We start from the raw sequence: 56,585 nt of genomic DNA, 5'->3' as shown, positions 1-56,585 counted from the left end.
TGTCTTCTGACACCGCGTCTTCTGCCGCCGCGACGTCTTCTGACACCACCGCGTCCGCCGACACCCGCACCGCGGCACTCGAACGCACCCTCGCCGAGACCCTCGACGTGTTCGGCGGACTCACCGCCGACGAGCTTTCGACCCCCTCCGCCTGCGACGGCTGGACGGTCCACACGACCCTCGCGCACCTCACCATCAGCGTGGCCGGGTTCGCCGGACTGATCCCGATCACGCCCTACGACCAGGGCCTGGAGTTCGAAGCGGCGGTCGACGCCCACACCCATCAGGTCGCCGCCCGGCGCACCGAGGAGCTCCTCGACATCATCCGCTCGTCGGTACCGGCCGTGCTGGCCACCTTCGGCCGGCTGACCGACGAACTCGCCACCATGCCCGTGAACATGGGCACCGCCGGCAGCTACCCGCTCGCGAGCATCGCCGACGCCATCGTCTTCGACCACACCTGCCACACCCGTTGGGACATCCTCACCCCCCGCGGCCCCATCCAGCGCACCCTGCCCGACCTCGACGGCGACCGCCTGGCCGCCGCGAACCGCTGGCTCATCGGCGGCATCCGGCAGATGACCACCGAACAGTTCCGCGAGCTGCTCACCGACCCACTGGCCCTTGTCCTCACCGGCGCCGGCGGCGCGGCCTTCCGGCTTCTCCCACACGCGACCTCGGTCGAGAACCACGACGACGTGCCGGCGGCACAGAACGGCGCGCGGGCAACGGTACACACGAGCACCACCGACTTCATCCTCTGGGGAACCGGCCGGGAACCACGGCACAACCGAATCGAGATCACCGGCGACACCGCCTACGCCAACACGGTGCTCGACGCCTTCCGCGTCTACTGACCCCGCCACGGCCTCGAGACGAGGACCGCCCGGCGCACCGATCCTGGTGGGGGCGTGACGCCGGGTGGGGCGGGCCTCGGGGACCACGTGCGTGGCGGTGATCTCCACGGGCAGCCCGTGGACCTGCCGATCACGATGGGATCTGCCTGATCGCGGTGACGCCGGTGAGGCTGACGATGGGCCAGGCCGGGGCTCGGGACCGTCACCGCGGCCGAGGCCGCGCTGATCGTCGACGTCGGTGGTAGTCCGGCATGACCATCGACGTCGACGTCGAAATGAGGTTAGGCTCACGCGGGTCATGAACGGTGCAACAGCCGCGCCCACTGGCGACGTTCTGTGGCTGGCCGTCGCGGTTTCAGTCAGCGGCGTATCCCGGAGCGGCTGGACGTCTCCTGGTTCTCCAGGGCGTGTTCACCCGCGGTGAAAGGAGCTGTCCCGTGCGGATGGACGACATGATCCTGGTCAGCATTGACGATCACATGATCGAACCGCCGGATATGTACAAGAACCACGTCCCGGCCAAGTGGCTCGATGAGATCCCGAAGGTGGTCCGCAACCAGGCCGGTGTCGACGAGTGGGTGTTCCAGGGTCAGAAGACCTCCACCCCGTTCGGCATGGCCGCCACCGTGGGCTGGCCCCGTGAGCAGTGGGGATTCAATCCCGGGGCCTATTCTGAGCTGCGGCCGGGCTGTTTCGACGTGCACGAGCGGGTGCGGGACATGAACGCCAACGGCGTCCTGGCGTCGATGAACTTCCCGACGATGGCGGGGTTCAATGCCCGCACGTTCACCGAGTCGCGTGACAAGGAACTCGCGCTCGTGATGCTCCAGGCCTACAACGACTGGGCCATCGACGAGTGGTGCGGTGCCTACCCGGGACGCTTCATTCCGCTCGGCATCGTCCCGATGTGGGACGTCGACCTGGCGGTAAACGAGATCCACCGACTCGGCAAGAAGGGCTGCCGGTCGATCAGTTTCCTCGAGACACCGCACGTCCAGGGCTTCCCGAGCTTCCTCTCCGGCCACTGGGACCCGATGATGAAGGCGATCTGTGACGAGAACATGGTCCTGTCGCTGCACATCGGCGCCGGGTTCGACGTCATCAAGCGGGCGCCCGAGGCCCCGGTCGACCACCTCATGGTGCTCGCCTGCCAGATCAGCGCCATCACCGCCCAGGATCTGCTGTTCGGGCCGACGCTGCGGCGGTTCCCGGACCTGAAGGTCGCCCTGTCCGAGGGCGGGATCGGCTGGATCCCCTTCTACTTCGACCGGGTTGACCGCCACGTCCAGAACCAGGCATGGCTGCACGACGAGGGCGACTTCGGTGGGAAGTTGCCGTCCGAGGTGTTCCGCGACCACATCCTCGCGTGCTACATCACCGACCCGTCGGGCCTGCGGCTACGCGACCGGATCGGCGTCGACATCATCGCCTGGGAGTGCGACTACCCCCACACCGACACCACCTGGCCCGAGTCACCCGAGTTCGCGTGGGACGAGTTCCAGCAGGCTGGCTGCACCGACGACGAGATCCACAAGATCACCTGGGAGAACGCCACCCGCTTCTTCAGCTGGGACCCGTTCGCCCACACGCCCAAGGAGCAGGCCACCGTCGGCGCGCTGCGCGCCCTCGCCAAGGACGTCGACACCACCCGGATGAGCCGTGAGGAGTGGCGTCAGCGCAACGAGGCCGCCGGCATCGGCGTCTTCTAGCGCCACCGGCGTCAGCGCCGGCCCAGGTGATCTCCGCGTGACGCGTGACGCGGAGATCACCTGTCTGGCCGCCGCGGCTGTCAGGGCCGCCTGCTTGCCCGATCCGCGAGACCTCCAGATCGCCAGGCCTGGCGTGCCTCATGACCCGGCAGCCAGGAGGTCCGTTGGCGCGACGCACCTGGTTGTCGTCGACTCCCGTGACGACCAGACCTGTCCGAAGAATGCCGAAGAAGTCGGCGGTGCCCATCCCGCCGTCCGGCTCCGTCACCACCGCTCGTCACACCGCCTCGGTCGCTGGTGGCACGGCGGCGCGGCCGGATACCGACGGCCACGCCGTCGAGGCCCCGCTCCCATAGACGCCTACCCGCGCCCCACCGCCGAATCCGGCGCAGTTCGGCACGCTACGGGTGTTGTCGCTGTCGTTCTGGGTAGGCGAAGCCGTAAATCCCGAGAAGGTCGCCGAAAGCGGGGTCAAGTGATGCCGACCATCGGTGCCTCCGACGGACATGGAGCGGATGGATACCTCGGTGGCCGGTACCGGCTGGGCAGCGTGATCGGTGGTGGTGGCGGCGGCACGGTCCACGAGGGTGAGGATGTGCTGCTGCGCCGCCCGGTCGCGATCAAGGAGGTTCGGCTGCCGATCATGGGGTCGGCGGCGGAACGCGACCTGGCCGAACAGCGGGTGCTGCGCGAGGCGCGCGCGGCGGCTCGGCTGCGTCATCCGGGGCTGGTGACGGTGTACGACGTGCTCAACGGGGAGGGGCGTTCGTGGATCGTCATGGAGTTCGTCGACGGCGTCTCGTTGGCCCAGCTCATCAGTGACTCCGGACGGCTGGCACCCGAGCGGGTAGCCCGGATCGGCATCAGCCTGACCTATGCGCTCGAGGCCGCGCACCGCGCCGGCGTCGTCCACCGCGACGTCAAGCCGGGCAACGTCCTGGTCACCGTCGACGGACAGTCGCGCCTGACCGACTTCGGCATCGCCGTCAGCCGTGGCGACACGGCCCTGACGGGTACGGGAATGCTCGTCGGTTCGCCCGCCTACATCGCCCCTGAACGCGTCCGAGGCGCGCGCGCCGTCTATGCCAGCGACGTGTGGGGGCTGGGGGCGACCCTGTTCACCGCCGTCGAAGGCGCGCCACCGTTCGAGGGCAAGGGGACGCTGGCGACGCTGGCCGCCGTCGTGGAGAACCGCAGACGCCCGTTGACCCATGCGGGCCACCTAAGCGGTGTGCTCGAGGACATGCTCGACGCCGACCCCGACAGGCGCCCGTCGCTCACCCAGATCCGTGGTCGGCTGCACGAGACCGTCGACGACAGCGCATCCGCCGGGGGCGGGCGGCGCAGACATTTCGCGCGGGCCGCGCTCGCTCGGCGCCCTTCTCGCCCTCGCGAGTCCGACGGGGCCGACCAGTGGCTGGAGATCCTCGCTGACAGCCGCCGGCCGGCGCTGGCGGATGACGCTCGACCAGCTACCGCGGCCGGCACTCCAGCAGCTCACGAGGCAAACGCCGACGGCGGCGACACGGCGGGGGGAGACGAACAGAAGGTCGCCGCGGTCGGTGCCCTGAGCGCTGATGAAGGCGCCGAACACAGCGGGGGCGGCGCATCCGACGACAAGGCACCCGAGGACAACGCGTTCGACAGGGGCGCATCCGACGGCAGGGCGCCGGACGGCAGGGCGTCCGACGGCAATGGCGGACCGAGCGATGCCGATGCTGTTCCGGTATCCCGCGAGGGAGATCGAGGCGGCTCGCGCCGACGGGTGTCGATGATGGTGGCCGCGGCGCTGGCGTCACTGCTGGCGGTGGGGACCATTCTTGGCCTGGCGATCAACGGCGGCGGCGCCGAGCCCGCGGCGCTTGCGCGGTCACAGGAACCGCCGGCGGCCTCGTCCGGACCGATCACATCATCGGCGCCGACGACCTCACCCGCGCGGCCCGGCCCGTCAGGCCCGCCGCCCGGCGCCGCGGTTCCGCCGGCCTCGGCCGACACGCGGACGAACGCCCCGCCGGCGCGGGACTATGACACCAGCTTGGGCGCGCTCGTTCCGACCGACTCCACTCCGGCGCGGCCACCGGACGGGTACACCACGAGTTCCGGGCGATCCGGCTGGTCGGTGGCGGTGCCGAACGAGTGGTCGGCCTCGTCCCGGGGCGCCGACCGGGTCCTCCTCGCGCCACCGAGCGGCTCTCCGGAGTTGCTCGTCGAGGCCCAGAGCGTCGCCGGGCCGTCCGCCATCGACGCCTGGCGATCGCTGGAAGGAAGCGTACGGGCGACCTCCCCTGGCTACCGGCTCCTGTCCATCCGCCCGGCCGACGGGCGGGACGGCGCGGCCGCCGCCATCTGGGAGTTCACCTTCACCTCGGGTGGCCGCACCGTCCATGTCCTCGACCTCGGGGTCGTCCGCAACGGCCATGGGTACGCGTTGCGCTGGCGGACGTCCCAGGACGAATGGGACAGCCAGCAGGACCTGATGTGGCGGATCTTCGCCACCTTCCGCCCCGGGCCGTGACGGTCTACCCGCCGAAAATCAGGGCACCCTCAGGCGTTCACCTACCGCGGCGCCGACGATCATGCCGGCCCTAACTACACCGGTCAACCCGCCGTCCACTCCTATTACCTTCACGAAAAGACCAACCGGGCAGGGCCGCGCCAGGCGGGTCAGGCCGCCTCGGCGAGGTAGACGATCGCGAGTGCTATGGCCAGGGCGCCGAGAAGCAGTCGCAGCGCCGGGTTGGGGAGGTGGGGTTGGAGCCGGGCGCCGAGGTAGCCGCCGAGCAGGCCGCCGGAGCCGCAGGCGAGGCCGAGCGCCCAGTGTGGGGCGATGTTGCCGGGGGTGGTGAGGGCCAGCAGGGCGTAGGTCGCCGCTCCGGCGATGGAGGTGACGAAGGTGGAGGCGAGGGTGGCGGGCGCGACCGTGGTGAGCGGCAGGCCGCGCCCGACGAGGATCGGTCCGAGGATCGATCCGCCGCCGATGCCGTAGACACCGCCGACGAACCCGACGACGACCGACAGCAGTGTGACCGCGCGCGGTCCTGGCGCGGGGCGGCCTCGTTGTCGTGGCACGCGCAGGGTGCGCACGCACAGCCAGGCGCCGAGGGGTAGCAGCAGGCAGGCCAGCAGCAGGCGGAACAGGCCTGCCCCCGGAGCGAAGCGCACCCGCACGACGGCTCCGAGGACCACGCCGGGCAGGGTGCCCGCGACCAGCCGCCGCACGAGCGGCCCGCCAAGCTGGTTCTGCTGCCGGTAGCGGGCCAGCGATCCCGGTGTGGCGATCACGTTGTACAGCAGGTTCGTCGGGGTGACCGCCGGGCTGGGGACCGAGAGCAGGTCAAGCTGCACTGGCAGCAGGAACACCGCGCCCGAGACACCCACCGGCGCGGTGACCATCGCCAGGACCAGGCCGGCCACGAAGCCGAGCACCACCGTGCTCACCGGGCCAGCCCCCTCACCCGGGTACCCAACCACCCACCGCCAGCGCCCCAGGCCAGGGTTGGGGCGTACCGCCCCAACCCTGCCACCTGACAGCCGGGCACGCCCTACAACTGGCCGCGGTACCCCGGATCACGTTCACACATCAGGTCGACCCTGCCAGGATTCTCGCCCCCGGTCAGGCGGGCGGGTCGCCTTCGAGAGGATTCGCGGCGATCCGTCCGGCGACGTTGTTGTTGACCGATGCGGCGGCGGCGCTGCCCGGCTTGCGCCTCGCCTGGTCCTCGAAGCAGGCCAGGAACTCCGCGCCGAATTCCAGCCGTGGATAGCGGGTGAGGATCTGCGCCCTCGTGTCGGGTGGGAACTCCTCCGGTCGCCGTCCGGAAACGTCCCAGCTGGTGGCGACCTGGAGTAGGTGGGACTCGGGGTCGTCGGCCGGGGTCACGTCGTCGCGCATGTGCAGCACGATGATCTCCAATGCTCTGGCGGCCCGCTGCGCCGGCCAGCCGGCCGCCACGCCGAAGACCCAGGCCAGCTGCCCTCCCGCCTCCTCGAACGGCAGCTTGTTGCTGTCGAACGGCTCCGTCAGCCCGAGGTCGTGGAGTAGCGCCGCGACGTAGTACAGCTCGTCGTCGAACGCGATGCCGTGCGCCGCGGCGTACCTCGCTCCCCACAGGTAGGAGCGGATGGAGTGGTTGAGCAGCGCGGGCGAGCAGAAACGAGTGGCCACGGACAGCGCGGCCTCGGCGGCGGGAGTCACCGGAAACATAGGGCCAGCTTTTCATGTGGTCCGCGGGTCGCCTTCTCCCGCGCCCGTGCCACCGGACGAGCCAGCCGGTGAACACCCGGCATATCGGCACTGGGCGGGCACGCGACTCGGCCACCGCTGGCGCATCACAATCCCCATGCGGGAGGCCGGTCCGGGACGGTCTCCCTGCCCGAACGAGATCCTGCCCGGCCGTGTCCTCGGGGCGTGCCCCGCGAGGAGCGGGGACTACCTGATCGGCGCGTAGCCCGGGCCGACCTCGCAGCTTCCGACGCCGCTGCCACCGTACGGGCTTGTCCAGTACTGGTCGCCCGGGTCGCGCAGGCACGTGTCGAGCCCGGTGCCGGCGTCGATCACGTCGAGGTTGTCGGCGTCCAGGGTGTTGAGAACGTCGTCGCCGGGGCCGGCGTGCAGGAGGTCCGTCTCCCCGTTCTCGCCGGCCTGGAGGTTGTCCTTCCCCGGCCCCCCGATGAGCCAGTCGTAGCCGGACTCGCCGTACAGCTTGTCGTCCCCCGGACTGGTCGAGTCTTCGTCGTCGCCGTTGAGGGTGTCGCCGCCGGCGCCGCCGCGGAGCACGTCGTTGTTGTTGCCGCCGAGGAGCCAGTCGCCGTCGTTGCCGCCGCAGATCGTGTCGTTGCCGCCGTAGCCGTAGACGCGGTCCTGACCGTCCAGCGCGACGATGACGTCGTTGCCGGCGGTGCCGTAAATGATGTCGTTGCCAGTCGTGCCGACGATGGTCGCGGTCTTACCGTCGCAGGTGGGCATCGCGGCGGAGGCGGGCGCCGCCCCGGCCAGGGCCGCCGTCGGGACGAGCAGGCCAGCCAACAGGGCGGCGAAGGTAACGCGCCGCGAAGCCCGACGCGGCCGGGTCGCCTGGGCAAGGGGGGTCGTGATGACCGGGTTCATGGAGACTCCGTGGTGTCGAGGCTTCGTCCCGGTGGACCGGGGCGGTCGACGGCCCTGCCTGGCCAGGCAGGGGATTTCCCGCCGAGGCCACCAGCACACGCGGCGACCATGTGAGGAACCGTGTGACCGGATGCCTCGAGGTGGGTCACAAGCCCGACAGCCTCCGCTCAGGCCGGTCGGACGCCACTCGTATCGGGTCGCCGCGGCCCACGCGGGCTGGACGTTGTCCGGCGAAACGCCTCCCGGGCACCGAGCCGGCCGCCACACCGAGCCGACACCGGACGAAACCCGTCAGCTCGCGGCGCAGCACACCGGACCGCGTAAGCGCACTCAGGCCGGCCTGATCCGTCGACGCGCTGTGCGAGCACTGGTCGTGGTACCGGGCCAGGTCCGGTGGCCTGGTGGTGTGGGCGCGGTTTCCCGGGGTGGTCGTGCCTGCGCCACGCGGCCCGGAGGAGAAGCCGGTGTCGTTGGCGCGCAGGGTGGCTCCGACGCGGCCGGTGTACCCGGTGCGGTTCGGCACGGACCCCGAGGTGCTGGCGCGGGTCGCCAAGCGGCGGCGGGCGCTGGATGACTGGCAGTTCGACGGGGCGGCCGATGCGGCGGTCGTAGTGGAGCGGGCCGGGCGATGACGAAAGGGATGAGGCGTGACGGTGTCTGGAGGTCATACATCTGGGCCGGCTGGGCCGGACGTGACGGCGGCGCATTTGGCGCGGATGTACGACTACTACCTCGGCGGGAAGGACGACTTTCCGGCGGATCGGGACGCGGCGGAGCGGGTGCTGGCGGTCGTGCCGAGTGCGCGGTCCGGTGCGCTGGCGAACCGGACATTCCTGCATCGGGCGGTGCGGTTCCTCGCGACCGATGCCGGTGTGGATCAGTTCGTGGACGTCGGGACGGGGATTCCAACAGCGCCGAACCTGCAGGAGGCCGCCCAGAAGATCAGGCCTGTGGCGCGGGGAGTGTTACGTGGACAACGCCCCGATCGTGCCGGCGCAGGTTCGGGCGTCTCACCAGCATCTTTAGGTAGTCGGGCCGGTCCCAGTCCACCCGCGTTGCACACGCCGTGCCGGCGCCCAGGCGCGTTGCCGGCCAGAGGTCGACGCGGATGGATCTACTCTTACCATGCACGCGTGAGACGCGCTGACTGGTCAGGTGTACATGAGCTGGTTGCCCGCTTGGCCGCGGCCCCGGAAGCCGCCAATGTCTTCGGCGCCCACGGGCATGAGTGGTTGCTCGAACCGCCGCTGACGGCCGCCGAGCTGGCAGCGGTCGAGGCGCAGCTGCGGGTGGAGTTGCCCGGCGAGTATCGCTCGTTTCTTGTGGAAGTGGGGCGAGGCGGGGCGGGGCCTGGGTACGGGCTGTTCTCGCTTCGACGCGTCGATGGGCGGTGGCGGTGGGAGGGCGACGGTGCCCAGCTGACCTGCTTGGAGACGCTTGCTGAGCCTTTCCCGCACGTGGAGGCGTTCAACCCGTTTGACGAACTGCCCGCTCAGCCTTACGTCAAGGATTATGACTCGCTGGAGGAGTTCAGCGCGGCTGATGACGCCTGGTGGAAGCTGTACAACTCCGACCCGCCGGTAGCCGGGCTGTTGTACCTCGCCCATGGCGGCTGTTCGTCGTGGGAGACGCTTGTGGTCAGCGGTCCAGCGAGAGGCCAGATGTGGGCCGACGACACGGGCGCTGACGGAGGACTCCAGCCACTGCACGACGATGAGGGACAACCGCTGGGGTTCGCTCGATGGTATCTGCGCTGGCTGGACGGCGCAGCGGCCCAACTGTCCTCAGGCCTTCACCCTTGACGCGTCTTGCGTGTGTCATCGGGGGTTGGTACCTATCGTCCTTGCGCAGGCTTCAGGCTTCTCACCAGCATCTTTAGGTAGTCGGGCCGACTCCTTGTCCGCACCCGCGTTGCACACGCCGCACGGTTCGGGCGCGGTACGCCGACCACCGCGCGGCCGGACCTCGTTGACGACGCCGTCCCCGTTGACGACGCCTTCCCCGAAACGGCCCCGAGGAAGCCGAAGACGGTCCAATACGATCATGCAAACCTGCTGGTCAAAATCCCCGGAGGATCGGAGGGGACGCCCTCTTCGGGAGACAAGCTGTGATGGCCGTGGCTCGGACAGCGACGTCGTCGCCTCCATGTGGACCGGCGTCGCCCGCAATGCCGTGCCCTGACCCGCCCCGACCTGACCCGTCCGCGTCGTCGGCCCGGTTTCCGGGTGCCGCATCCGCTGTATTCTCGGTGTCGTAGACCGAGTATTGGCCCGCGTATCCCGGTTCCTGGCGTACGTGACATCGCCGCCAAGCCCGGGTGAACGGCGGTCAACGCACCGTGAAAAGAATGCGGACACGGACAGCCGTGCGTCTCCTGCGCCGCGCGTCGAAGACCGGAAGCCCGTTGGACCGCATGCGGGCCCGCAGGGCCGTGTCCCGGCTGGCCCGTGCCCTTCTCGCGGGCGATACCCTCGACGGCCGCGCGGCCGAGGCCGCGTCGGCCCTGGTGGCCTCGCTGGCAGCCCGGCCGACGGTCGTGTCGACGGGCATCGCCGACACCGTGCGGCGGGCATTGCGCTCCCTGCCAGACGGCGCGGCGAGCCACCGGATATGCGCGCTCGCGCTCGGGGGCGACGCGGAGGCGTCCGCCGCCGCGGCCGATGCGGGCTACCTTCCGCCGGACGGCCCGGACCTGGCGGCGCTGCTTGTCCTCACCGGGCAGATCGACCGCTATCGCGACCTGGTCGTGGACGACCAGATGCTCGCGGTCGCCTACACCGCCGCGGCCGGCGGCCTCAAGGAACGGCTGCGCGCCGCCGTCCGGGAATCCGGGCAGGTCGACGCCCTGCGGATGATGCTCGGCGGTACGCGGGAGGCCCGCCTGCGAGCGCTGTCCAGGCCGGAACAGGAATACCTCGTCGACGCACTGGTCGCTGCCAGCCGGTATGAGGACACCTGGGCGCTGCTCATCGATCTTCCAGTTCTCTCGGCGTTGTTCGCGGCCGGGCGTCTTCACGGCGCCGGCTGGGCACCCCGCCAACCCGGTGACCGAGTCCTCTTCGACCGGCTGGCGGCCGCCCAGCGAGCGGTGCTGGCCAATCCGCGTGGCCGCTTTCAGAACGTCTTCCCGGAGATCACCGGCAGGGTGACGCACCTGTCCTTCGCGCCGGACGCACCCCAGCTGGTCCTGACCACCGAGTCCGGGGACGTCCACCTGTGGGATCTCGACAGTGGACGCCCGGTGCGGACGGTTGTCCTGCCCGGCGGCCGGCGCGGAGTGGACCGCGTGCTCCATCTCGGAAACGACCAGCTCTTCATCGTTGCCGGGGCACCCGACGGTCCCCATCACAACGGTTACCTCGCCGATCGCGACGGACTTCGTCCCCTGGCCCTGTCCGGATGGGTGCGTGCCGTGGTTCGTACCTCCGCGGGCCACCTGGTGGTGGCGACGACCTCTCCGAAGTGGCGATGGGAGAGCCTGACCATCGAAACCTGGTCAGGAGGCAGTCTTGTCAGCTCCCAGCGCGTCGCGGGCTGGGGCGAGGGGGATCCCGTGCTGTCCTGGGACGGGTCGCTCGTCGCCTTCGGTGGGACGGTCTACACGACGGTCTCCGAAGTCGAGTTGGACATGAGCGGCGATGGGTCGGTGAACTCGAGGGTCGTCACGACGGAGGTATCGGACGGGTACTGGCTCAAGGTTATTCAGGTCGCGACCGGATCGGTGGTACAGGAATGGCGGTCGGGCTGGGACTACCGGTTGGGTCACCCGGTCTCGTTCTCGCCGGACGGCCACGACCTCGTGTTTTCCGATCTGGATGCGATACCGCTTCCCCCCGGAGCCGGACGGTGGCGGAGGTGGGACGGGCCCGATTCCGACCGTCCAGTCCGCGTCGGCGCGTTCGCCGTGGCCGAAGGATCTGACACGGTGGTCTTCGCGAGCGGTCCGGACATCGTAGTGAGCACCTGGTCGGACCGGGAACTCGTCGGCAGAGTCCCGGGAGACCGGAAAATACCGCGGCACCTCGCGGTATCCCCCGACGGGGAGCTGTTCGCCGCGCTGAACCACGACGACACGGTGTCGCTCTGGGACAGGCACATCGCCCGGCTCGGCCCGCTGCTCGCCGCGCCGCTGACCGACGCGGTTCCCGCCGATCTGGCCCTGGTCGACGCCGTGTCCGCCGCGGGGCTGCCCGAACGCTACCGGGACACAGTCGAAGCGCTCGCCGCGCTCCTACGTCACCGTTTCGCGCACGAGATCCACCTCGCCGGGCCCGCCGAGAACCCGCCGACCGGGATGACCAGGAAACACGACGTGGCTCTCGGCGAGGACCGCGAGTGATGAAGGCCGGTCAGGCGGAGGTACGCCAAAGCCGTGGCCCGCGGGACCACCCTCGATCAGGTCGATGGCCCGCGACCTCGTCGCGGCCTATGAACGCTGCGACGCCGACGCCGACGCCGACGCCGACGCCGACGCCGACGCCGACGACGCGGTCCGCGCGGTCGTGCTGACCGGGACGCCGCCGGCGTTCTGCGCCGGCGCGGACATGACGTCGGGCGGGGACACGTTCGCCAGCCCCGACAGTTCGACGTTCAGCGCGGCGGGGCTGGGCATGCCGGCGTGGCGGGTGCGCAAGCCGGTCATCGCGGCGGTCAACGGCCACGCGATCGGCATCGGCTTCACCCTGACCCTGCAGTGCGACATCCGGATCTTCGCCGCCGACGCGAAGTACGTCTGGTCAAGGTATGCGGTAGCGGCGAGGCGCCGTCCCGCGCCCGTCAGGTAGCAGAGACCGGGCCGGCACGGTCGGGTTGGACCGCCGTTCGTTCGAGTTCGCGGTCCTCCATCGGTCCGCCCGCAAACCGCCTTCGGGGCCAGGTGAACATCCCTGGCGGAATAGCCGCGGCCTCGGGCTCGACTGCCCGTCGCGCGTGGGCCGCGGAAATCGGCCCGTCGGCGCTCATCCCGGGACGGCGTCGCCGCGGCGGGCCGGCGAACGCCCGCACTGCTTGCCGGAGCGACTACCCGCGGTGACGTCGGCGGGCTCGGGGGCACCGTGACTGGCTCCGGGCGACTGTATCGTGCGGAAGGATGCGTCTCCGCCACCGATGTCACGCTGGTGGGCCATCCGGGTGGCTACCCTCCGCAACCCGCGGGAGTGACGCCGCCGCTCCGTTGCGTGATTCTACTACGATGTCGAAGGTCACTCCTGGTATCGAGCAGGACGAAGCGGATAGGACGAGCCTCCCACATGCTGATCAACACCACCCCGCTCGCCGGTGCGGCGCTGGTCGATCTGAAGCTCCTCGAAGATGAGCGTGGCTTCTTCGCCCGTGCGTTCTGCCGGCAGGAGTTCATCGACGCCGGGCTCGAACCGCTGGTAGAGCAGGCCAACATCTCGTTCAATCACAAGGCCGGGACCCTGCGCGGGTTCCATTACCAGCTGGAGCCGAACGCCGAGACGAAGTTCATCCGCTGCTACCGCGGCGCGATCTACGACGTCATCGTCGACCTGCGGCCCGAGTCACCCACGTACCTCCAGTGGTTCGGCGCCGAGCTCAACGAGGACAACCGCACCGCGATGTACGTCCCGCGCAACTTCGCGCACGCCTACCTCACCCTGACCGACAAGGCCGAGGTGCTGTACCAGGTCAGCACGGCGTACACCCCGGGCGCCGAGCGCGGCCTGCGCTGGGACGACCCGCGGCTCGCCGTCGAGTGGCCGATCCAGCCGGTGGTCGTCTCGTCGAAGGACGCCGCCTGGCCGCTGCTCTCCGAGGTCTCGGTGGAGGCGCGATGATCATCATCGACACCGCGCTGGCCAAGCGCGAGGCGCAGGGCCGCCCGATCCGGGTCGGCATGATCGGCGCCGGGTTCATGGGACGCGGCCTGGCCAACCAGATCGTCAACTCCAAGCCCGGGATGCGCCTGGTCGCGGTCGCCAACCGCACCCTCGCGAACGGCGAGCGCGCCTACGCCGAGGCCGGCGTCAAGCCGGTCCGGGTCGAGAACGCCGCCGCGCTGGACGCCGCGATCGCCGCCGGGACCCCCGCCCTGCTCGAGGACGCTTTCGAGCTGCTCAAGGCCGAGAACCTCGACTGTGTCGTCGACGTCACCGGCGCGGTCGAGTTCGGCGCCCGGGTGACCGTGGCGGCGATCGAGCGCGGCCTGCCGATCGTCACGATGAACGCCGAACTCGACGGCACGGTCGGCCCGCTGCTGGCCCACCGCGCCCGCGAGGCCGGTGTCGTGCTCACCGGTGCCGACGGTGACCAGCCCGGCGTGCAGGGCAACCTGATGCGCTTCGTCATCGGACTGGGCGTCACCCCGCTCGTCGCCGGCAACATCAAGGGCCTGCAGGACGAGTACCGCACCCCCACCACGCAGAAGGCCTTCGCCGAGCGCTGGGGCCAGGACCCGCACATGGTCACCAGCTTCGCCGACGGCACGAAGATCTCGTTCGAGCAGGCCATCGTGGCCAACGCGTTCGGGCTCACCGTGCCCAAGCGGGGTATGAACGGCTGGGACCACGAGGGCCACGTCGACGAGCTGACCAGCCGGTACGACGTCGACGAGCTGCGCGAGCTCGGCGGCATCGTCGACTACGTGGTGAAGTCGAAGCCCGGCCCCGGGGTGTTCGTGCTCGGCACCCACGACGACCCGAAGCAGCGTCACTACCTGGAGCTCTACAAGCTGGGCACGGGCCCGCTTTACAGCTTCTACACGCCTTACCACCTGTGCCACTTCGAGGTGCCGAACACGGTGGCCCGAGCGGTCGACTTCGCCGACGCGGCGCTCGCCCCGCTGGCCGGCCCGCGGGTCGACGTGATCGCCACCGCCAAGCAGGACCTCAAGGCCGGGCACACGCTCGACGGGCTCGGCGGCTACGACACCTACGGGGTGGCCGAGTCATCGGCGGCCACCCGGGCCGGCGCCCTGCTGCCGATGGGTGTCGCCGAGGGCTGCGTCCTCACGCGGGACGTCGCCAAGGACGACGTGCTCACCTACGCGGACGTGGCGCTTCCGCCCGGACGGCTGATCGACACGCTCCGCGAGGAGCAGGAGAAGCTCTTCGCCTGACAGCGAGCACCATCTACCGGCCCGATCCGGCAGCGTCCCGCGCGTTCGCTGCCGGATCGGGCCGCCGGCCGCGTGCCGGCCGACTCCCGTGTCAACGCGCCACGGCGCCACGATGACGCACGACAACCGGCTCCGTCGCCTTTCGCCACGCGGCACCGAGGCGACCACGTCGACCCCCTAGCGGCTAACGCCGAGGCCAACCCCAAGGCCTGGATCCGATCGTCCATCGGTACGTCACCGGCCAACCGCTGCCGGGCACCGACGGCAGTCAACGAGTGCCGCCGGGCCACCGGTCCTGAACCGCACCGAGCAGGCTTGTCCCAGCGGCATCAGCTGGCCGGGAAGGCCTCCATGGAGTAGTTGAGACGCCCGTCCGCAACCGAGGTCACCGTCATCTTGACGTTGTACACCTCGCCGGTGGGCACGACCGTCGTGCAGACCACCTGCGTGCCGGCCACCGCGACAAGGTCGCCGGGGCAGTCGACCGAGAACTGCTCGCCAGTCTGCGCCTGCAGGTCTCTCGCCAGGGCAGCTTCGATGTCCACTTGGGCTACCGTGATCGGGCCGTTCGAGGCTGTCGGCTCCGGCGTGGCGCTTTCCGCTGTTGGTTCCGGCGTGGCGCTTTGCGTCGGCGCCTCCTCCGCCGCGATCGTTGCCGTGGCGGCGATCGTCTCGGGAACCTCGGGCGCGGACTGGCTCGCGACCGGAGTCTCGGTGTCGCCGTCCGAATCCGAGCAGCCCGACACCCCGAACGCGACGAGTGCCACCGCCGCGACAACCGTCACGCCAATCCGCCGCGCCAGACTTGCCGAGGCCCGTCGCGGGCTGCCCGACGCCGAGCTTTCCGACCCGTCGTCGACCGCGCGCGCGGGAACGCTCGGAGCGATCGTGAATCGCATGACCTTCCCCCATCCCCCCAAGGCCGGGCACCCGTGTGGCGCTTCTCCGGACCAGACGATCAAAGGCCGTCCGGAACAGGAGTACCCAAACCAGATGAAACCGGTGACATTGACCGGCCGCAGGTCAATGTACACACGAGGGGCCGGTCAGGAGGGGTGACGGCCCAGGTCAGGCGGCATCGGGCGCTCTCTGTGAATGCGCGGACCGAACGTGTCGCCGATACCGGCGCCCGTCCCCTCCGGCGCCGGTACCGACCACACCCGAAGCCCGCCTTGGTCGGACTGGTCGGCCGTCGGCGTCGGTAAACAGGAGCCGCCCGTGACGCGGGCGGCCGCGGCGGCTACCCGCGACCTACCGCGCACCCAGGGCGTCCGGTGTCACTCCGCGCCGGGACGGCGTCTGTCAGCTGGTCGCGGAGTCGGTTGGTTCACCGAGGCGGGCCAGCTCGGCCAGGGCCGTAGCGCGCCTTCGGTCGGCTTCCTGGGACGCGGCGGTCGCCTCGGCGAGCTCGCGGTCCGCCTGCTCGGCCGCGGCCTCGGCCAGTGCGGTGGCCCGCCGCGCCTGCTCCAGCTGCGCGACCAGCTCGTCGACCCGTCGCCGGGGGCCCGCGAGTCTCCGGCGGGCGTCGGCGGCGGCGGATTGGCGCGCCTCGACCCGCCGCCGGGTAGCGTCCAGTTCTTCCTCGGCCTTGGCCAGATCACGGCGGGCGGCCCGCAACTGTCGCTGGCGTGCCTGGTCGGCCGCGTGGCGCCGTTCCTGTTCCGCCCGTTCGTGTTCTCGTCGTTCTCGTTCCGCTCGTTCCTGCTGTGCGCCCCGCTCCCGGTCGCCCCGGGCCGGTTCTGGCTTCGGTTCGGCCGAATGTGCGGCGCCTGGCCCAGCCGGCCCGCCGTGTCGCGCCACGCCGGGTTCCGAAGTCGGTCGCCGGCCAGCCCGGACCGGCACGGCGAATGTTCCGGTCACCTCACCTGGCCCGAGCCCGGCGTAGCGCAACGCCCTGGTGAGCCGGCCGGAGCGCACAGCCCGCGCGGCGGCCGGGTCGGCGAGCGCCGCCTGCAGGGTGCCGGCCAGTTCGCGCGTCGCGTCGTCGCGCACTGGCTGGCCCGCCGCCGCGGCGAGTTCGCGGGCGCGCCGGGTGAGCGCCGCGATCAAGGTATGCCGACGAGCCGTCAACCGGCGCAGCTCGTCGCCCGCGCCCGCCGCCTGCGCCTCGGCGAGCGCCGGGCCCAGCCGGAGGAACTCTTCCACCTGCTCCGGCTCGGCACGGACCAGCAGGTTCACCAGCCAGGCCGGCACCGTCGGCCGGGCAAGCCTCGTGATCGCCGCGGCCAGCTCCCGGTCGCCGCTTGCCTTCGCGGCGGCAGCCCGCTCTCCGCGAGCGGCGACAAACGAGCCCGGCACCAGCCCGTACAGCTCGTTGGAGATCTCGTCGAGCCCCATCACCGTCATGATGCCGTCCGATGCTCGCCGATCAAAACGATCATAGCTGGCGGGAAACCGGAACCCGGCGTACTCCGAGACCTTTCGAGACGGTCCTGCTGCCCGTCTCCTCGATCGGCGTGCCGGGTCCCGACGACGGCCTGCCGGACTCGCTGGGGCCCGGCGACGCGGCGCGCCCGGCGTCGCGCGCTGACGCACGTCGCGTTTGGACGGGAGTCGGGACGGAACGCTGAGGACCGCGAGCCGGAGCGGCGCCCGCCGGTGCCGGGTTCGCCGTTGTGCACCTTGGCGGCGATATGTCCGACGGACGCCGGACCGGAACGTGACCGGCCCTGACCCGCGCCGAGGCCTGCCGAAGCGGCCGGCCGACGACGACCCCAGGGGAATCCGATGGGCTTCAACCCGTTGCGAGAGAAGGGCATCCCGCTCGACGACCAGGTACGTAACTAGTCGGAGCTGAACGTCATGCCCTATGACAAGCATGGCGTCGACCCGTACACCCGGTGCCGGGTGATCGCGATGAATGCCATCGAAGTCGAGGCGGACACCGCCCTGCTCGCGGAGCTGGCCGAGGCGGCGGACGACGGCCCGTCGCGGGCCGCCCTGCGCGATGCCGCCACCAAGCTCACGCCGGTCGCCCGCGAGCACGCGCAGTGGGCGGAGCAGGCGCTGCGACGGGCCACGGTGACCCAGGCCAAGCACCCGTTCGCCCGCAAGGCCGCGCAGGCCGCCGAACGGGTCACCGGCAAGCTCCGCTCCGCCTTCGGCTCACCCGGCACCTGACCGTCGCGCCGACCACGGGCTCGAACCCCGCTGTCCGCCCGCGGTTCAGGTGCCGGAACGCGTCGAGCCCGCCTTCCAGGTCCATGAAATCCCGCCAAGCCGGTGGCCGGCCAAGCCGTCACCCGGCCGGGTGTCGTTGATTCCTGTCCACCTCCTGGGCGCGGAAGGTCATCGCATCGCCATGCATGTTCACGGGCCCCGGCGGTTGGTCCAGTTTTCGACCCCGTCGAGCGATGACTGTGGTTTCCGAATCGGTGCGTGGTCCGCACGTTTCTCCCGCGCGAGCTGGCCGGTCGTCGTTCGGGGGTCGCGTTTGAAAGCCGGGCGGCGGGGGGAGACGCGCTGCAAGCAGCGCTCCAGCTGCCTCCGGATCTCGAAAGGAAGAAAATGTCGACGGATGCGCTCGTTCTCCTGAAAGCGGATCACAAGGAGATCAAGGCCGCTTTCAAGCGGTTCCAGCAGGCGGGGGAGGGGGCCTTCGCCACGAGGGGCAAGCTCGTCGATAAGATCATCGAACTGCTTACCGTGCACACCTATATCGAGAACGAGGTCATGTATCCGGAGGTGCGAGGCCTCCTGCCGGAGCTGGAGAAGGACATCCTCGAGTCATACGAGGAGCACCACGTCGCCGATCTGCTGGTCATGGAACTCGCCGCTCTTCCGCCCGAGGCGGAACGTTTCAACGCCAAGACCGCCGTCCTCATCGAGAACGTGACCCATCACATCGAGGACGAAGAAGGGGAATGGTTCCCCAAGGTCCGCGCGAAGCTCGGCCGCAAGCAGCTGTCCGAGATCGGGGAACGCCTGCTCGAGGCGAAGAAGAAGGCTCCGCACAGCCCGGTCCAGCCGAGCGCGATCAAGAAGAGCATCGACGCCATCCTCAGGTAGTCGATGCGGTGCCGGCGCCCGCTTTGCCCGGCCGGCGTCCAGGCGTTCCTGGTGGCGGCGAACCAGTACGTCACGAACGCGGAACTGCTGGCGGCGCTCGCGGAGGCGGCGGACGACGGCCGGCCAAGCGCGAGCTGACCACTGGTGCCGACACTTTGCTGCCAGCGGCCCGCCGGCACGCCGAGTGGGCGGCCGCCATGCCGCGCAAGCTCGCCGTCGCGCAGGGGAGGCATCCGCTTGTCCAGAAACTCGGTCAGGCAGCGGAGAAGTCGGCGGGCGCCGTCCGCGACGCTGTCACACGCGGTTAGGACCGAACCCAGCGACGTTCGCCCGGCCGCTGGCCACCCGTCCGTGCGAGGCCGCCCCGAAGTGTCCGCCAGAACGCGAGCCAGGGACCGCGCTACCGCGGACACTTCACCGGCACCGGCACCGGCCCGCGGCGCGGGCAAACCTTCGCTGATGCGGCACCAAGGCCGAACCGGGCAGCCACTGCTGACGTCTGGGACGCCCGCGTCGAACACGCGGGCGTCCCAGGCGTGCCCTAGACGCAGGAGGCGCGGCGGGGAGAAGGTCACGCGCGCGGGTGTACAGCGGCGGTCGGCGGTGGCCGTCCTCAGCCGAGTATGCCCGCGGCGGACCGGGCAGACCGACAGTGTGCGATCAGGCGCTGGCGTCCCGTTATGGGGCGGTCCGTGTGCTCTGCCCGAGGCGACACGGCCGGGTGTGGCCGTGACTCGGTGTCCGCTACCCCTTCCCCTCGAAGGGAGATCATTTGATGACCACCTCAACCGTCGTGCCCCGCGAGCATGGTGGTGGCCTGCTCTCGAAAGCGGGCCCCGCGCTGCTGGCCCTGGGCATCGGCTGGATGATCTTTGCCCTCGCGATCCCCCAGCTCGAGCTGCGCACACCCAAGTCAATCGCCGTGCTGCTCGGCCTGCTCCTGCTGGCGAGCGCCGGCAGCGAACTGGCGACAGCAACAACCGCCAGCCGCGAATGGCGTCCCGTACGTGCCATGTTGGCCGTCGTGTTCATCGCGGCCGGGATCATCGCCCTGGTCTGGCCGAGCCCGACCTTCCGGGTCATCGCCCGCATCCTCGCCTGGTACCTGTTGGCCAAGGGCATAGCCGACCTCGCGACCGCCTTGGTGCGCCGCCGCGGCGGCCGCGCCGGCCCCGGCTTCGCCACCGAGTCCGGCGGGCTGCCTGGTCGTGCGCCGTGGTGGGCACCGCTCGTCATTGGGGCGTTCTCGATCGGTGTTGCCTTCTGGGCGGTCGGCTACCCGAGCCAGTCCCGCAACCTGCTGGTGTTGTGGCTCGCCCTCGCCGCCCTCGCCACGGGCCTCTCCCGCTTCATGGACGCGTTCCACACCGTCGGCGAGGTCCGTCCGGAGCTGCGCGGTGAAGCCGGCCGTGCCGGGCCGCGACGCGACACGAGCGGCGTCGACGCCGTGCCCCCCAGCGGGTTCGGCACCCGGGCCGCCACTGAGGCGCACCGGCCCGACGTCGATGCCAAGGCGGACACGCGCCCGGGCAGCCGACGACCCAACCGATGACCTGGTAGCCCAGCCGCCAGACCCGAGCGCCAGAACACCGCGCCGGCGCGCACCCGCGCCGGCCCGCACCCGGGCCGGCGCGCGGCCTGTCGCCGGGTCGCCCGCTGACCGAGGACCGCGCGATGCGGCGCCCGGTCCGGAGATGTTCCGGCCCGGGCTCCGCATCTGACCGTTCGACCTCTGGCGGCTGTGGCGGCTAGGAGCAGGCGAACAAGGGCTGGGCGTAGGCGCGGCGACGCCAGGCGGTTCGCGATCACCCCACGGCCGGTACCTCCGCGATGCGCCAGCCGGCCGCGTCGTGCTGCTGTCGCCAGAACTCGGCGAAGCGCCCCCCGCTGTCGAGGAGCGCCTCGACGGGGCCGTCCTCGACGATGCGGCCGTGTTCGAGGAAGAGCACCCGGTCGGCTCCGCGGATCGTGGCGAGCCGGTGCGCGACCACGATCCGGGTGCGTTGCCGGGTGTGCGTGATCGCGGCGGCGACGGCGGCCTCGTTCTCGGTGTCGAGCGCGCTCGTCGCCTCGTCGAGGAGAAGGACCGGGGCGGGCTTGAGGAGCGCTCGCGCGATGGAGACGCGTTGGCGTTCCCCACCGGACAGAGCCACGCCGGCCTCGCCGACGCGGGTGTCGAGCCCGTCGGGCAGGCGCGCGACGAGCTCGTCCACCCGGGCGAGGGTCATCGCGCGCGCGAGCTGGTCGTCGTCGGCGCCGGGGCGTCCGGCGAGGACGTTCTGGCGGATCGTGCCCTCGAACAGGTACGGGTCCTGGAACACCACGCTCGCAAGGCCGCGCCGGCTCTCGGCGTCGAGGCTCGCCAGGTCGTGGCCGCCGACGGTGACCGTGCCCTCGGTGGGGTCGAGCAGTCCGGCGACCAGCGCCAGCAGGGTGCTCTTGCCGGAGCCGGAGGGCCCGACGATCGCGGTGGTGCGGCCCGCCTCGAACGTGACGCGCAGCCCGTCGAGCACGGGGGCATCGGATCGGTCGTAGCGGAACACGACGTCGCGCAGGTCCACGTCGACGGAGTCGCCCGTGGGCGGCGCGGCGGCCCCCTTCGCCGCGGCCGCCGGTGCGTCCAGGACCGTGCGGATACGGCCGAGCGTGGTGCGGGTGGTCTCCACCCCGGGGGCGAGGTCCCCCAGCACGGCGAAAGGCTCCAGGTAGCGGGCGATGACGACGATCAGCGCGACCGCCTCGGGTACGTCGAGGACGCCCCGCGTCGCCAGCAGTGTCGTCGTGCCGGCCATGAGCAGCAGGGCGGCCTGGGAGGCGACGCCGAACAGCAGCTGCCCGGGGATCTGCAGGAGCAGGAGCCGCACGGTCGCGCCGTGCTGCGCGGCCAGCGCGGCGCCCGTCTGGCCGCGGGCGGGTTCGACACGGCGGGCCGCGCGCAACGCCTGCTGGGTACGCGCGAACTCCACGATCCGCTCGGTGAGCGCGCTGTTCGCGTCGGCCGCGACACGATCGGCCCGGCGGGTGATCCGCCCGCTCGCCCACAGTGCGCCAAGCAGCACCGGCACACCGGCGAGCGCGGCGAGGCCGAGCGGCCAGGCGATCGGCAGCAGGGCGAGACCGATGGTGACGGGCAACAGCACGGCCTGGGCGAGCGGGGAGATCTGGTAGGCGAACAGACCGACCAGATCGGGCCCCGTGCTGGCGATCGCCTGTCGAGCCGTCGCCGTGTTCCGCGAGGTGAACCAGCCCAGCGGCACCCGGGTGAGCCGGTCGGCGATGTCGTGCTGCGCCCCGTCCAGGGTGGCGAAGCCGAGGTCGTAGCCGACCCGCGCGGCCCGGCTGTCGACGAACCAGCCGGCGGCGGTGGCCGCCGTCAGCGCGGCCACCCACGGCAGCGCGTCCCTGGGCGTCGTGGAGAACAGTGCCTCGACGAGAGGTACCAGCAGCACGACACCCACCGCGCGCAACAGCACCGACCCGACCGTGAGGACCGCGTACCCGGTGACCCGGCCACGGTGACTCGCCGGAAGCAGGCTCAACAGAGTGCGGATCATCGGGTCGCCTCCTCGAGGACGACTGCGGCGGCCACCGCGGGGCTCGCGTCCCAGAGACGGCGGTAGCGGCCTTCGGCGGCGAACAGCTGGTCGTGGGTCCCGGTCTCGGCGATGGCGCCGTCCTCGAGCAGGACGATCCGGGTCGCCCCGGTGACGGTGTGCAGCCGGTGGGCGATGACCAGGACCGTGCGGCCCGCGGCGAGTCGGTTCAGGGCCTGTTGGACGAGGTACTCGGACTCGGGGTCGGCGAACGCGGTCGCCTCGTCGAGGATGAGCACCGGGGTGTCGGCGAGGATCGCCCGCGCGATCGTGAGTCGCTGCCGTTCACCGCCGGAGAGCCGGGCGTCCTGGCCGAGGACCGTGTCGTAGCCGTGCGGCAGCGCGACGATGCGGTCGTGCAACTGCGCGTCGCGCGCGGCGCGTTCGACGTCGGCGTCGGTGGCGTCCGGGACGGCCAGCGCGATGTTCTCGCGGACGGTGCCGGCGACCAGTTGGGCGTCCTGGAACACGAACCCGACCCGGGCGTAGAGCTCGTCGGCGGACAGCTCCCGGATGTCGCTTCCGCCGACGCGGATCTCTCCGTCGTCGACGTCGTGGAAGCGGGCCAGCAGGCCGGCGAGGGTCGACTTGCCTGAACCGGACGGGCCCACGAGGGCCGTGACCGTGCCTGGTTCGAGTGAGAGTGACACCTCACGGATCACCGGGACGCCGGGGCGGTAGCCGAACGTCACGCGGTCGAACACGACGCGGCCGTGTGGCGTGCCGGTGTGGGCCGCGGCCGGCGCGCGGACCTCCAGCTCGCGCCCCTCGAGCGTGTTCTGCAGGCGGCGCGCGGCGACGATGCCGTCCCGCAGGCCGGACAGGCCGTAGCCGATTCCGAGCAGCCTGGCACCGAACGTGGTTCCGAGCAGCAGGAACGGCAGCAGATCCACCGGGTCGAGGCCACCGTCGACGACGAGGAACGTGCCGACCGCCGTCAGCAGCCACAGGAAGGTTCCCGGTCGGGTGGCGATGTCGATGAGGGTCTTCTTGCCGATGAATGGACGCTGCCACTCGTTGAGGAACGCGATGTACCCGTCGAGGCGCGACCGGAACGACGAAGCGGTCGCACCCCCGAAGACCCGGACGACGGGCTGACCCTCCAGGTAGGCGGCCGCCTCGCCGTTCATCCGCTCGGCCCAGCGCTGGGCCTGATGGATCTTCGCGCCGGACTGCACGACCATGATCGCCGTCGTCACGATGTAGACCAGCACCGGTACCAGCAGTACCAGGCCGAGTCGCCAGTCCACCCAGAAGAGGTAGGCCAGCACCGCCACGGGCGCGACCACCGCGGCGACCGCGTCCGGTACCGCGTGGGTGACGAGGTAGTGGAGGGCGAGCGTGTCGTCCTGGACGACCTTCTTCACGCCACCCGAGCCGCGGGCGGTGAACCAGCCCAGCGGCAGCCGGGCGAGCTTGCCGAGCAGGCGCGCGCGCAGGTCCCGCGCGAAGCGGGCGTCGACGCCGTGCAGCCACAGCAGCAGCGCCGCTTCCAGCACGGTCCCGGCGCCGAGCAGGCTGAGCGCCAGGCTGCCCAGCGTCCACAGCCGATCCGACTCGTCACCGGCCAGCAGCCTGCGGGCGAGTTCGACGAGGAGCACGAACGGCGCCAGCTGGAGCAGCGCCAGGAGGCCCTGCAGGATGCCCGCGGTGATGAGGGTGGGCCGCAGCGGGCGCAGCAGGCGACCGCCGGCCGCCGCCTGCCACGAGCCTCGCGTCGCCTTCGCCGGCCTGTCCGCGGGCGTCTGGGCGGCCGCGGCGGGTTCGCCCGCCTCCGCGACCGCGGCGGACCTGGGCTCCGCCGCGGGCACCACCGGAGCGACGGCTTCCGGTGCCGCCGTCGCGGCAGGTTCGGACTCCTTCTCCCCGCGCCGCTTGCCCATCGCGCGGCCGTGGGACCAGTAGGCCTGCTGATAGGACTCGGACTTCGGGAATCCGAACTCGTCCCGCAGCCGAACCCGCAGGTGCTTGAGCGACCCGGCCTCCGGCCCGGCCCACACGTACCAGTCCGACCAGTCGCGTGCCTCGATCGCGGCCGCCAGCGATTCCGGTCCGGACCGGGGAAAGCGGTGCAGGACCAGTCGCGGATGGTCGGTCAGCGGGATGAGCGGATCGTCCGCGTGGTGCTGCTCCAGGTACAGCTCGATCGGTACGTCGGCGGGAATGACGGCGATGATGCTGTTGATCGCCGGCGTGGACGCCGCGTCCCCGATCAGCAGGTAGCCGGCTGGCGGCTCCTCGGGAACCGAGAACTTCGACGAGCCGAACGACATCACCTGGATCGACTGGCCGGGTTCGGCCTGGCGCGCCCAGAGCGACGCCGGACCGGCCGGCTCGTGCAGCACGATGTCCACCGCGAACTCGCCGGTGTCCTCGTCGGCCTCGGTGAGCGTGTACGCACGCTGGTGCTCGGTGTCCGACCCGTCCGGATCAGGAAACCAGAACCGCAGCCACGCGGTCGGTTCCGCGACAGCGTCCTGGAACAGAGTCGGGGAGCGCAGCCGCACTCGCAGGAAATGCGGCGCGATCCGCTCGGTGCCGACCACGACCGCGTCGTGATCGCGCGCGCCGAAACCGCGCATCACCGCGCCCTGAAATCCTCTGGCCATCACACACCCTCCGTGATCGCGGAGATCTCCGCGATGATCCGCTGTCAGCCCCGAACAGCGATCCGACCGTTGCGCCGGCCTGTTTCGGGCGGGAAGCTGGTTCTGCGCCGCGTCGGCGCTCGGGTCGCCGCGGCTACGCGGAGCCGCCCCGGTAGAAACGGCCCGGCGTGGCGCGGAAGTGCGCGCGGAAGGCGTCGAGGTAGCCGACCGTGCCGCGGTAGCCGTCACGCCGGTGGTCGGCGGCCTCGTCCATCGGCGCGAGGGCGAGCGCCTGGCCGCGCGGGTCGCGTGGCATCGGGACGTGCGGCCCGCCGTCGTGCGGGGGTGCCAGGCCCGCGACGACGCGCGGCCACAGCCGCCACGCGGTCGGGGGGTCGGCGGTCCCGGCGAGCTCGCGCAGGAGTGCTCCGGTCTCCGGCTCGGCCTGGACCCGGGCGGCGCGGTCGGTGTGCGCCACGGTCGACCACTCGACGTACATGGCGCGCGACGCGACGTTCGGAATCACCTCGGCCAGGCGCCGGGCCGGCAGCCGGACGGCGTGCCGCGGCGTGAGCACCCGGCGGCGGTCGCCGACGTGGGCGGTCATGACCCCTTCGAAGCCCCAGACCAGCCCGCCGAGGTCGGAGTGGTACGTCGTCCACTCGTGGCCGCCGAGCCCCAGCGCGGTGGGGACGTCGGATCGGTGCACGGACAGCTCCCCGTCCGGCCCGCACCCAAGGGGGTGCGACCAGGGCAGGTGGTTGTCCACGGATCACCCCCATCCAGATTGTCCCCTTATCTTAACTACGTAAGGATAGGTTTCCCTAAGCTTGACGCCGTGGTGATCGGGAACCCCCACCGGCCGGCGCTCTCGCTGGCGGGCGGTGGGCATCGCGGCTGGCTGGTGGCCTGCGTCCACGTCAGCGTCGTCATCCCCGACCCGGCGGACCGGCAGCACTGGGTCACCGCCGCGGACGTCAGCGTGGGCTGGCTCGTCGAGCCGTTGCCCCGCGACGTCGGAGCCCGGCTGCTGGTCGCGGCGCGCGTCTGACCGGCCAGACCCGCAGGTTGGCACCCGTGGGCAACCTGGCGCCGAGCATCCGACATCTCTGTTCAGCGTGGTCCTGGTGCTCGTCGACGAGCGTCCCGTCGGCGGGCGCTCACTGTAGGGACCGGATGAAGATGGCGAGCCCGTGCTGGCAAGTTGCCGTTGTTGGCGAGCGCTTGCACCGCCAAAACGTTGCACAGCGAGAGGCCGCGGCCCATGACCAGCGGGTCCCGGTCGTGTCGTGGGAAATGGGTTCGGGGCGCGGACCGGTCCGGGCATGATCCTGCTATGGTCGTCCTCTCTCACCCCGAGCCGCTGTTCGGGGACGTCCTCATTCGCCCTGCTCAACCTGGCGACGAGGACATCGTGCTCGACCTGCTGGCCGAGGCCGCTGCCTGGTTGCGTGGCCGAGGCATCGCGCAGTGGCCACCGCGTTTTTCAACAAGCTCCGTCCGAGGGCAGATCGCAGCGGGAGAAGCACTCCTCGTGGAAGACGTCCAATGTCCCGTCGCCACCCTCGCCATTGCCGAAGACGACAGGCAGCTCTGGGGGGCCGACACTGAACCGGCCTTCTACATCTCCAGGCTCGCGGTCGCCCGGCGCGCGAGCGGCGCCAACCTCGGGTCTTGCATCATCGACTGGGTTGCTGGCAAAGCCGCCGAGCGTGACTGGCAATACGTGCGACTGGCCACAGCCAGCAACAACCAAGCATTACAGCGCTACTACGAAAGAGCGGGATTTCAGCACGTTGCTGATCCACCACATGCACGGTGGCCGACGAGCCTCTACCAGCGGAAAGTCAGCTCCGCGCAATAGCACAGCCTGCGCGGGCTGGCGAGGCGACGACGCCTGACCCACCTCACCGGTCGGCGGTGGTCCCGAGCGGCGACGGGACCACCGCGGCGGCCTCGGCTTACCGCGTTGTGGTGTCGTGTGGGAAGAAATGCGGCTTGGGAGAGCGGCGCCCGGTATGACGTTCTTATCGTGGTGGTTCGGGCCACGGATAGCCGAGTTGCTCGGCGTGGTCGCGCTGTCCTCCGACCACGGTGGCCTGGGTCTTCGGGTCGATGGCTTCGAGTAGTTGGACAAGCTGGTCGGCCTGCTTGAAGGCGCGTGTGCCGTCGATGGTGATGATGCGTTCAAACTGCAGCCAGGGCTTGTCGTTGGCGAGGTTGGGCCGCTCCGGGTAGAAGAACGAGAACCGGAGCTGGGTCGGTTCGTAGGCTCGTGCCCAGATCCAGCTTGGCTGGCATTCCCACCGGGTCAACAGGTCGGGTTGGGTAGCCAGTCGGGCGCGCAGCAGCCTGGCGACGGTCCGGGCCGGCCACTCCCATGTGTGGTCGGTTTCGGCTCTGGTGAGTTCGGCGTCGTACTGTCGTGCGTTGAAGCGCATCTCCGGTGGCGCCGTGGGGCTGGTGTGCCCGACACCCGGATGCGGCCCCGCTTCGCCCGACGACCGGAGACGACCCAACACGAGGTGCCGCCAGCGAGGTCGCGGAGGGTGTCGATCAGCCGTTTCCCGGCGGAGGCGTCGTTGGCAAAGGTGAGCTGGGCGGAAGTCCGCCGGTGGTCACCGAGCCCCATGTCAGGGCGGCAGGTCGGTGCATGCCTCAGCGACCCGCACGGTGATGGTCGGCAACCATCTCCAGCACCGGGGCGGCCGTGATCCAGCGAGGGGGCGCCGCCTGGTGACCTCGCCGATCCATCGAGGGGCGCCGGCTGGTAGCCGCGCCGGCTGGATACATTCCGTTACGGACTACACACAGGTCGCGTGATCATCCGCACATTCCCACCCACCGCGGAGAACCCTTTGGTGGGCATGGCGCCACTCTGCGGGACCTGGGCTCTGTCGGACATGGGCTGGCGAGATTCCCGGAGACGGCTAACCGGACAGAGGCCGGGTATGGCGCACATATGACAACGGTCGACCCGGTACCGGACCCGGGGCCGCCTGAGACAGTCGCAGCGCCGCCCGCCGTCCCGCAGCACGTCGTACGCCCGACCCGCCTGAGCCGGGCCTGGACGGCGATGATCCTCTTCGCGCTCGTCCTGGTCGTTCTCCTGATCTTCATCCTGCAGAACGGTCAGCGTGTCAAGGTGTCGTTCCTGGGCGCCCACGGTCATCTGCCGCTGGCGGTCGCGATGCTGTTCGCCGCGATTGCGGGCGCCCTGCTGGTCGCGATTCCCGGAATCGGCCGCATGATCCAGCTGCGCCGAGTGGCTCGTCGCCACCGTGACGCCGACGCCCAGGCCACGTTGCGGGTCCAGCAGCGGCCGGAGTCCTCGTTCGGACCATGACGGCGGGCACGGATCTCGCGCCGAACATGATCGGCACCGCCGAGGTCGAGCGTTGCTGGTCCTGGTCGCTCGGCCTGCCCTGGCGGTGATATTCCCGACCATCGGGGGTAGGCGTCCAGACGCTGACCTGCCGCAACCCGAGGTTTTCGACCGGTCGGTGGACAGCGCGTTGACAACAGGTTGCCCCGCCGATCGCGGGACGCGGAAGAGGTGGCGCGATGCGACTGCACCCGGTGAAGTCGGCCGACCGCGGTGACGGGGCTTCCGCGCATCTGGCCGCGGGCATGCTCCGGGTATGGTTCGCCCTTGCCGCGATCGTTCTGCTGGCGTGGGTGGCCACGCGGCCGGTTGTGCGATCGGTTTTCGTCGCCCCGGAAGCGGACGCGCCGGCGGGTCCCGTGGAGGCGGACTACTCGTCGGACGGCCGCTACGCGACGACGACCGAGGTCGTGGCGGACCCGGCTGGCGGCGCGCGCTACCAGCTCTTCCGTCCGGCGGACTACTCGACGCTCGGGTTCCTGAGCCCGATTGTCACCTGGGGAGACGGCACCGGCGGAACCCCCGCCCAGTACTCGGCGCTGCTTGACCATCTCGCGTCGTACGGGTTCACGGTGATCGCCCCGGCCCAGCGCAACACCGGCGGCGGCGACGAGATGGCAGCGGCGGTACGTTACCTGACCGCGCAGGCCGGCGTCGCCGGAAGCGTTTTCTATGGTCGCCTCGACGGGGACAGGGTGGCCGCGGCCGGCCATTCTCAGGGCGCCGGCGGCGCGATTCGGGCGGCCACGGCCAACCCGGCGTTGATTGACACCGTGGTGACCTTCTCCCTGCCGAGCAAGACGTGGGTCGCGGCCAACGCGGACTGCCCGACAAAGGCCGACTGCATGTTTGACCTGACCCGGCTGAGCCAGCCGACGTTTCTCATCGGCACGCATGGCCCGTTCGACTCGGTCATCGCCAGTGCCGCGACGGAGCGGGACTTCTACGACCAGGTGCCGGGCCGCGCCGCGCTCGGCCTCATCGAGAGCTCCGGCGGGAAACCGGCCGACCACAACTCCGTCCAGGACCGCGACGGGCACCGTGGCTTCCTCGGCTACGTCACCGCGTGGCTGTGCGCCGAACTGCGCGGCGACACGGTGGCAGCCGCCGCGTTCGACGGCACCCGTCCCGAACTCGTCGGCAACGCCAACTGGCCCGGCAGCGCCGCCAGGTGACGCGACTTCAAAAGGCCGTCGCGTCGTCGCGGGCGCGGAGGTCAGCCACCAGATCCAGGACCTGGCCGCGGCGCTCGGAGGGCTTCTCGCCGCGCTCGGGGACGTAGAGGCCATCGACAAAGCCAAGCCGTACCAGGAGCTGGGCCCGCAACTGACCTACAACGACGTGACGGTGATGGTTGTGGACTGGCCGGGGGGAGACAAGCTGGTCGAGGGCGCGGTCTCAGGCACGATGGCCTCATGACTGCCTACTGGATCAACGTGTACAGGGAAATCGTCGACGACAGCAAGGTCGCGGCGTACGCCGCGCTGGCCGGCCCGGCCCTGCGCGCCGCAGGCGGCACCTTCCTCGCCCGTGGTCTTCCCGAGCTGATCTACGAGGCCGGGGAGAACAGCCGCACCGTGATCATCGCGTTCGAATCCGTCGAGGCCGCCCGGGCCGCGCACGACAGCGCCGCCTACCAGGAAGCGCTCGCCGCCCTCGACGGCGGCGCCGTCCGCGACCTGCGCATCGTGCCCGGCCTGTAGCGAGCGCGCCTGTGAAGGTCGCCGCGAAGGCGTCGGCGCCGAACGCCAACGACTCTGGGGAGGACCCCGTACCGAGCCGCCTCATCACGCCGGTGGACATCCGGTCCCGCACATCGGGCAACGGCTGGAAAGGTACATGGTGGTCAGCTGAAGCCACGATCGGCGCATAGGCTGGGCGGATCTTGTCAGTGGGATGTGACCTCGAGTCCAGGGAGCCGCCGATGGCCACCGGGGTGCTGATCGTGGAGAGCCTGCGCGTAGGGGTGGCCCTGGACGGCCTGTCCCTCACCGTTCGGAAGATCCAACGATCGGCGCCGGGGAATGCCACCGCCGACCAGCCACCGGTCTGGACGCTGGTCTTCTTCGACGTCGCCGATGCCGAAGCTGAGGCACTGGCCGAACAACTGGGCCAGGCTCTGGACGCGCCCGGGTGGTACGTGGACCTCCACACCGCCCAGGAAAGCTTCATCGTGTTCCCCGGTCGGGTCATCCGCTACCGGCGGGGAGACCCGCGCGGGCGCGCCAACGCGCAGGACTACGGCCGGGCCCATGGCATCCCCAGCTCACAGCTTGACTGGCCAACCTGATCCCGGCGCGGGTGCGACCTCGGCTTGACGTGGTGCGTTCCGAGTTCCGGCGATGGGTGACGACGTGAACCAGAAGCCCCTGCCGCGCCTCGCCCGGTCCGTGATCTTGACGTGTCCAGCAGGTACGCCCCACGGGCGGACGCGCAGACTGCCCTCATGCTGGAGGGACCAGCGGCAGTGCCCGTCCGCGGAACCGTGACTGGCTGGCACGGTCCCGGGCGAGCCCGGAGTGGCGAAGGAAACCGTTCCTGGTCGGCCGGCGCCGGTGGCTTGGCGACGGCGCTCGCTGATGCTCCTGGATGCTCGACGAACTCGGTGCGAGGTTTGCTGAATCGTCGACCGCACCTCGACAGTCCTGGCCCCGAACACGAGAGTGGCTGCCAGTCCCCTCAGCGCCACAAGGAAAGTAGTTCTCGTACAGGCGAGCTGGCGACTGCTGGCGGGGTGCGTATCCTGGCCGAGGGCGTCCGTCCGCGCCCAACCTCCGGCGACCCGCCCCAGCCGGGTCACCCCAGGAGGCAAAGGGAGGTCCACCTCTCGGCCGGCGATTCGTTGTCGATCGTGCGCCCGCCGCACCGGTCGCTGGGGGATCTGCGCCGGGCCGCGGGAGACGACCGATGACCAAGAAGGCCGACTTCAAACAGCGCGTGCGCGCCCGAATGGCCAAGACGGGCGAGTCCTACGCGACCGCCCGCAGCCACGTCCTCGCCGAACAGCCGGGCCTACCGGTGCCCGCCGACCAGGCAATGCTGGCAGCTCTGCATGTGAGCAACGGCGATTGCACGGATCTGCCCGGGACCGGGCTCGCGTCCCGGGTGTTGTACTGGCGCGACTCGCTCCACGAGGGGCCGGTGCCGGCGGTGGGTCCGGAGGAGCTCCGGCAGATCAGAGCCGCCTTTCTGAACGAGGCGCACGTGGACGACCACATGGAGGGTTCCGACATGTTCGCCGAACGGGACCGGACCCTGGCGGCCAACCTCGACGGCGAGTATGTACTGTGGTTTGAGGCGGATCTGTACGACCAGCTCCAGATCATCCAGATCCTCGCTCGCCTCGCCGACCTCGGCGTGCCGGCGCGGCGCATCACCCTGATCTGCATCGGTGAACACCCCGGCATCGCCCGCTTCGGCGGTCTCGGCGAGCTGACCGCCGAGCAACTGCGCGAACTACCCGCCACGAAAGCGTGCGCCCGGCTGACCCCCGCCGCGCTCCAGCTCGCGACCGACGCGTGGGCCGCCTTCCGGGCGCCGACGCCAGACGGTCTGCCCGTCATCGCCGGCAGTCGCTCGCGTGAGCTGCGGTTTCTGGGGGAGGCGTTCGACCGGCTCGGCAGGGAGTACCCGTCGACCCGCGACGGGTTGTCGCTGACCGAACGGCGGATCCTGGCCGCGGTCGCCGACGGCGCAGCGGCGGCGGGCACGGCGTTCGTCCGCGCCGCCGCGCGGGAAATGCGCCCGTACCTGGGGGACACCTGGTCCTTCGCCATGATGGACCGGATGGCGCACGCTCGAATCCCGCTCCTTCATGCCGAGCCGGCGGACCATCCGGTTGACCGCGAAACCAGCCTGCGCCTGACCGACACGGGAGCACAGGTGCTCGCTGGCGCGGCGGACCACGTGACGCTCAACGGCCTCAACCGGTGGATTGGCGGGGTGCACCTGCGCGGGCACCATGTGCCCTGGCGCTGGAACGATGCGACCGAGACCATCACACACCACTCCAAGTAGTTGAGTGGTTGCTGAGGCCCTTTCCGCGGCATGGTCAGCGGGTCGGCCAGCCGGTGTAGCCCTCGGCGAGGTAGGTCGCGCCGGCGCGTGAGGTGACGAGGCTGTCCAGTTCGCCGAGTTGGCGTAGCTCGTCGAATTCGCTGGTGTCCTCGGCGCGGTGGAGCATGGTCGTCATCCAGTAGGAGAAGTGCTGGGCCTTCCACACTCGTGCGAGCGCGCGGGTGGTGTAGTGCTCCAGCGCGGTGGCGTCGTTCTTGACCAGCGCGTGTTCGATCGCGTCGGCGAGGAGGCGGGCGTCGGCGAGCGCGAGGTTGAGTCCTTTCGCGCCGGTCGGGGGCACGGTGTGCGCGGCGTCGCCGGCGAGCAGCAGCCTGCCGTGTCGCATCGGGGTCTGGACGAAGCTGCGGAACGGGAGCACCGCCCGTTCGAGAACGGGCCCTTCCAGGAGGCGAAAGTCGTCGTCGCCGGCGAGCCGGGTCTGGAGTTCGTTCCAGATCCGGTCGTCGGACCAGTCGCGCGGGTTCTCGGTCGGGTCGCACTGGAAGTACATCCGCTGGATCGACGCGGTGCGCTGGCTGATCAGTGCGAATCCCTGGGGCGACCGGGTGTAGATCAGTTCGGGTGCGCTGCGGGGTGCCTCGACGAGCACGCCGAACCACGCGTAGGGGTACTCCCGGAAGTACTGCGTGGCCCCGCTGACGAGGGTTCGGCAGATGCTTCGGGAGCCGTCCGCGCCGATGACGAGGTCGGCGGTGATCTCGTGGCGGTGGCCGTCGGCGCCGGTGTGCCGGACGCGCGGAGCGTCGACGACGTCGGTGACCTCGGTGTCGCTGATGCCGTAGCGCAGGTCCGCGCCGGCGGCGGTGCGGGCGCGGTGGAGGTCGACGAAGACGTCGGTCTGCGGGTACAGCCAGCAGGAGGCGCCGGCGAGGTCCTCGAAGTCGATCCGGTGGCTGACGCCGCCGAACCGCAGGGAGATGCCCTCGTGCCGGTGCCCGTCGCGCAGGACGCGGTCGACGCCGGCGTCGACCAGGAGGCGGACGCTGTCGCGTTCGAGGATCCCGGCCCGGTGCGTCGTCTCGATCGTGTGCGCCGTCCGGTTGTCGAGCACGACGCTGTCGATCCCGGTGAGGTGGAGCAGGTGGGAGAGCAGGAGCCCGGCGGGGCCGCCGCCGACGATGGCGACCTGGGTGCGGGTGCGGCTGGCGATCGTGGACATGAGCTCATCCGTTCGTGGCTCGGAGAACCGTGGGCACCGTCGGCTTCCGCGGTTGACGCGTGGGGCGGGCTTGCTGGCGGCGCCCCCGGGGTCGTACGTGGCCTAGCCCTGCGGTTCGAAGGGCACGCCGCGCCGTGCGCGGCTCACGGCGCGGTCTCGTCGGCCAGGACCTGCTGGGCGATGCGGAAGGCGGTGTTCGCGTCGGGCACGCCGCAGTAGATCGCGCTCTGCAGGATGACCTCCTTGATCTCGTCACGGGTGAGGCCGTTGCGCAGCGCGGCTCGCAGATGCATGGCGAGTTCCTCGTGGTGCCCGCGGGCGATGAGCGCCGTCAGGGTGATCATGGAGCGGCCGCGGCGGTCGAGGCCTGGGCGGGTCCAGATGGTGCCCCAGGCGTAGCGGGTGATGAGTTCCTGGAAGTCGGCGGTGAAGCTGGTGGTCGCCGCGGTCGCGCGGTCGACGTGGGCGTCCCCGAGCACGGCACGGCGCACGGCCATGCCCGCCGAGTGGACGTCCTGGAGGGTCGGGGAGGAGACGGGCAGGTTCTCGGACAGGTGGCCGCGCACGAGGTCCGCGACCGGCCGGGGCGCCTCGACGGGCGCGAGGTGCGCGACGTCGTCGAGCACGGCCAGCCGCCCGTGCCGCACCTCGGAGGTGATCTGTTCGAGGCAGGTGGGTGGTGTCACGGCGTCGTGGGCTCCGGCGATCGCGAGCAGCGGGGCGTCGATGGCGGCGAGCCGGTCGCGGACGTCGAAGTCGGCGAGCGCCTCGCAGGCCTGCGCGTACCCCTCCGGGTCGACCTCCACGAGCGCCCGCAGCAACTCGGCGGCGACGATCGGCTCACGGTCCTGGAAGCCCGGGGCGAACCATCTCCGGGCCGAGGCGGTGACTACCGCCGCGCAGCCGGACGCGCGAACGGTCGCGGCTCGTTCCCGCCACGCGGGCGGCTCGCCGATCGTCGCGCCCGTGCACAGCAGCGCCGCGCGGCCTACCTGCTCCGGGGCGTCGAGCAGCAGGCGCAGGCCGACGGCGCCGCCGAGGGAGACGCCGGCGTACGCGAACGCCGTCTGGCGGTCACCGCGGCCCGCGGCGACGTTCCGCGTGTAGTCGAGGACCCCTGCCGCCAGTTCGGCGATCGTGAAGGGAGTGCCGACGGGTGCGCCGCCGTGGCCGGGCAGGTCCCAGCCGACGACGTGGAAGATGTCCCCGAGCAGGCCGGCCACCGTGGACCACAGGGCCGTCGACGAGGTGCCCAGCGACGGGCCGACGACGAGAAGTGGCTGGTGGGGGCGGCCGGCGAGTTCGACGCCCGTGATCTGCGGGATGGTCACCGTGTGGCCTCCAGGTAGGCGTTCGCGCGTGCGAGCACGGTCGCCAGCGCGCCGTCCGCGAGACCGAGGTACGGGTCGTCGGCCGGCTCGCCGCCGGCGAAGGCGGCCATCGCGCGGCGCTCGGCCGTCAGGTCGCGCCACGCCGCCGCGGCGGTGGCGCCCATCCGGAGGTCCTCGACGCGCAGGCCGCGCAGCAGCTCGCTGGTGTGGTGGGCCGCGACGGCGGCGCGGCGGGCGAGGTCGCGAAGCGTCGGCCATTCGGTGTGCCAGGCACCGTCCGGTCGCTCGTCGCCGGCCAGCGCCGCCGCGAGGTGCAGCGTCGAGGCGAGCGCCGGCGCGGTCAGGGCGGCGCGGCGGATCAGCACCGACAGCACCGGGTTGCGCTTGTGCGGCATGGTCGACGAGCCGCCGCGCCCGTCGGCGGCCGGCTCGGCGAGCTCGCCGATCTCCGGGCGGGACAGGGTCGCGACGTCGGTGGCGATGCGTCCCCAGGCGTCCGTGCAGGCCACCAGCGCGTCCCCGATCGCGGTGAACGTCCCGCGGGTCGTGTGCCATGCGGGCACGGGACGCAGCCCGAGGGTGGACGTGGCATCCGCGACGACACCGGACACGGTCCCGGCGGGGTCGGCGGCGCCGCGCAGCCTGGCCAGCTCGACGGCGGCCGACAGCGTCCCGGCCGCGCCCCCGAACTGCGCCGGCAGCGCCAGCCGTCCCAGGGCGTCGGCGGCGTCGAGGATCCCCGTCAGCCAGCCGGCGGCCTTGAGCCCGAAGGTCGTGGGGACGGCATGCTGGGTGAGGGTTCGCCCGGCGATCACCGTGCCTCGGTGGGCGTCGGCGAGCGCGACGAGCGAACCCACCTGGCCACGCAACTGCGCGAGCACACGCTTCACCGCGTCGCGCAGCAGCAAGACCAGGCTCGTGTCGATCACGTCCTGGCTGGTCAGGCCGCGGTGCACCCACGCGGCACCCGGTCCCCGCGCGCGGCCGCGCCACAGCGCCACGAGCGCGGGTACCGGATTGCCGGTGCCTTCAGCCGCTCGTGCCACGGCTGGCAGCTCGTCGGGGCTGACGAGCCCGGCGAGCTCCACCGTGGCGGGTGCGATGCCAGCCCGGGCGAGCGCGTCGAGCCAGGCCTGCTCGACCCGCGCCATCGCCGCCAGCCACGACGCCTCGGTGGCCAGGTCACCCGCGTGTTCGTCACCGGGCCAGAACAGATCGCTCATCGCGGCCGGTCACTGCCCCGGGTAGCGCAGGAAGACGGTCTCGTTCGCGCCTTGGAGGTGGATGTCGAACACGAAGCCCCGCTCGTCGCGCGACGCGAGCAGAGTCGCGCGGCGCCGCGGTGGCAACGCGGACAGCAACGGGTCGCCGGCCAGTGCCGCGTCGTCGTGGGGCAGGTAGGCGCGGGTGAACAGCCGGTTCGACAGGCCGCGGGCGAAGACGGTCACGGCGAAGAACGCCGGTCTTCCGGGCTTGCCTGCTCCGGGCACGAGGGTGCTGAACACGTACCGTCCATCCTGTCCGGTGCAGGCACGCCCGAAGCCGGTGAACGACCAGCCGTCGCGGCGCAGTGAGCCGACGTCTCGCGGGACGGACCCGTCGGGACGGGTCTGCCAGATCTCCACGAGCGCGTCGCGCACCGCGACGCCCGCGCCGTCGAGTACCTGTCCCCGCAGGAGCACCGATCCCGGGCTGCCGGGCGGCACGAGAACGCAGTCACCGTCGTAGGCGAGGCCGTAGTGGAAGAACGGCCCGACCGTCTGGCCCGGGGTCGCGGTCAGCGTCACACGAGCTCCCCCGCCTCGACATAGGTCGGCTGGCCGCCGGTGAGCACGATGTCCCACCTGTAGCCGAGGGCCCACTCGTGGCTCGTCAGGCCGTGGTCGTAGGTCGCGACCAGCCGGTCGCGGGCCCGCCGGTCAGTGATCGACTGGTAGATCGGGTCGAACGCGAACAACGGATCTCCGGGAAAGTACATCTGCGTGACAAGACGCTGCGTGAAGGCGGCGCCGAACACGGAGAAGTGGATGTGCGCCGGCCGCCAGGCGTTGCAGTGGTTACGCCAGGGATAGGGACCAGGTTTGATCGTCTGGAACCGGTACCAGCCGTCGCCGTCGGTCAGGCATCGACCCGCGCCGGTGAAGTGCGGGTCGAGCGGAGCCGGATGCTGGTCACGCCGGTGCACGTACCGGCCCGCCGCGTTGGCCTGCCAGATCTCCACCAGCTGCCCACGGACGGGCCGGCCGTCGCCGTCCACCACCCGACCGGTCACGACGACGCGCTCGCCGACCGGTTCACCGGCGTGACCGACCGTCAGGTCGGCCTCCAGCGGGTCGACGTCGCGGGCGCCGAAACACGGAGCCCACCGCTCGATCGCCTCGGGGTCGACGTCACACGGGTCCCTGGTGGGGTGGCGCAGCAGGCTGCCGCGATACGGCGGGTAGTCCAGGCGCGGCTGGGTCTCCTCGACACCCGCGCGGCGGTAGTCAGACTCGATGGCCGCCATCTCGGAGCTGATCACGGACTGTGGCTCCAGCTCGCGGGCCCGCGCGCGACTGCTCATGGCACGCACCGTAGGACCGGCCGGCGCCCGGCGAAACATGGTGTATCCACTCAGTGGAAGACTCGACAGCATGGCCGGGCGAACCGGAACTCCGGGCGCGACACTCACCGGACGGATCATGGCGATCCTCGGGGCGTTCGACGACCAGCACACCCGGCTGGGCCTGTCGGATCTCGCGCGACGCGCGGACCTGCCGATACCCACCGTCCACCGCCTGGCCGGAGAACTTCTCCGCCACGGCGCACTCGCGCGCACCGACCGTGGCTACGTCATCGGCCGGCGCATGTGGGAGATCGGACTGCTCGCGCCGATCCAGTCGACCCTGCGGGAGACGGCCGCGCCCTTCCTGTACGACATCCACGCCGCGACCCGCGCCACGGTCCACCTGGCCGTCCGCGACGACCACCAGGTGCTGTACCTGGAACGGATCGCGGGCAGGACGTCCGTCCCGGTGGTCAGCGCGGTCGGCCTGACCTTGCCGATGCATGCGACCGGCGTCGGGAAGGCGCTGCTCGCGCACGCGCCCGAGGACATCCGCCGCCGGGTACTGGCCTCGCTGACGCGCGTCACGCCATACACGATCACGCAACCCGGGCGGCTCAACGAGCAACTGGAGCAGATCCGGCGCGCCGGCTACGCGACGACGGTCGAGGAGATGTCGCTCGGGGCCTGCTCCGTCGCCGTGCCGATCCACGGCGGCGGCCAGGTCGTGGCGGCGATCGGCGTCGTCGTCGCCTCCCTCAGGCGCGACCGCGCCAGGCTCACCGCCGCGCTGCAGGTCGCGGCGCAGGGGATCTCACGCCAACTGGGGGCGGCGCCGCCGCCCTAGCCGGGCCGCGCCCGACCTGGGCCTGGGATGCGATGAAGGAGCGGGGCCTCCGCTCCTTCAGGCATGACCTGCGGAAACGTGGCTTGATCAGGCCTTTGCCAGGTGGCGGCTGATGACCAGGCGCTGGATCTGGGTGGTGCCTTCGAAGTTGGGGCCGAGCAGCCTCGCGATGCCACGTCGAGCGAATCTTGATTTTTGAACCGCCTGGCCCGAGTGCGGCCGGCGTCAACACGGCCATGATCGGGTGGAACCCGGCGCCGTCATCGCCCACGGCCGTACCGGCGTGTCGTGTGATGCGTCGCCGAATGCCTCGTGGGCGATCATGGCGAGCGGGCGCTCTAGGCGGTGTAGGCGTATACCTGCAGGTGGAACATGTAGCCGGCGGCGGCGTGGCCCCAGCCTGGGTTTCCGGGGCAGACGCCGTTCGGGTCATAGCCGTCGAAGTAGAGCGAGCTGCACTTGTAGCAGAACCGCCAGTCGGTCTGGAAGCCGCTCGGAACCGGGTTGCGGTCGTGAAGGAGAAGGTACTGGGGCCCGGTCGCCAGGTGGGTGGAGCCGCCGCGGCCGGCGCACACGCCGGGGAAGTCGTGGTAGTAGAGGACGCTGCAGTACCGGCATATCTGCCAGTCGCTCTGCTGGTATGCCGTCTCGCCGGCATGGTGGTCGGTGCTGTTGGTGAAGGGCACTCCGAAGGTCCAGCCCTGGACCGCGTGCGAGAAGCCCGCGGGGCATCGGTTCTGGACCGGCGAAGGGTACCGGACCAGGCCGTGGCACCTGTTGCAGAAGCGCCAGTCGGTGTGCCACAGCCCCGACGCCGCGGCGGGTGTGGCGAGCATGGCGGCGGCGGTGAGGGTCGTCAAGCCCAGTCCGGCTGCCAGGATGCCCCGCCGTGAGATGAGGGCGGACGGTTCGTTCATGGTCATCGTGTGTCACCTTCGAGTTCGTGCGCGCTCAGGCATGCCTGTGGTGACCGCATCGTGCGCGGCGCGGCCGCCGCCACGTATCCGTGCTGACACTGAACCCGGGCCGCCCGCCCGGTCAGGATGGCGACAGCACAGCGCGTCTCCCGGGCTGCCGCCCTTCCGACTGGCGGGTCTACCTGGTCGAGAGACTTCGTGTCTGGTGGGACTTGATCTGCGCGACGTCGCGGGCAGGTCAAGGTCACACAGGTGCGGTGACGGGGCGAAGGATCTTGGTGCTGGGTACGCGGGCCCGAACCCACAACCTGCTTCGTGAACGCGACATCCTCACCTCTCTCGACCTCGACTGGGACACGATCATCGACCTCAGGGTCCGCGGCGGCGTCCCGCCATGGCGCGAAACGGCCGCCTATCCTCCGTCCCAGCCTTTGCTCCACCTATCGAAATTCGATAGATTCCCATCGTGAATCGATGGAAGGATGGGCCATGGGAAGGCTGACGGTGGGTGCGCTGCGCGCCGTGCTCGTGGTGGTGCTCGCCGGCACCGTGTTCGTGCAGGCAGGGATGGTGTGGGCGTTGGCCAGCGGGAGCGACCCGGAGGACGGGTCGCTCCCGCTGGCCCCGCTGCGCGTGATCACGATCCTGGGCATGGTGTCGGTCCAGGTCGCCCTGCTCTGCGTATGGCGGCTGGTGACGATGGCGCGACGCGGAACCGTGTTCTCCCACGCCGCCTTCCGGTACGTGGACGTCGTGATCGGCGCGATCGTGGCGGCTGCCCTCGTGTGGTTCGCGGTCACGGTCCTCAACGCGCCGGGCCAGCGGGCCGACCCGGGCGTGACCGTCATCATGGGCGGGGTCGGGGTGGCCATCCTGGGGGTCGCGCTCCTCGTGCTCGTGCTGCGGATGCTGCTCGCCCAGGCCGTCGCGCGCGACGTCGAAGCGTCGCAGCTGCAGGCCGAGCTGGACGAGGTGATCTGATGCCGATCGCCGTCGACATCGACGTGATGCTGGCCAGGCGGAAGATGTCGGTCGGCGAGCTCGCGGACCGCGTAGGGATCACTCCCGCCAACCTGGCGGTACTCAAGAACGGCCGCGCCAAGGCGGTGCGCTTCGCGACCCTCGCCGCGCTCTGCGAGGCGCTCGACTGCCAGCCGGGCGACCTGCTGCGCTGGGAGCCCGAGGACGCCGCGGGCGGATGACATGTCCCAGGGCAGGCGTGAAAACGCCTGGCACCACCGACCCGTGAGGGTGTGAGCCGCATGGACGTGGATCGCCGATCACCCGCGGCACGGTCCCGACCCCGTTGGGTAGATTCCGGTCGTCCTGCACCGCACCGTCCTGATCTCCAACAACAAGACGGATGATCTGCCGTTTGAGCGGATGTCAGCTGACCTTGAGGGCGTCTCCGCGATGGCGGCAGGCTCTTCGAGTTCACTCAGGCAGTCGCCAATGGCGGCAAATATCTCTGGACAGTAGGGGAGGGTGGCGGTCTGAATATTGTTCGCGACCTGCCGGGAATCCACCACACGATGGCCAGCGGTGGATCACCAGTTATCGGGGCTGGACAGATCACATTTGCAAGTGGCGGCCGAGTCGCGTCCTTCGACAACTTCACCGGCCACTACACGCCGCCATGCGCACAGTGTGCCGCCTCGTTCATCAAGCAGGGAGTCGATGCTTTCGGCAGGTCTGGCATCAGAATCCCGTTGGCGGCAACTAGAGACTTTGGCGGGAGGGCCCCCGTAAATGGGAATCGATTCAGATCTCCGTGAAATCTGGAGTGTTCCTGTCGAGCAGATCGCGGGTTGGGTGGCCCGACGCTGGCCGGATGGCGCCTCGCCGCAGTGGTGGCTGGCGGTATTTGAGTCCTTGGAGGTCCGCGTCATGCCTTTCCGCGGCGCGACTTCGAACCGGCGCGCAGATGACTTCAAAGTCGCCGCGGAAGTCATCGATCTGGCCGTCAGGATTGAGGGTGTTCGGGCCGCTGTCGGGGCTTATTGGATGCTCCGAATCGCATCCATCGCGCGGCGGTTCGATCCGCCGATCTTCGACCTTCCGGAGATCCTTCTGCCGGATGGAGCCGCTAAATGGGCGCTGGGGAAATTTCCTATTACGCGTGAACAGGCAATCGCGGAATCGGAGATTCGGAAGGTCCGGTATGATAATACTGATGAGAGTTTCTATGCTCCTATAGGCGGTGAGGTGAATCTGCCGAGCGAGGTAGAGTTCTCGGCGCTGCAAGACGTTGAACTGATCATGTGGGCTCTCTCTTGGATCTCTTCATATGTTGAAGATGAAGAGGTTGATCGCGAGATTCATGCTTGGCTGGAACTCCGGTATTGGCGGTAGTGGCCAGGTGACTTCGTAATAAGGGTCCTTGAAGGGTGCGAATATGCGATCTGGCTGGTCAAATGCTTGATCAGGTGGCTCGTTGATATTCGTGGAGGAGGCGGTCGATGCGTCTGCCCGGGCCGCTCGGATCGGCGGCTGCGGCAGGCCGATCGGGGGCGTAGAGTTCGGGGCCGAGGAACAGGTCTGCCTCGCTGGTGATTGCCGTTGGCGTCAGGTGGGTGCGGCTTCCCGGTGGTGGATCACTCCGGCGATCGTTGATCATTTCTGGTGGCCGCGGGGGCAGCCACACGTTCGGATCAGACTGCCAACGTCGCGGCGCCATCGTCCTGATCGCCGCTCTCGTCTGGCCCCTGACGGAGCCGAAATGGAACAGAACGCCCGCGAACAGCCCCCCTCCCGGAGTAATCGGGCCCGCTGGCGGGGCGAGGGGGATGCGGCCGGGGTGGCCACCGCCGGCCCACTGGGTCGCATGGGCCACCAGGAGGAGGTCACGGACGCGGTGCTGTTCCTCGCGTCCCGGCGAGCAGCTTCATCACCGGCGCCAACCTCTACGTCGACGATGGCCTCAACCAATCGGAGTGTCGAACTGGCGCACCGTCAGCAGAGGGGCATTCGGCGGAACGCCACGTCGCCCTCGGCCGCGTCGATCCGAGGAGACTGGGCGCATGTTGCCCGACCTGACGGTCGCCGGGGCGGACCTGCCTGTCCGGGCCGCCCTGCCAGCGCTCGTCGCCGCGCTGACCGCCCACGGCCAGCACGGGTCGGGCTTCGCCGGCGGGGCCGCGGTGCTGGTGGCTCCGCCTGGCACAGGCAAGACAACGCTCGTCCCGCTCGCGCTCGCCGACCACGTCCCCGGCCGGGTACTGGTCGTCGAGCCGCGGCGGATCGCCGTCCGCGCCGCGGCACGGCGGATGGCCAGCCTCGCTGGCGGTGCCGGGGCTCGCGTGGATGCCGCGGGTCGCCGTGGTGTGGGCGGCGGCGAGGTGGGTGGCGCGGTCGGCTACACGATCCGCGGCGAGCGCATGGTCGGGCCGTCCACCAGGGTCGAGGTGGTCACACCGGGAGTGCTCGTCCGGCGGCTGCAACGCGACCCCGAGCTGCCCGGTACCAACGCGGTCCTCCTCGACGAGTGCCATGAGCGCCACCTCGACGCCGACCTGGCGCTCGCGTTCCTGCTCGACGTCCGCGCGGCGCTGCGCCCCGACCTGCTCCTGCTCGCCGCCTCCGCGACAGCCGACACCCGGCGGCTGGCCGCGATGCTCGGCGCGCCTGGCCAGCCCGCGCCGGTCATCGGGACGGACGCCTCGATGTTCGGCGTCGAGGTGGTCTGGGCGCCCCCGCCCGGGGTGATCACCCCGGCGCACGGCCTGCGGGTCGACCCGAGGCTGCTCGACCACGTCGCCGCGACCGTCGGGCGCGCGCTGCGGGAGACGTCCGGGGATGTGCTGGTCTTCCTGCCCGGGGCCGGTGAGATCGCCGCCGTCGCCGGTCGGCTCGCCGGGCACCGGAACGCGGTCGACGTGCTCACCCTGCACGGCCGCCAGACCGGCGGGGCGCAGGACGCGGTGCTGCGCGCCGGCCCGCGTCGCCGGGTGGTGTTGGCGACCGCGGTCGCGGAGAGCAGCCTCACGGTGCCCGGCGTGCGGGTCGTCGTCGACGCCGGCCTTGCCCGCTCCCCGCGGATGGATCACGCCCGCGGGCTGGGCTCGCTGGTTACCGTGCGGGTGTCGCGGTCGTCCGCCGGGCAGCGCGCGGGCCGGGCCGGCCGGGAGGCGCCGGGCCGGGTGTACCGCTGCTGGTCGGCCGCCGAGCACGACCGGCTGCCCGCCCAGCCGGAACCGGAGGTCGCCGTCGCCGACCTCACCGCCTTCGCGCTGGAGCTGGCGGTCTGGGGCCATCCCGGCGGCGTGGGCCTGTCGCTGCTCAGCGACCCTCCCGCCGGCGCGATGGAAGCCGCCGGGGTTTCGCTGCGGGCCCTCGGCGCCGTCGACGAGACCGGCCGGGTCACCCCGCGAGGACGTTCGATCGCCCAGGTCGGGGCCCATCCGCGGCTCGCGCGGGCGCTACTTGACGGCACCCTGGCCGTCGGCGCCCGCCGCGCCGCGGAGGTCGTGGCGATGCTCTCTGGGGACGACCCCGCGGGCGGCCCCTCCGACGACCTCGTCGCCGGGTGGCGCCGCCTGCGGGGCGACACCGACCGGGCCGCGTCCGCCCGCTGGCGGGAGGAGGTCCGCCGGCTGCGCTCGGCCGCGCAAGCCGCACCCGCCCCGCCCGGGGAACCCGCCCGGCCCTCCGGGGCCGCCGGGCCCGCGGCGCGGGGAACGGGTGAGATGACCGACGATCTTGCGGCGGGCCTGGTGGTCGGCCTCGCCTTCCCCGAGCGGCTCGCGCGGGCCCGCGACCCCGGCGGCTCGAACTACCTGATGGCCGGCGGGACAGGTGCCGAGCTCGCCGCGGGCTCGGCGTTGACCGGGGCGGAATGGCTCGCCATCGCGGTCGCCGACCGCGGGTCCGGCCGGACGTCCGCCCGTGTGCGCCTGGCCGTCGCCCTCGACGCGGCCACCGCGCGGGAGGCGGGAGCGGCGCTGCTGCGCCTCGAGGACGAGGTCGCCTGGTCCGGTGGTGACATCGTCGCCCGCCGGCTCGAGCGCCTCGGCGCGATCATCCTCGCCGAACGCCCGACCAGGCCCGACCCGCCCAGGCTGCGGGCCGCCGTGCTCGACGGGCTGCGCGACGCCGGACTTCCCGTGCTGCGCTGGAACGCCGACGCGCTCGCCCTGCGGGACAGGCTCGCGTTCTGCCACCGGGTGCTCGGCGCCCCCTGGCCCGACGTCACCGACGCCGCACTGCTGGCCCGCGCCCCCGACTGGCTCGGGCCGGACCTCGACGGTGTGCGGCGCCGCGCCGACCTCGAGCGCGTCGACGCCGGCCGGGCGCTGCGCCGGCTGCTGCCCTGGCCACAGGCCGCCCGGCTGGACGAGCTGGCGCCCGAGCGGGTGACGGTGCCGAGCGGCTCCCGGGTGCGCCTCGACTACAGCGGCACCAGCGGCGCCGCCGGCCCCGTCCTGGCCGTGAAGATCGCCGAGGTGTTCGGCTGGGAGCGGGTACCCGGCGTCGCCGACGGCCGCGCCCCACTGGTGCTGCACCTGCTGTCACCGGCGGGGCGCCCGGTGGCGGTGACCAGCGACCTCGCGTCGTTCTGGCGGACGGGCTACCCGCGGGTCCGCTCGGAACTTCGCGGCCGTTACCCCCGCCACCCCTGGCCGGACGACCCGACCACAGCCCCGCCGACCCGCCGCGTCGCCCCCCGCAGCCGCTGACGCCGGCAGGGCCTCCGTTGTGACCGACGTGGTCACCTGGTCGGGCGTGGCGGCGGAATGTCGCTGGTGTCGGAGTCCGTACGTCCGCGACCCGGAAGTCCTCCACCGCGCCGCCCAGCCCGGCCTCGACGATCCGCCGCTGGTTGTCCGCCAGCTGCACCGGGGACAGGTCGGTGGCGGTGAGCCGGGCGCCGTGCCGCGCCAGGTACTGGGTGAAGATCCCGGGACCGGCGCCGATCTCCAGCACCCGCGGAGCGGACGTCAGATAGTCATCGAGAAACCGGCGGTGGATCTCGAAGGAAACCCGGCCGGCGACGTCCTTGCGCAGCCGCTCCCACTCCCGCCTGCGACAGGAGTCCGCGGGCGGCCTTCGAGCCGATGCCGGCGACCACGCCGGCCGCGCGGAAGGCGGACACCCTCGCAGCGGCCAGGCTCCGACATCGTGAATGGTGTCACCATTCGTCCGCCCACTTCGCGGGTCTCGTTCACCGGATCGTCAGGACGGCGGGTCGAACGCGGTGTCCCGGGCCGCCTTCTCCCACCCGTCGATGTCGGCGCGCACCGCGTCGAGATGGCTGAGCACGGCGTCGACCGCGTCGGCGCCGACGGGCAGCCGCAGCGGGACCCGGCCGGAGCCCAGCACTTCGACGACCAGCCGGGCCAGCTTCGCCGGGTCGCCCGGCTGGGCGCCGCCGCCACCCGTGACCATCGCCCGGGTGCCTCCGACGGTGCCGGCGTAGGTACCCAGCTCGGCGCTGAACGTCCGGCGGGCCGGGTCGAACAGGCCGGTGCGGAACGCCCCCGGCTCGACGATCAGCACGTCGACGCCGAACGGGCGGACCTCGTCGGCCAGCCCTTCCGACCAGCCCTCCAGGGCGAACTTCGTCGCGCTGTACGCCGAGAACCCGGCGAACGACATCTGGCCGCCCATGCTGCTGAGCTGGACGATCGCGCCGTGACGCTGCTCGCGCATCCGCGGCAGCACCGCCCGGGTAAGCGCCACCACGCCGAAGAAATGCAGCTCGAACAGGCTGCGCAGCTCGTCGTCGGTCGTTTCCTCCGCGGCGCCGACATGGGTGCGGCCGGCGTTGTTGACCAGCACGTCGACGTGGCCGTGCCGGGCGACGACGTCGTCCACGACCGACTGCGCGCGCGCCGTGGCGGTGACGTCGAACCCGACGACGTCGAGCCGGTCCGGGAACTGGGCCGCGAGCGCCTCCATCGTCTCGGGGCGGCGGACCGCGGCGACGACGACGTCGCCAGCGTCGATGGCCGCGTGGGTGAAGGCAAGTCCGAAGCCGCTGTTCGCGCCTGTGATGATCCATACCCTGTCCATGTCCCGAGCCTGCGGCCACGGGGCCGGATGCGTCCAAGACCGACTGTGATAGCCGTGAGTTATGGACATTCACGTCCGAGACCTTCGGTACTTCGTCGCGGTCGCGGAGGAGCTGCACTTCACCCGGGCCGCCGAGCAGTTGTTCGTGTCGCAGCCGGCGTTGAGCAAGCAGATCAGGCTGCTGGAACGGCAGCTCGGAGTTGCCCTGTTCGAGCGGGACCGGCGCGCCGTGCGGCTGTCCGACGCCGGGGCGGTGCTCCTGCCACACGCGCGACGCGTCCTCGCGGCCTGGAACGACGCCGACGGGGCGCTGGCGCGGCACCGCGCCGAGGTGGCATCGAGCCTGGTGGTGGGGATGAGCACCAGCCCCGGGCGTGGGCTGCTCCCGGCGCTGCGGTCGCGGTTCCGGTCCCGGCGGCCGACGGCGGACTTCGAGCTGCGGCAGGTCCAGTGGGACGACCCGACGGCCGGGCTCGCCGACCGCTCCTGCGACCTCGCCTTCCTCTGGCTGCCGCTGCCGTCGGCCCAGGACTTCACGTCCATGGTGATCGCTCAGGAGTCGTTGCTGGTGGCGATGCCGGCGGCACACCCCCTCGCCGCGCGCCCGGAGCTGCGCGTGGCCGATCTCGTCGACCAGCCGTTCCTCGCGCTCCCAGAAGAGGCGGGTGACATGCGGGACTTCTGGCTCCTCACCGCCCTGCGCCCGACGCCGCCCCGGATCGGCACCGTTGTGCGCAGCGCGGAGGAGACCTACGAGGCCCTGGTGGGAGGCAGTGGCATCGTCCTGGTCGCCGAGGGCAACGCGCCCCTGGTCGAGCGCGCCGGGGTCGTCACCCGGCCACTCGTCGACGGCCCGTACAGCCGGCTCGCGCTGGTCTGGCGGCGCGACGACCGGCGCGAGATCGTCACCGACTTCGTCGGCGCCTGCCAGGAGGTGATCGCGGCGGCAGGCGGGACGGGGCGGTCCGCGCCCGCCTGACTGGTTCACGCGGGCTGGGACTCCGGAGCCCGCTGGGAAGACCACACCGGCGGCTCCGATTCCGGCGGTCAGGCGTACTGGAGGTCAGCGAGGACGATCTGGCTGTCGTTCGCCGCGAAGCGGTAATGGGCGCGCCAGCCGCCCGACCCGCCGGGGCCCAGCGCACCAGCAGGTCCTGCCCGCCGTGCATCGGCGTCACCTCGGTGACCTAGAGGCGACCGCCGATCACCTCGCCTCACGGTCCCTGGCTGGTCGGCGAGCCGACCGGGTGTCGGTGAGGGTGGCGCGTCGCCACCCGCGTCGGTATCGACGCGGCCGCGTCGCCGAACTCGGCGGACGGCGGCGGGGCCGGCCCATAGGGTTCTGGCGTGGACGTCGTGCGCGCGGGTCTGCGCGGGGCCAGCGCGCTCGCGGTGATCGGTGTGGTGTTGGGGGGGACCGGGACGCTGGTCGGGGCGATGTTCCGCGATGACGTGCCCGGGCTGGCCTCGTTCGTCGGCGCGGCCTTCCGCCTGCTCCTCGTGCTCCTGCCGGCGGCTGTGCTGCTGCTGCTCGTCGACACGGACGAGGAGCGGGCGCGGCGGGAGGCGGGTGCCGGCCCGAGCCCTGGGCGGGAGGCCGCGGCCGCGCTGGTCACGGCGGCGGTGGGCGCGCCGGTCGCGGTCGTGCTGTGTGTCGCCGTGTCGTCGTTCGTCGGGCCGGCGGTTCGCCGGCTGCCCGCGGTCGCCTACAGCCAGGCGCTGCGTTCCGAGGTCGGCTGGGCCTGGGCGCTGCTCGCCATGGGGACCGCCCTCGTCACGGGCGCCGGTGTCGCGGTGGCGCTGTCCCTGCGGCGCCGGTAGGGCGGCGGCCAGCCGTCCCACCAGCGCCAGGCGCGCGGCGGGTCACTTCGAGTCGCGCAGGAGATTCTTCGAGCTTTCCGCGAGCGACCCCATGGCGTCGGCGCTGGAATCGAACATCTCGGCCAGCTCGCGGGTGTGGTTCCCTTCCCTGGCGATCGACCGGCGGATTCTGTCGATCTCCCGCACGACGAACTCCTCGACACTCGCCCGTCGCGTCGGGCGGGGCCGGGGGGCGAGCGTGTTTCTGGTCCGCGTGGACAGCGACGGCAGGGGGCCCTCGACCGGCCCGTACCGCTCGCGCTCCATCGCCACCCGGCTGGCCGTGTCGGGCACCATGTCGCCGGCTGGCGGCATGACGAGGAGGCTGGCGGGCGCGGCGTCGACGTCGTCGGGCGCGGTGCTGGGATCGCGGGGCGCGGTGATCAGGTCGTCGGATGTGGCGATGGTGTCGCCGAGCTCGGTGTCGTCGGGCTCGGCGTCGTCGTACCGTTCCACGTCGGCGAAGCCGATGAAGAAGAGTCCACGATCCGCCCGCTCGGCAGCCGGGCCCGTGCCGTGCCGCTGGGCTGACGGGGTGGACTGGGGCCCGCCCCGACTTGTCTCCTCGCTGGCTTCCACGCTGGTCTGCCTGACCGCCTTCGTGGATTTCTCGCCAGACTTCGGCCGAGCTTTGCCTGCCGTCTTTCCGCGCTTCTTCCCAGATCCCGGCCCAGCTGTGCCTGCCGTCTTTCCGTGCTTCTTCCGCTGCCCTGGCTGGGGCGGTTGCTGGACGGCGGCGCCGGGCTGCGTGGCGCTCGCCTTGGCGTCGGCGGTGGCGGGGTTGTCGAGAACGGGCGGCGGGGCACTGGCGGTGTTGTCGGGAACGGGCGGCGGGGGACCGGGGTCGTCTGTGGGCGGCGGGCCACCGGGGTTGTGCGCGGGCGGCGGGGGACCGGGGTCGTACGCGGGCGCGTCCTGCGCCCCCTGGCGGCCGCTGAGCATCACGCACAGGTCCGCGACCATCATCAGGATGGTGGCGAGCGCCCCCAGGGGATTCACGAGCAGCCCGACGACTCCCTTGAGGCTGGTGCCCGGCGGCCCGGGCAGCTTCGAGCGGGGCACGAGGGCGTTCGGCGCCAGGCCCGGCTCGCGCGTCTGCTGTTCGTTGACCTTGCCGATGATGTTGGCGCTGAGCAGCATCTGGACGTCCGGGTTGTGCTGCATGGTCTGGGTGCCCACCGTGTCGAGCTTGGCGTTCTTGTTTCCTTCCAGGCGCCCCTTGGTCACCCAGCTCGTGGAGTTCCCGACGATCTCCTTGGTCATGGCGTCGGGAATCTTCTCCGCCGCGAACTTCTCGCCCGCCTCGTGGGCGTTGAAGTTCGGCTGGTCCTTGACGGCCGCGTCGATCGAGGCACTCGCGTCCGCGAACGGCGTGAAGTACTTGTCCGCGCCCGCGACGAACGACGAGTTGTCCTGGGTGGCTCCCCCGAAGCCGGCCAGCAGGCCACCCATGCCGATCTTGAGGGCGTCGTCCAGCAGCTCACCGCGCGACTTGCGGTACTCCTTGTACGACTCGACATACAGGCCGACTTCTGGGGAGTCCAGGTAGACGGGGTCGTCGAGGCAGATGTACCGGATCCAGGCGAGTATGAGGGTCCACGAGTTCGCGACGAAGTCGATGCCGCCCTTCATCACGTTGAGCAGCAGGCTGATGGTCCCGAGCGCGGCCGCGACGGGGAGCGCGGCCTGCGCGCCCGGCGCGAAGCCGATGAGGGTGCACACGAGCGCCAGCCAGCTGATGTAGGACGCGAATCGCTTGTACAGGCTGCTGCCGATCGCCCGCAGGAAGAGCAGGACATGCCCGATGCCCGGCACGCCGTACCGCTTGACGGCATCCTCGGGAACGAGCTTGGCCTTGCCGTTCTCCTTCGTGCGGTTGCCGGCCAGCTTGAGCAGGTCCTTGAAGGGGTGCAGGTCGACCCGGTTCTCGTGGCTGACGCCCGTCTTCTTCGATTGCTTGAAGTACCACAGGTAGTGGAAGAGGTCGTAGAGCGGGCCGCCGGCGGTCTTGGCGAAGCTGATGCCGACGTTGAACAGCGCCGCCTTGGCCGCCCCGAGCTTGCGACCCTTGCGGCGTACCGGGGCCGGCCCCGGGTGAGCCACGTGGGCGAGCTCATGCGCGATCAGCGCGTCGCCGCCCGGGGTGCCCGGACGGTAGTCGGCGCGGTGGACGAAGACGTCCTGACCGACGGTGAAGGCACGGGCCGCCAGGGCGTCGCTCAGCGCGTCGACGTCCCGGCCCACGTGCAGCCGGACGCCGCCCAGGTCGGCGCCCACCGCCTGCTCGGTCCGCGCGAGCAGCGACGACGGGACGCGCATGCCGCCCGCGCGGGCCGCGAGGACCGCGGCCGAGGTGCCGCGGGAGAGCGCGCCACCGGCGTCGCCGACCTCCGGCGGCGCGAGCGGCATGGGCGCCGGGCCGCCGTCGGGGACCGTGACTCCGGCGACGGCGCGGGCGATGTCGTCGGCTGCCCGCTCGGCCGGGTCATGCGACGGGCCGACCCGCAGTCCGGCGCCGGCCATCGCGGGGGCCGCGGCGGGGGCGGCGGACGCGCGCGCGGAGGCGACCACGCGCTGGACGTGCCGGTTGCCGTGCGAACGCTGCATCCGCAGCAGTGCCGGCGCGCAGTGGGACCCGGCGCGTGCCGGCGGCGCGGCCGTGTCGGCGGTCCTGGCGGGTGCGCTGGTGGTGACCTGTTTCGGGTCAGCTGTCGTCGTGCGCATGCGCACCCCGCCCCTGGTCGTGCCGAGGCGCCACGGCCGCGAGATCGCCGGGCGAGATGATCTTTCCGAGCTTTTCGTACTCGCCGCGGGTGGCCCGCAGCAGGTGCGCCATCGTGATGACCCCGCCGTCCGCCGCCGCGAGAAACGCGCCGCCGAGCACGATGTTGCGGATGTGGCCGCCGGAGAGGTCGATCGCGCGGGCCAGCGCGGCCAGGTCGACGTCGGCGGCACGTGGGGCGGCCGCCGGCCAGATCCGCTCCCAGATGCGCAGCCGCTCCGCCTCGCCGGGCGCCGGGAACTCCAGCGTGGCGCGGAAGCGGCGCACGAACGCCTCGTCCATGTTCTTGCGCAGGTTCGTCGCGAGTACGACGAGGCCGGGGTGCGTCTCGATCCGCTGCAGCAGGTAGCTGGTCTCGATGTTGGCGTAGCGGTCGTGGGCGTCGCGCACCTGGGTACGCCGGCCGAACAGGGCGTCGGCCTCGTCGAAGAACAGGATCGCGTTGCTGTCCGCGGCCGCGTCGAACACCCGGGCGAGGTTCTTCTCCGTCTCGCCGATGTACTTGCTCACCGTTGTCGCGAGGTCGATCGCGTAGAGATCGACGCCGAGCGCGTTCGCCAGCACCGACGCCGCCATCGTCTTGCCGGTGCCCGGCGGCCCGGCGAACAGCACGGTCAGCCCGCCCGCGGGCGCGACGACGCGGCCGAAGTCCCACGTGTCGTGCACGAGGCCGCGATGGCGCACCTGGTCGGCGAGCTCGCGCAGCTGCCGCAGCCGCGCCGGCGGCAACACGAGGTCGTCCCAGCCGTAGGGGGTGACCACGTGGCGGGCCAGCCGCGTCAGCCCCCGCCCAGACCGCAGCCGGCACGCCTTCTCCAGGTCCGCCTGCCGCAGCTTCGGATCCCGGGGGTCACGCGTCACCGCGAGTATGCCCGCCGTGGCGACGGCGTCGCGGATCTGCCCGGGGGTGAAGCGGAACGCCGCCGCGAGCGCCGCGATGTCCGGCGGGTCCGAGTCGTCCAGGGGCAGCGCGAGCCCGCCGGGCGAGGCGGCGACGTCGCCCATGGGCGAAACGGCGTCGCGCGAGCGCGTAACGACGTTGTCCACGGGCGAAGTGGCATCCTCGGCGGACAGAGCGACCTCGCCGGAGGGCGGTCCGAGCAGGCCGCTCCAGATCCGATGCCGGGCGGCCGCGTCGGGGCGGTCGAGCGCGAGCCGCACGAACGGGCGGCCAGCGGGCTCCGGCCCGTCCCAGTCCCCGGCGCCGCCGAGAAACACCGGTCCTGGCACGTCGGCGAGCGTGTCGGCGAACGCGTCGAGCCGGTCGCCGGCTTCGAACGCGTCCGCGTCGCGCCAGTACGTCGCCGCGCCGCGCAGCCGGGCCTCGCGCGCCACGAGCCCGACGAGTTCGGCGCACCGCGCGTCGGTCTGGCGGGCCAGCGCGTCGCAGCGCACGACGAGCAGCGCTCGCCCGGTCGCGCGGCTGAACTCCGCCGCGATCGCGTGGCGCCCCGACCCCGCCGCCCCGGCGAGGTGCACGACGACGTCATGCCCGGTCCGGCTGAGAAGGGCCACGAGGTCGTCCGCCCGGCCGAGCTGGGATCGCGTGATCCCGTCGAGTGGGGAGTCCCTGCCGCCCGGAGAACGCACGATCACGCCCGCGAGACGGGAGTCCGGGTCGTCGTCGTCGAGCAGGTGCCGGGTGACGCGCTGGTCCAGCCGCAGCGCGCACTCGAGCATCGACGCCGGGCGAGGCTCGCCGCCCTCGTCGAGCCGCATGATGTCGTGCCGCCGCAGCGGCGCGCCCGGCGCCAGCCGTGCCCGTCCGGCGAGGCGAGCGGCGCCGTCGCCGCACCACAGCGTGAGCACGAGGTCGACGCTCGGCGCGCGGCGGGTGACGTCGTCGTGCAGGTACGCGTAGAGCCGCCCGAACCGGCGGTCGACCTCCGGCGCGAGGCAGGTGAGCACGACGTCGGTGTCGAACGGCGTGAGGCCGAACGACTCCACGAGCCCGGCGACCCGGTCGTGGTCGACGTCGGGCAGGTCCAGCTCGGGCGCGGCGAGCAGCCGGTCCACCTCGGCCTCGCTGATGTAGTACCCCGCGAGCGGGTCGTGCGCCGCTTCGGCGGAGGGGGAGGCGGCGGCACGCACCTGCCCGACCCGCTCGCGCAGGCGGTTGTCGACCCGGACGAGCCCGGTACTCACCGGACCCGCTGAACCGGCGGGTGCGTCGCCCGCGGCGCGCCACCCACCATGCCGTGCCCGACGGCGCGCAGCAAGGTGTCGAGCGTCGCCTGGATCTCCGCGAGCCGCTCGTGCACCGCCGCGATCTCGGCGGCGCCGGACTCGACCCGGCGCCGCTCGTCGGGACGCTCGTGCTGGTGCCGCGCGTGGTCGCTCTCGTCCTCCCGGATCCGCCGGTGCAGCAGGCTGGTCGGCGCCGACGGCGCGACGCCGTACTCCGCGGCGAGCGCCTCGACGCAGCGTCGGTACTGCCGTAACGCCGCGGCGCGGTCGCCGTGCCGGTGGTGCAGCCGCATGAGGAGGCGGTGCGTCGTCTCGCGCGCCGGTTCGAGGTCGAGGACCGCGCGCCCGTGCGCCAACGCCCGCGCGACGAGGCCCCGCGACGCGCAGTACCCGATGAGCTGGTCGCGTACCGACAGGTGGATCTCCTGTACGCGGGTCCGTTCGGGCAGGCACCACTCCTGGTGGAAGCCGGCGAGGAAGTCACCGCCGTACCCCGCGGCCGCGCCCTCGAGCCGCTCCGCCTGCCCGTCGCTCAGGTCCGCGCCGGCGACGTCGGCCGTCGCGGCGTGCGCCTCCTCCAGCATGACGAGATCGATCGACGCGAACGCCGCGACGTCCACCTGCAGCCGTCCGCCGCGGGACGCGTGCAGGACCGGCGTCCGCGGCAGGGCGCCGTTGAGCCGCCACAGCGCCTGGCGCAGCTGGCGGCGGGTGACCTCCGGCCGCTCGTCCGGCCACAGCACCGCGGCCACGGCCTCGCGGGCGAGCGGGTTACTCCGGCGGGCGATGAGCAGGCCGAGGAGCTCCAGCGCCTTCGCCGAAGAAACGCGCACGACGTCGCCGTCCTGAAGAATGGTGACGTCGCCGAGAAGCCTCACGTCCAGACCGGCCATCCCGCAGCAGCGCTCCCACGTTGTGCCGAGCTCGGACTGCCCGAGTCCGTGGAGATACCCACCGTGTCGCCCCCGTTCGGGAAAAATAGCCGGTTCCACCGGCCGTCGCGGGCGATTCGGCGAAAATGCCCGCAAGTTGCGAGAAGGGCGGCGCATAGTGGCTGTCGTCCGTTTCCCGGCTGTTCAGGCTGCCGGTTCGGTTACCGACGCCGGGGCCGGACGGATCGCGCCGGTCGTCGGGCCGTCGGGCGCGAGCAGCTCCTCGAGCACCTGGAGCGCGCCGCTGATGCGCAGCAGCATCTGCCCCAGCTCGGCGCGCCGCGCCTCCACCTCGGCGAGCATCTCCTGCCCCTGCCGCAGCTCGGCGGCGAGCTCCTCGCGGCGCTTCTCCATCTGCTCACGCACGGTCGTCCTCCTGTGGCATCTCCAGCGCTCCCACCCGGCGCTCCAACGTGGTGATCGTCCGTTGCTGTTCCTTGATGGCCTGCACGAGAACGGCGGTCAGCTTGCGGTAGTCGACACCGCGCACGCCGTCGGCGTCGGTGCCGACGAGCTCGGGCAGGACGGCCTCGACCTCCTGCGCGACGACACCCACCTCGCGCCGGCCGCGCAGCCCGGGGAGCAGAGCCTCGCGCACCTCGGCCCGCGCGGCGGCGTGTTCGGCCTCCGTCGCGCCCGGCCCGGCACCGGCCTGCTCCTCCGCCGGGCGGGTCTGGAAGCGCAGGCCCGCCTCGTTCCAGCGGAACGTGACGCCACGGAGCTTCGACACGGTCGCGACCGCGCCGTCGAACTCGCGCAGATCCTCCTTGAGCCGGCCGTCGGAGACGGTGTATTCACTGCCCCAGTGGAGGACGGCATTGCCCCCCTCCAGGTGGTTCGGGTTCCAGTTCCAGCGGCCGATCTGCCACCACCAGCGCTTTTCCGTCGGCCCGCGGCCGGGGTCGGGAGGCAGGTTCGATACCGGCTTGAACCACATCGTGCCGTGGCAGAAGATGTTGCCGTCCGGGTCGACCGTCAACCTGTTGGTGTTGCCCGATATCAGACTGATGCTGTGTTTCGACTCGGTGCCGACGACCATGCCGGTTGGCGCGCCGTAGCCGCCCGGGTGCGCGCCCGCGACGGTGATCATGTCGCCCGCGCGCACGACGAGGCGGGCCGAGTCCTTTCCGGTGATGTCGAGGACCCGGGACCAGAACTGGTTCACGGTCGGCGCGGTGGTGCCGATGCCGACGTTGCCGTCGCTGGTCACCGCGAGCCGGGTCGCGGAGTTCGTGACGAGGTTGACGGGGTGCGCGGACTCGGTGCCGACGAGCAGGCCCGCGGCGGACCCATAGGCGCCGTCGTGGCGCACCCCGAAGACGCCGAGCATGCCATAGTCCGTGGCACGTACGACGTACCGCGCGTTCCACCGGTTGTGGAGTTCGACGGCGCGGCCCCAGTGGTTGTTGCTCGGCGCCGGCGTGCCGATACAGACGTCGCCGGCGCTGGTCACCGTGAGCCTGGCCTGACTGGCGGTAACGATCGACGCCGCGTGCGCGGTCTCGGTGCCCGCGACCCAGCCGCCGGCGTCGTACCCGACCGGGATGGCGCCGACGAGGCCGATGATGTCCTTGGTGCGTACCACGAGGCGCGAGCTCTGGGAGTCGTACACGTCGAGGGTCCGCGTCCACGCCGCGTTCGTCGACGGCGTGGTGGTGCCGATGCCGACGTCGCCGGCGCTGGTCACCGTGAGCCGCCACGCGTGGCCGCTGTAGAGGCCGAGCTTGTTGGTCTCGAGCCCGCCGACGAGGCGGTCGTCGCCGATGTGCAGCCCACCTTCTTCGTTCGCGGACTTCAGCCGCCCGTTGACCATGACGTCGACGTTCGGGCCGCCCATACCGACGACGTGCAGCTTGGCCTTGGGCGTCGTCGTGCCGACGCCGAGTCGCCCGGCGCCCGTGTCGCCCTTCATGCCCCCGGTCACCGTGAGCCGGGCCAGTCCGTTGGTGATGATCGACGCCGCGTGGTCGGTCTCGGTGCCCGCGATCCAGCCGCCGGCGTCGTACCCGGCAGGGATGGCGCCGACGACGCTGGTGATGTCCTTGGTGCGTACCACGAGGCGTGAGCTTCCGGAGCCGTACACGTCGAGGCTCCGCGTCCACGCCGCGTTCGTCGACGGCGTGGTGGTGCCGATGCCGACGTCGCCGGCGCTGGTCACCGTGAGCCGGGCCTGGCCCCTGGTGACGATCGAGGCCGCGTGGTCGGTCTCGGTGCCCGCGGCCCAGCCGCCGGGCGCGCCGTACACGCCGGGGTGCGCGCCCACGACGCCGGTGATGCCCTTGGCGCGCACGATGAGGCGGGCCGCGTCCTTGCCGGCGACGTCGAGCGCGCGCGACCAGTCACCGTGCGCCGTCGGCTCGGCGGTGCCGACCCCGAGGTCGCCGAGCACCCCGACCGTGCCGCGGAACGGGCCGCGGGGGTCGAGACCCGCCCTGGGGGCGGGCGTCGCCGGGTCGACGACGACGTCGCCCCTGGCGCTCACCGAGATCCTGCCGAGCAGCACGCCGTCGGAGTCCCACTTGGCCGGCGTGTCGGCCGGGGCGACCGCGATCGCGCTGCCCGCGCGCGCCGCGCCGCCCGGGGGCGGGGGCCACCGGCGGGGGGGGGGTACG

Annotated in this window: 48 protein-coding genes and 3 pseudogenes (2 of these 51 only partly in view); 29 read left to right on the top strand and 22 right to left on the bottom strand. The window is 71.6% G+C overall.

The features are described from left to right. On the top strand, positions 1-10 hold the final stretch of the coding sequence (locus tag I6A81_RS05675; RefSeq protein ID WP_202999752.1) for an SDR family oxidoreductase. Its footprint begins 824 nt before the window's first position; the window shows 10 of its 834 coding nt (coding positions 825-834); its start codon lies off the left edge, out of view; it ends in the stop codon at positions 8-10. After that, positions 1-857, top strand: partial view of a maleylpyruvate isomerase N-terminal domain-containing protein gene (locus I6A81_RS05670; protein WP_202999750.1) — the 3' portion only. The gene continues 1 nt to the left of window position 1, outside the view; only the last 857 of its 858 coding nucleotides appear in the window; only part of the start codon is in view: it crosses the left edge, with 2 bases visible at positions 1-2; the stop codon is at positions 855-857. The genes I6A81_RS05675 and I6A81_RS05670 overlap by 11 nt, the downstream gene beginning before the upstream one ends. A gap of 437 nt (positions 858-1,294) precedes the next feature. Beyond that, positions 1,295-2,566: an amidohydrolase family protein gene (locus I6A81_RS05665; RefSeq protein ID WP_202999748.1), complete on the top strand. Its 1,272-nt coding sequence runs from the start codon at positions 1,295-1,297 to the stop codon at positions 2,564-2,566. Positions 2,567-3,044: 478 nt separating this feature from the next. Next, entirely contained in the window at positions 3,045-5,081 is a 2,037-nt protein-coding gene (locus I6A81_RS05660; RefSeq protein ID WP_202999747.1) for a serine/threonine protein kinase, read from the top strand. A gap of 149 nt (positions 5,082-5,230) precedes the next feature. Here the strand turns inward: I6A81_RS05660 and I6A81_RS05655 are convergent, their stop codons facing one another. From I6A81_RS05655 to I6A81_RS05645, 3 genes are all read right to left on the bottom strand, one after another. Beyond that, positions 5,231-6,004, bottom strand: a complete 774-nt coding sequence (locus tag I6A81_RS05655; RefSeq protein WP_202999746.1) for a sulfite exporter TauE/SafE family protein — start codon at positions 6,002-6,004, stop codon at positions 5,231-5,233. A 175-nt stretch (positions 6,005-6,179) separates the two neighbouring features. Further along, a complete protein-coding gene (locus tag I6A81_RS05650) occupies positions 6,180-6,770 on the bottom strand; it encodes an HD domain-containing protein (protein WP_202999745.1) in 591 nt (196 codons plus the stop codon). Positions 6,771-6,995: 225 nt separating this feature from the next. Then, complete coding sequence (locus I6A81_RS05645; RefSeq protein WP_202999744.1) at positions 6,996-7,673, bottom strand: calcium-binding protein; 678 nt, start codon at positions 7,671-7,673, stop codon at positions 6,996-6,998. A gap of 464 nt (positions 7,674-8,137) precedes the next feature. Here I6A81_RS05645 and I6A81_RS05640 point away from each other — a divergent pair, with 464 nt between their 5' ends. The 7 genes and pseudogenes from I6A81_RS05640 to I6A81_RS05610 all read left to right on the top strand — a co-directional run bounded on the left by I6A81_RS05640 (position 8,138) and on the right by I6A81_RS05610 (position 14,751). After that, positions 8,138-8,305: a hypothetical protein gene (locus I6A81_RS05640; protein WP_202999743.1), complete on the top strand. Its 168-nt coding sequence runs from the start codon at positions 8,138-8,140 to the stop codon at positions 8,303-8,305. Positions 8,306-8,389: 84 nt separating this feature from the next. Then, positions 8,390-8,578: pseudogene (locus tag I6A81_RS05635) on the top strand (SAM-dependent methyltransferase); the annotation flags it as partial. A 228-nt stretch (positions 8,579-8,806) separates the two neighbouring features. Then, entirely contained in the window at positions 8,807-9,475 is a 669-nt protein-coding gene (locus I6A81_RS05630; protein ID WP_202999742.1) for an SMI1/KNR4 family protein, read from the top strand. A gap of 545 nt (positions 9,476-10,020) precedes the next feature. Next, positions 10,021-12,012, top strand: coding sequence for a WD40 repeat domain-containing protein (locus I6A81_RS05625; protein WP_202999740.1), 1,992 nt, complete (start codon positions 10,021-10,023; stop codon positions 12,010-12,012). Positions 12,013-12,076: 64 nt separating this feature from the next. Further along, positions 12,077-12,403: pseudogene (locus I6A81_RS05620) on the top strand (enoyl-CoA hydratase/isomerase family protein); the annotation flags it as partial. Between the two features lie 519 nt (positions 12,404-12,922). After that, complete coding sequence (rfbC, locus tag I6A81_RS05615; RefSeq protein ID WP_202999738.1) at positions 12,923-13,471, top strand: dTDP-4-dehydrorhamnose 3,5-epimerase; 549 nt, start codon at positions 12,923-12,925, stop codon at positions 13,469-13,471. After that, the gene (locus I6A81_RS05610; RefSeq protein WP_202999736.1) at positions 13,468-14,751 is read left to right on the top strand and encodes an NAD(P)H-dependent oxidoreductase; all 1,284 of its coding nucleotides are present in this window, start codon (positions 13,468-13,470) and stop codon (positions 14,749-14,751) included. Before rfbC ends, I6A81_RS05610 begins: the two co-directional genes overlap by 4 nt. A 329-nt stretch (positions 14,752-15,080) precedes the next feature. Here I6A81_RS05610 and I6A81_RS05605 read toward each other — a convergent pair whose 3' ends face one another. Together I6A81_RS05605 and I6A81_RS05600 are read right to left on the bottom strand one after the other, a co-directional pair. After that, on the bottom strand, positions 15,081-15,650 hold the full coding sequence (locus tag I6A81_RS05605) for a DUF4333 domain-containing protein (RefSeq protein WP_202999735.1): 570 nt from the start codon (positions 15,648-15,650) through the stop codon (positions 15,081-15,083). A 403-nt stretch (positions 15,651-16,053) separates the two neighbouring features. Next, the gene (locus I6A81_RS05600) at positions 16,054-17,097 is read right to left on the bottom strand and encodes a hypothetical protein (protein WP_202999734.1); all 1,044 of its coding nucleotides are present in this window, start codon (positions 17,095-17,097) and stop codon (positions 16,054-16,056) included. A 456-nt stretch (positions 17,098-17,553) separates the two neighbouring features. Here I6A81_RS05600 and I6A81_RS05595 point away from each other — a divergent pair, with 456 nt between their 5' ends. The 4 genes from I6A81_RS05595 to I6A81_RS05585 all read left to right on the top strand — a co-directional run bounded on the left by I6A81_RS05595 (position 17,554) and on the right by I6A81_RS05585 (position 20,311). Beyond that, positions 17,554-17,871, top strand: coding sequence for a hypothetical protein (locus tag I6A81_RS05595; RefSeq protein WP_202999761.1), 318 nt, complete (start codon positions 17,554-17,556; stop codon positions 17,869-17,871). Between the two features lie 387 nt (positions 17,872-18,258). Further along, positions 18,259-18,759, top strand: a complete 501-nt coding sequence (locus I6A81_RS05590) for a hemerythrin domain-containing protein (RefSeq protein WP_202999760.1) — start codon at positions 18,259-18,261, stop codon at positions 18,757-18,759. 3 nt (positions 18,760-18,762) lie between these two features. Continuing rightward, positions 18,763-18,897, top strand: coding sequence for a hypothetical protein (locus I6A81_RS44720; RefSeq protein WP_285222814.1), 135 nt, complete (start codon positions 18,763-18,765; stop codon positions 18,895-18,897). Positions 18,898-19,534: 637 nt separating this feature from the next. Next, on the top strand, positions 19,535-20,311 hold the full coding sequence (locus tag I6A81_RS05585) for a DUF308 domain-containing protein (RefSeq protein ID WP_202999733.1): 777 nt from the start codon (positions 19,535-19,537) through the stop codon (positions 20,309-20,311). A gap of 253 nt (positions 20,312-20,564) precedes the next feature. On the opposite strand, the gene I6A81_RS05580 is transcribed toward I6A81_RS05585, so the two are convergent. The 3 genes from I6A81_RS05580 to I6A81_RS05570 all read right to left on the bottom strand — a co-directional run bounded on the left by I6A81_RS05580 (position 20,565) and on the right by I6A81_RS05570 (position 25,649). Continuing rightward, positions 20,565-22,313 (bottom strand): ABC transporter ATP-binding protein, encoded by a 1,749-nt coding sequence (locus I6A81_RS05580; RefSeq protein ID WP_202999732.1) that lies wholly within the window; start codon positions 22,311-22,313, stop codon positions 20,565-20,567. Continuing rightward, positions 22,310-24,961, bottom strand: coding sequence for an ABC transporter ATP-binding protein/permease (locus I6A81_RS05575; protein WP_202999731.1), 2,652 nt, complete (start codon positions 24,959-24,961; stop codon positions 22,310-22,312). The genes I6A81_RS05580 and I6A81_RS05575 overlap by 4 nt, the downstream gene beginning before the upstream one ends. Positions 24,962-25,094: 133 nt before the next feature. Beyond that, positions 25,095-25,649, bottom strand: a complete 555-nt coding sequence (locus I6A81_RS05570; protein ID WP_202999726.1) for a hypothetical protein — start codon at positions 25,647-25,649, stop codon at positions 25,095-25,097. Positions 25,650-25,778: 129 nt separating this feature from the next. Here I6A81_RS05570 and I6A81_RS05565 point away from each other — a divergent pair, with 129 nt between their 5' ends. Then, a complete protein-coding gene (locus tag I6A81_RS05565; RefSeq protein ID WP_202999725.1) occupies positions 25,779-25,991 on the top strand; it encodes a hypothetical protein in 213 nt (70 codons plus the stop codon). A 285-nt stretch (positions 25,992-26,276) separates the two neighbouring features. After that, a complete protein-coding gene (locus tag I6A81_RS05560) occupies positions 26,277-26,804 on the top strand; it encodes a GNAT family N-acetyltransferase (protein WP_202999724.1) in 528 nt (175 codons plus the stop codon). 163 nt (positions 26,805-26,967) lie between these two features. Here I6A81_RS05560 and I6A81_RS05555 read toward each other — a convergent pair whose 3' ends face one another. Further along, the gene (locus I6A81_RS05555) at positions 26,968-27,381 is read right to left on the bottom strand and encodes a hypothetical protein (RefSeq protein ID WP_202999723.1); all 414 of its coding nucleotides are present in this window, start codon (positions 27,379-27,381) and stop codon (positions 26,968-26,970) included. A 521-nt stretch (positions 27,382-27,902) separates the two neighbouring features. Here I6A81_RS05555 and I6A81_RS05550 point away from each other — a divergent pair. The 5 genes from I6A81_RS05550 to I6A81_RS05530 all read left to right on the top strand — a co-directional run bounded on the left by I6A81_RS05550 (position 27,903) and on the right by I6A81_RS05530 (position 32,342). Continuing rightward, positions 27,903-28,286 (top strand): LapA family protein, encoded by a 384-nt coding sequence (locus tag I6A81_RS05550; RefSeq protein ID WP_202999722.1) that lies wholly within the window; start codon positions 27,903-27,905, stop codon positions 28,284-28,286. 218 nt (positions 28,287-28,504) lie between these two features. Then, positions 28,505-29,500, top strand: a complete 996-nt coding sequence (locus I6A81_RS05545; protein WP_202999721.1) for a poly(ethylene terephthalate) hydrolase family protein — start codon at positions 28,505-28,507, stop codon at positions 29,498-29,500. A 240-nt stretch (positions 29,501-29,740) separates the two neighbouring features. Then, entirely contained in the window at positions 29,741-30,028 is a 288-nt protein-coding gene (locus tag I6A81_RS05540) for a DUF1330 domain-containing protein (protein ID WP_202999719.1), read from the top strand. A 221-nt stretch (positions 30,029-30,249) separates the two neighbouring features. Further along, entirely contained in the window at positions 30,250-30,615 is a 366-nt protein-coding gene (locus I6A81_RS05535; RefSeq protein WP_202999717.1) for a hypothetical protein, read from the top strand. 617 nt (positions 30,616-31,232) lie between these two features. Continuing rightward, complete coding sequence (locus tag I6A81_RS05530; RefSeq protein ID WP_202999715.1) at positions 31,233-32,342, top strand: DUF1835 domain-containing protein; 1,110 nt, start codon at positions 31,233-31,235, stop codon at positions 32,340-32,342. A 34-nt stretch (positions 32,343-32,376) separates the two neighbouring features. On the opposite strand, the gene I6A81_RS05525 is transcribed toward I6A81_RS05530, so the two are convergent. From I6A81_RS05525 to pcaH, 5 genes are all read right to left on the bottom strand, one after another. Then, positions 32,377-33,561, bottom strand: coding sequence for a 4-hydroxybenzoate 3-monooxygenase (locus I6A81_RS05525; RefSeq protein ID WP_202999713.1), 1,185 nt, complete (start codon positions 33,559-33,561; stop codon positions 32,377-32,379). Between the two features lie 143 nt (positions 33,562-33,704). After that, on the bottom strand, positions 33,705-34,892 hold the full coding sequence (gene pcaDC / locus I6A81_RS05520) for a bifunctional 3-oxoadipate enol-lactonase/4-carboxymuconolactone decarboxylase PcaDC (protein ID WP_202999711.1): 1,188 nt from the start codon (positions 34,890-34,892) through the stop codon (positions 33,705-33,707). Beyond that, positions 34,889-36,115, bottom strand: a complete 1,227-nt coding sequence (locus I6A81_RS05515) for a lyase family protein (RefSeq protein ID WP_202999708.1) — start codon at positions 36,113-36,115, stop codon at positions 34,889-34,891. Before I6A81_RS05515 ends, pcaDC begins: the two co-directional genes overlap by 4 nt. 9 nt (positions 36,116-36,124) lie before the next feature. Beyond that, the gene (gene pcaG / locus I6A81_RS05510) at positions 36,125-36,673 is read right to left on the bottom strand and encodes a protocatechuate 3,4-dioxygenase subunit alpha (RefSeq protein WP_238428224.1); all 549 of its coding nucleotides are present in this window, start codon (positions 36,671-36,673) and stop codon (positions 36,125-36,127) included. Positions 36,674-36,675: 2 nt separating this feature from the next. Next, positions 36,676-37,455, bottom strand: coding sequence for a protocatechuate 3,4-dioxygenase subunit beta (pcaH, locus tag I6A81_RS05505; RefSeq protein ID WP_202999703.1), 780 nt, complete (start codon positions 37,453-37,455; stop codon positions 36,676-36,678). A 70-nt stretch (positions 37,456-37,525) separates the two neighbouring features. Here pcaH and I6A81_RS05500 point away from each other — a divergent pair, with 70 nt between their 5' ends. Continuing rightward, positions 37,526-38,284: an IclR family transcriptional regulator gene (locus I6A81_RS05500; protein WP_202999701.1), complete on the top strand. Its 759-nt coding sequence runs from the start codon at positions 37,526-37,528 to the stop codon at positions 38,282-38,284. Positions 38,285-38,622: 338 nt separating this feature from the next. Here I6A81_RS05500 and I6A81_RS05495 read toward each other — a convergent pair whose 3' ends face one another. Beyond that, complete coding sequence (locus I6A81_RS05495; protein WP_238428213.1) at positions 38,623-39,207, bottom strand: hypothetical protein; 585 nt, start codon at positions 39,205-39,207, stop codon at positions 38,623-38,625. Positions 39,208-39,690: 483 nt separating this feature from the next. Here I6A81_RS05495 and I6A81_RS05490 point away from each other — a divergent pair, with 483 nt between their 5' ends. The 4 genes from I6A81_RS05490 (at position 39,691) to hrpB (ending at position 44,876) form a co-directional block, all read left to right on the top strand. Then, the gene (locus I6A81_RS05490) at positions 39,691-40,182 is read left to right on the top strand and encodes a DUF2975 domain-containing protein (RefSeq protein WP_202999699.1); all 492 of its coding nucleotides are present in this window, start codon (positions 39,691-39,693) and stop codon (positions 40,180-40,182) included. Beyond that, positions 40,182-40,403, top strand: a complete 222-nt coding sequence (locus I6A81_RS05485) for a helix-turn-helix domain-containing protein (RefSeq protein WP_202999697.1) — start codon at positions 40,182-40,184, stop codon at positions 40,401-40,403. Before I6A81_RS05490 ends, I6A81_RS05485 begins: the two co-directional genes overlap by 1 nt. Before the next feature lie 547 nt (positions 40,404-40,950). Continuing rightward, entirely contained in the window at positions 40,951-41,553 is a 603-nt protein-coding gene (locus I6A81_RS05480) for a hypothetical protein (protein WP_202999696.1), read from the top strand. A gap of 668 nt (positions 41,554-42,221) precedes the next feature. Continuing rightward, the gene (hrpB, locus tag I6A81_RS05475) at positions 42,222-44,876 is read left to right on the top strand and encodes an ATP-dependent helicase HrpB (protein ID WP_202999695.1); all 2,655 of its coding nucleotides are present in this window, start codon (positions 42,222-42,224) and stop codon (positions 44,874-44,876) included. A gap of 85 nt (positions 44,877-44,961) precedes the next feature. Here the strand turns inward: hrpB and I6A81_RS46080 are convergent. Both I6A81_RS46080 and I6A81_RS05465 read right to left on the bottom strand, forming a co-directional pair. After that, positions 44,962-45,141, bottom strand: a pseudogene (locus I6A81_RS46080) (SAM-dependent methyltransferase); the annotation flags it as partial. Between the two features lie 231 nt (positions 45,142-45,372). Beyond that, complete coding sequence (locus tag I6A81_RS05465) at positions 45,373-46,212, bottom strand: SDR family NAD(P)-dependent oxidoreductase (RefSeq protein WP_238428212.1); 840 nt, start codon at positions 46,210-46,212, stop codon at positions 45,373-45,375. Positions 46,213-46,273: 61 nt separating this feature from the next. On the opposite strand from I6A81_RS05465, the gene I6A81_RS05460 reads away from it, so the two are divergent. Both I6A81_RS05460 and I6A81_RS05455 read left to right on the top strand, forming a co-directional pair. Further along, on the top strand, positions 46,274-47,191 hold the full coding sequence (locus I6A81_RS05460; RefSeq protein WP_202999694.1) for a LysR family transcriptional regulator: 918 nt from the start codon (positions 46,274-46,276) through the stop codon (positions 47,189-47,191). A gap of 368 nt (positions 47,192-47,559) precedes the next feature. Then, positions 47,560-48,033 (top strand): hypothetical protein, encoded by a 474-nt coding sequence (locus I6A81_RS05455; RefSeq protein ID WP_202999693.1) that lies wholly within the window; start codon positions 47,560-47,562, stop codon positions 48,031-48,033. Between the two features lie 42 nt (positions 48,034-48,075). Here the strand turns inward: I6A81_RS05455 and I6A81_RS05450 are convergent, their stop codons facing one another. The 5 genes from I6A81_RS05450 to I6A81_RS05430 all read right to left on the bottom strand — a co-directional run. Next, positions 48,076-50,796 (bottom strand): eCIS core domain-containing protein, encoded by a 2,721-nt coding sequence (locus I6A81_RS05450; RefSeq protein WP_202999692.1) that lies wholly within the window; start codon positions 50,794-50,796, stop codon positions 48,076-48,078. Then, a complete protein-coding gene (locus I6A81_RS45440; protein WP_202999691.1) occupies positions 50,777-52,999 on the bottom strand; it encodes an AAA family ATPase in 2,223 nt (740 codons plus the stop codon). The genes I6A81_RS05450 and I6A81_RS45440 overlap by 20 nt, the downstream gene beginning before the upstream one ends. Continuing rightward, complete coding sequence (locus tag I6A81_RS05440) at positions 52,996-53,919, bottom strand: AfsR/SARP family transcriptional regulator (protein WP_202999690.1); 924 nt, start codon at positions 53,917-53,919, stop codon at positions 52,996-52,998. The genes I6A81_RS45440 and I6A81_RS05440 overlap by 4 nt, the downstream gene beginning before the upstream one ends. Before the next feature lie 198 nt (positions 53,920-54,117). Then, a complete protein-coding gene (locus tag I6A81_RS05435) occupies positions 54,118-54,339 on the bottom strand; it encodes a hypothetical protein (RefSeq protein ID WP_202999688.1) in 222 nt (73 codons plus the stop codon). Further along, positions 54,332-56,585: tail fiber domain-containing protein (locus tag I6A81_RS05430; protein ID WP_203010114.1), on the bottom strand; the 2,254-nt coding region annotated here is incomplete at its 5' end. The genes I6A81_RS05435 and I6A81_RS05430, both read right to left, overlap by 8 nt.

The organism is Frankia nepalensis, assembly GCF_016786325.1.
Lineage (GTDB): Bacteria > Actinomycetota > Actinomycetes > Frankiales > Frankiaceae > Pseudofrankia > Pseudofrankia nepalensis.
Note: the sequence above shows the minus strand (reverse complement) of the source record. Positions and strands in the feature narration are given on the sequence as shown.

Excerpts from the sequence above, each read along its gene's own strand:
- I6A81_RS05560 (WP_202999724.1), top strand. The coding sequence starts at position 26,277 with ATGGTCGTCCTCTCTCACCCCGAGCCGCTGTTCGGGGACGTCCTCATT.
- I6A81_RS05555 (WP_202999723.1), bottom strand. The coding sequence starts at position 27,381 with ATGCGCTTCAACGCACGACAGTACGACGCCGAACTCACCAGAGCCGAA.
- I6A81_RS05540 (WP_202999719.1), top strand. The coding sequence starts at position 29,741 with ATGACTGCCTACTGGATCAACGTGTACAGGGAAATCGTCGACGACAGC.
- I6A81_RS05550 (WP_202999722.1), top strand. The coding sequence starts at position 27,903 with ATGACAACGGTCGACCCGGTACCGGACCCGGGGCCGCCTGAGACAGTC.
- pcaH (WP_202999703.1), bottom strand. The coding sequence starts at position 37,455 with ATGAGCAGTCGCGCGCGGGCCCGCGAGCTGGAGCCACAGTCCGTGATC.
- I6A81_RS05485 (WP_202999697.1), top strand. The coding sequence starts at position 40,182 with ATGCCGATCGCCGTCGACATCGACGTGATGCTGGCCAGGCGGAAGATG.
- I6A81_RS05600 (WP_202999734.1), bottom strand. The coding sequence starts at position 17,097 with ATGACGGTGATGGGGCTCGACGAGATCTCCAACGAGCTGTACGGGCTG.
- I6A81_RS05660 (WP_202999747.1), top strand. The coding sequence starts at position 3,045 with ATGCCGACCATCGGTGCCTCCGACGGACATGGAGCGGATGGATACCTC.
- I6A81_RS05610 (WP_202999736.1), top strand. The coding sequence starts at position 13,468 with ATGATCATCATCGACACCGCGCTGGCCAAGCGCGAGGCGCAGGGCCGC.
- I6A81_RS05530 (WP_202999715.1), top strand. The coding sequence starts at position 31,233 with ATGACCAAGAAGGCCGACTTCAAACAGCGCGTGCGCGCCCGAATGGCC.
- I6A81_RS05575 (WP_202999731.1), bottom strand. The coding sequence starts at position 24,961 with ATGGCCAGAGGATTTCAGGGCGCGGTGATGCGCGGTTTCGGCGCGCGC.
- I6A81_RS05580 (WP_202999732.1), bottom strand. The coding sequence starts at position 22,313 with ATGATCCGCACTCTGTTGAGCCTGCTTCCGGCGAGTCACCGTGGCCGG.
- I6A81_RS05535 (WP_202999717.1), top strand. The coding sequence starts at position 30,250 with ATGGCCACCGGGGTGCTGATCGTGGAGAGCCTGCGCGTAGGGGTGGCC.
- I6A81_RS05490 (WP_202999699.1), top strand. The coding sequence starts at position 39,691 with ATGGGAAGGCTGACGGTGGGTGCGCTGCGCGCCGTGCTCGTGGTGGTG.
- I6A81_RS05645 (WP_202999744.1), bottom strand. The coding sequence starts at position 7,673 with ATGAACCCGGTCATCACGACCCCCCTTGCCCAGGCGACCCGGCCGCGT.
- I6A81_RS05525 (WP_202999713.1), bottom strand. The coding sequence starts at position 33,561 with ATGTCCACGATCGCCAGCCGCACCCGCACCCAGGTCGCCATCGTCGGC.
- I6A81_RS44720 (WP_285222814.1), top strand. The coding sequence starts at position 18,763 with ATGCGGTGCCGGCGCCCGCTTTGCCCGGCCGGCGTCCAGGCGTTCCTG.
- I6A81_RS05585 (WP_202999733.1), top strand. The coding sequence starts at position 19,535 with ATGACCACCTCAACCGTCGTGCCCCGCGAGCATGGTGGTGGCCTGCTC.
- I6A81_RS05650 (WP_202999745.1), bottom strand. The coding sequence starts at position 6,770 with ATGTTTCCGGTGACTCCCGCCGCCGAGGCCGCGCTGTCCGTGGCCACT.
- I6A81_RS05625 (WP_202999740.1), top strand. The coding sequence starts at position 10,021 with ATGCGGACACGGACAGCCGTGCGTCTCCTGCGCCGCGCGTCGAAGACC.
- I6A81_RS05495 (WP_238428213.1), bottom strand. The coding sequence starts at position 39,207 with ATGACCATGAACGAACCGTCCGCCCTCATCTCACGGCGGGGCATCCTG.
- I6A81_RS05595 (WP_202999761.1), top strand. The coding sequence starts at position 17,554 with ATGCCCTATGACAAGCATGGCGTCGACCCGTACACCCGGTGCCGGGTG.
- I6A81_RS05590 (WP_202999760.1), top strand. The coding sequence starts at position 18,259 with ATGTCGACGGATGCGCTCGTTCTCCTGAAAGCGGATCACAAGGAGATC.
- I6A81_RS05460 (WP_202999694.1), top strand. The coding sequence starts at position 46,274 with ATGGACATTCACGTCCGAGACCTTCGGTACTTCGTCGCGGTCGCGGAG.
- I6A81_RS05450 (WP_202999692.1), bottom strand. The coding sequence starts at position 50,796 with ATGCGCACGACGACAGCTGACCCGAAACAGGTCACCACCAGCGCACCC.
- rfbC (WP_202999738.1), top strand. The coding sequence starts at position 12,923 with ATGCTGATCAACACCACCCCGCTCGCCGGTGCGGCGCTGGTCGATCTG.
- I6A81_RS05500 (WP_202999701.1), top strand. The coding sequence starts at position 37,526 with ATGGCCGGGCGAACCGGAACTCCGGGCGCGACACTCACCGGACGGATC.
- I6A81_RS05605 (WP_202999735.1), bottom strand. The coding sequence starts at position 15,650 with ATGCGATTCACGATCGCTCCGAGCGTTCCCGCGCGCGCGGTCGACGAC.
- I6A81_RS05545 (WP_202999721.1), top strand. The coding sequence starts at position 28,505 with ATGCGACTGCACCCGGTGAAGTCGGCCGACCGCGGTGACGGGGCTTCC.
- hrpB (WP_202999695.1), top strand. The coding sequence starts at position 42,222 with ATGTTGCCCGACCTGACGGTCGCCGGGGCGGACCTGCCTGTCCGGGCC.
- I6A81_RS05515 (WP_202999708.1), bottom strand. The coding sequence starts at position 36,115 with ATGAGCGATCTGTTCTGGCCCGGTGACGAACACGCGGGTGACCTGGCC.
- I6A81_RS05480 (WP_202999696.1), top strand. The coding sequence starts at position 40,951 with ATGGGAATCGATTCAGATCTCCGTGAAATCTGGAGTGTTCCTGTCGAG.
- I6A81_RS05465 (WP_238428212.1), bottom strand. The coding sequence starts at position 46,212 with ATGGACAGGGTATGGATCATCACAGGCGCGAACAGCGGCTTCGGACTT.